Annotated in this window: 52 protein-coding genes, 1 tRNA gene and 3 pseudogenes (1 of these 56 only partly in view); 35 read left to right on the top strand and 21 right to left on the bottom strand. The window is 67.1% G+C overall.

What is annotated here, in order from left to right; translation table 11 throughout:
• Positions 1–129, top strand: partial view of a hypothetical protein gene (locus C2R22_RS12815; RefSeq protein WP_103426102.1) — the 3' end only. Its footprint begins 405 nt before the window's first position; 129 of the gene's 534 nt are visible here — the last part of the coding sequence; the start codon falls outside the window, past its left edge; its stop codon occupies positions 127–129.
• Positions 130–251: 122 nt separating this feature from the next.
• Here C2R22_RS12815 and C2R22_RS12810 read toward each other — a convergent pair whose 3' ends face one another.
• On the bottom strand, positions 252–533 hold the full coding sequence (locus C2R22_RS12810) for a hypothetical protein (RefSeq protein WP_103426101.1): 282 nt from the start codon (positions 531–533) through the stop codon (positions 252–254).
• Between the two features lie 112 nt (positions 534–645).
• On the opposite strand from C2R22_RS12810, the gene C2R22_RS12805 reads away from it, so the two are divergent.
• From C2R22_RS12805 to C2R22_RS12785, 5 genes are all read left to right on the top strand, one after another.
• Complete coding sequence (locus C2R22_RS12805) at positions 646–1992, top strand: RimK family alpha-L-glutamate ligase (protein ID WP_103426100.1); 1347 nt, start codon at positions 646–648, stop codon at positions 1990–1992.
• 285 nt (positions 1993–2277) lie between these two features.
• Positions 2278–3237, top strand: a complete 960-nt coding sequence (locus C2R22_RS12800) for an NADPH:quinone reductase (RefSeq protein ID WP_103426099.1) — start codon at positions 2278–2280, stop codon at positions 3235–3237.
• Between the two features lie 117 nt (positions 3238–3354).
• On the top strand, positions 3355–4182 hold the full coding sequence (locus C2R22_RS12795) for a hypothetical protein (protein ID WP_103426098.1): 828 nt from the start codon (positions 3355–3357) through the stop codon (positions 4180–4182).
• 114 nt (positions 4183–4296) lie between these two features.
• Positions 4297–4554: a TrmB family transcriptional regulator gene (locus C2R22_RS12790; protein ID WP_245902753.1), complete on the top strand. Its 258-nt coding sequence runs from the start codon at positions 4297–4299 to the stop codon at positions 4552–4554.
• A gap of 124 nt (positions 4555–4678) precedes the next feature.
• The gene (locus C2R22_RS12785) at positions 4679–5188 is read left to right on the top strand and encodes a universal stress protein (protein ID WP_103426097.1); all 510 of its coding nucleotides are present in this window, start codon (positions 4679–4681) and stop codon (positions 5186–5188) included.
• Between the two features lie 63 nt (positions 5189–5251).
• Here C2R22_RS12785 and C2R22_RS12780 read toward each other — a convergent pair whose 3' ends face one another.
• Positions 5252–6301 carry a PAS domain-containing sensor histidine kinase gene (locus C2R22_RS12780; protein ID WP_103426096.1) on the bottom strand — a complete coding sequence of 350 codons (1050 nt, stop codon included), beginning with the start codon at positions 6299–6301 and terminating at the stop codon, positions 5252–5254.
• A 110-nt stretch (positions 6302–6411) separates the two neighbouring features.
• On the opposite strand from C2R22_RS12780, the gene C2R22_RS12775 reads away from it, so the two are divergent.
• Positions 6412–7743, top strand: a complete 1332-nt coding sequence (locus C2R22_RS12775; RefSeq protein ID WP_103426095.1) for a sodium-dependent transporter — start codon at positions 6412–6414, stop codon at positions 7741–7743.
• A gap of 732 nt (positions 7744–8475) precedes the next feature.
• On the opposite strand, the gene C2R22_RS12765 is transcribed toward C2R22_RS12775, so the two are convergent.
• Both C2R22_RS12765 and C2R22_RS12760 read right to left on the bottom strand, forming a co-directional pair.
• Positions 8476–9345 carry a universal stress protein gene (locus C2R22_RS12765; RefSeq protein WP_103426093.1) on the bottom strand — a complete coding sequence of 290 codons (870 nt, stop codon included), beginning with the start codon at positions 9343–9345 and terminating at the stop codon, positions 8476–8478.
• Positions 9346–9462: 117 nt separating this feature from the next.
• Positions 9463–10851, bottom strand: coding sequence for a hemolysin family protein (locus C2R22_RS12760; RefSeq protein WP_103426092.1), 1389 nt, complete (start codon positions 10849–10851; stop codon positions 9463–9465).
• 381 nt (positions 10852–11232) lie between these two features.
• Between C2R22_RS12760 and C2R22_RS12755 the strand changes: the two genes are divergently transcribed.
• The 3 genes from C2R22_RS12755 to C2R22_RS12745 all read left to right on the top strand — a co-directional run bounded on the left by C2R22_RS12755 (position 11233) and on the right by C2R22_RS12745 (position 13202).
• Positions 11233–11832: a DUF5789 family protein gene (locus C2R22_RS12755; protein ID WP_103426091.1), complete on the top strand. Its 600-nt coding sequence runs from the start codon at positions 11233–11235 to the stop codon at positions 11830–11832.
• A 217-nt stretch (positions 11833–12049) separates the two neighbouring features.
• Positions 12050–12472 carry a hypothetical protein gene (locus C2R22_RS12750; RefSeq protein ID WP_103427668.1) on the top strand — a complete coding sequence of 141 codons (423 nt, stop codon included), beginning with the start codon at positions 12050–12052 and terminating at the stop codon, positions 12470–12472.
• Between the two features lie 217 nt (positions 12473–12689).
• Positions 12690–13202: a GNAT family N-acetyltransferase gene (locus C2R22_RS12745; protein ID WP_103426090.1), complete on the top strand. Its 513-nt coding sequence runs from the start codon at positions 12690–12692 to the stop codon at positions 13200–13202.
• 215 nt (positions 13203–13417) lie between these two features.
• Here the strand turns inward: C2R22_RS12745 and C2R22_RS12740 are convergent, their stop codons facing one another.
• Together C2R22_RS12740 and C2R22_RS25080 are read right to left on the bottom strand one after the other, a co-directional pair.
• A complete protein-coding gene (locus C2R22_RS12740; protein ID WP_173862803.1) occupies positions 13418–14785 on the bottom strand; it encodes a glycine cleavage T C-terminal barrel domain-containing protein in 1368 nt (455 codons plus the stop codon).
• Positions 14786–14791: 6 nt separating this feature from the next.
• Positions 14792–14941 carry a hypothetical protein gene (locus tag C2R22_RS25080; protein WP_162562474.1) on the bottom strand — a complete coding sequence of 50 codons (150 nt, stop codon included), beginning with the start codon at positions 14939–14941 and terminating at the stop codon, positions 14792–14794.
• 397 nt (positions 14942–15338) lie between these two features.
• Between C2R22_RS25080 and C2R22_RS12735 the strand changes: the two genes are divergently transcribed.
• The 4 genes from C2R22_RS12735 (at position 15339) to C2R22_RS12720 (ending at position 18895) form a co-directional block, all read left to right on the top strand.
• On the top strand, positions 15339–16751 hold the full coding sequence (locus C2R22_RS12735) for a sodium-dependent transporter (protein WP_103426089.1): 1413 nt from the start codon (positions 15339–15341) through the stop codon (positions 16749–16751).
• 71 nt (positions 16752–16822) lie between these two features.
• A complete protein-coding gene (locus C2R22_RS12730; RefSeq protein ID WP_103426088.1) occupies positions 16823–17770 on the top strand; it encodes a 3-hydroxyacyl-CoA dehydrogenase family protein in 948 nt (315 codons plus the stop codon).
• A gap of 88 nt (positions 17771–17858) precedes the next feature.
• Entirely contained in the window at positions 17859–18308 is a 450-nt protein-coding gene (locus C2R22_RS12725; protein ID WP_103426087.1) for a UPF0179 family protein, read from the top strand.
• A 14-nt stretch (positions 18309–18322) separates the two neighbouring features.
• Positions 18323–18895, top strand: coding sequence for a cupin domain-containing protein (locus tag C2R22_RS12720; protein WP_162562473.1), 573 nt, complete (start codon positions 18323–18325; stop codon positions 18893–18895).
• Between the two features lie 7 nt (positions 18896–18902).
• Here the strand turns inward: C2R22_RS12720 and C2R22_RS12715 are convergent, their stop codons facing one another.
• The 3 genes from C2R22_RS12715 to C2R22_RS12705 form a co-directional block, all read right to left on the bottom strand.
• A complete protein-coding gene (locus C2R22_RS12715; protein WP_103426085.1) occupies positions 18903–19718 on the bottom strand; it encodes a M14 family metallopeptidase in 816 nt (271 codons plus the stop codon).
• A 72-nt stretch (positions 19719–19790) separates the two neighbouring features.
• Positions 19791–20465 (bottom strand): DUF7344 domain-containing protein, encoded by a 675-nt coding sequence (locus tag C2R22_RS12710; RefSeq protein WP_103426084.1) that lies wholly within the window; start codon positions 20463–20465, stop codon positions 19791–19793.
• 186 nt (positions 20466–20651) lie between these two features.
• Positions 20652–21143 (bottom strand): DUF309 domain-containing protein, encoded by a 492-nt coding sequence (locus tag C2R22_RS12705; protein WP_103426083.1) that lies wholly within the window; start codon positions 21141–21143, stop codon positions 20652–20654.
• A gap of 115 nt (positions 21144–21258) precedes the next feature.
• On the opposite strand from C2R22_RS12705, the gene C2R22_RS12700 reads away from it, so the two are divergent.
• The 3 genes from C2R22_RS12700 (at position 21259) to C2R22_RS12690 (ending at position 24748) form a co-directional block, all read left to right on the top strand.
• Positions 21259–21342: transfer RNA gene (locus C2R22_RS12700), tRNA-Leu, on the top strand.
• 224 nt (positions 21343–21566) lie between these two features.
• Positions 21567–23996: a PAS domain S-box protein gene (locus tag C2R22_RS12695; RefSeq protein WP_103426082.1), complete on the top strand. Its 2430-nt coding sequence runs from the start codon at positions 21567–21569 to the stop codon at positions 23994–23996.
• Positions 23894–24748, top strand: coding sequence for a sensor histidine kinase (locus C2R22_RS12690; protein WP_103426081.1), 855 nt, complete (start codon positions 23894–23896; stop codon positions 24746–24748). Before C2R22_RS12695 ends, C2R22_RS12690 begins: the two co-directional genes overlap by 103 nt.
• A 1127-nt stretch (positions 24749–25875) precedes the next feature.
• On the opposite strand, the gene C2R22_RS12685 is transcribed toward C2R22_RS12690, so the two are convergent.
• On the bottom strand, positions 25876–26229 hold the full coding sequence (locus C2R22_RS12685; RefSeq protein ID WP_103426080.1) for a hypothetical protein: 354 nt from the start codon (positions 26227–26229) through the stop codon (positions 25876–25878).
• Positions 26230–26297: 68 nt separating this feature from the next.
• Between C2R22_RS12685 and C2R22_RS12680 the strand changes: the two genes are divergently transcribed.
• From C2R22_RS12680 to C2R22_RS12670, 3 genes are all read left to right on the top strand, one after another.
• Positions 26298–27113, top strand: coding sequence for an inositol monophosphatase family protein (locus C2R22_RS12680; protein WP_103426079.1), 816 nt, complete (start codon positions 26298–26300; stop codon positions 27111–27113).
• Complete coding sequence (locus tag C2R22_RS12675) at positions 27106–27573, top strand: Lrp/AsnC family transcriptional regulator (RefSeq protein WP_245902752.1); 468 nt, start codon at positions 27106–27108, stop codon at positions 27571–27573. The genes C2R22_RS12680 and C2R22_RS12675 overlap by 8 nt, the downstream gene beginning before the upstream one ends.
• Before the next feature lie 95 nt (positions 27574–27668).
• Positions 27669–28808 (top strand): DUF63 family protein, encoded by a 1140-nt coding sequence (locus C2R22_RS12670; RefSeq protein WP_103426078.1) that lies wholly within the window; start codon positions 27669–27671, stop codon positions 28806–28808.
• 412 nt (positions 28809–29220) lie between these two features.
• On the opposite strand, the gene C2R22_RS12665 is transcribed toward C2R22_RS12670, so the two are convergent.
• The 3 genes from C2R22_RS12665 to C2R22_RS12655 all read right to left on the bottom strand — a co-directional run bounded on the left by C2R22_RS12665 (position 29221) and on the right by C2R22_RS12655 (position 33985).
• Positions 29221–30924, bottom strand: a complete 1704-nt coding sequence (locus C2R22_RS12665) for a YcaO-like family protein (RefSeq protein ID WP_103426077.1) — start codon at positions 30922–30924, stop codon at positions 29221–29223.
• A gap of 43 nt (positions 30925–30967) precedes the next feature.
• Positions 30968–31792: a transcriptional regulator TbsP gene (tbsP, locus tag C2R22_RS12660; protein WP_103426076.1), complete on the bottom strand. Its 825-nt coding sequence runs from the start codon at positions 31790–31792 to the stop codon at positions 30968–30970.
• A 144-nt stretch (positions 31793–31936) separates the two neighbouring features.
• Positions 31937–33985: a hypothetical protein gene (locus tag C2R22_RS12655; protein WP_103426075.1), complete on the bottom strand. Its 2049-nt coding sequence runs from the start codon at positions 33983–33985 to the stop codon at positions 31937–31939.
• Between the two features lie 390 nt (positions 33986–34375).
• On the opposite strand from C2R22_RS12655, the gene glyA reads away from it, so the two are divergent.
• The 5 genes from glyA to folD all read left to right on the top strand — a co-directional run bounded on the left by glyA (position 34376) and on the right by folD (position 38256).
• Entirely contained in the window at positions 34376–35623 is a 1248-nt protein-coding gene (glyA, locus tag C2R22_RS12650) for a serine hydroxymethyltransferase (RefSeq protein ID WP_103426074.1), read from the top strand.
• A gap of 85 nt (positions 35624–35708) precedes the next feature.
• A complete protein-coding gene (locus tag C2R22_RS12645; RefSeq protein ID WP_103426073.1) occupies positions 35709–36314 on the top strand; it encodes a hypothetical protein in 606 nt (201 codons plus the stop codon).
• A gap of 82 nt (positions 36315–36396) precedes the next feature.
• Positions 36397–36699 (top strand): DUF211 domain-containing protein, encoded by a 303-nt coding sequence (locus C2R22_RS12640; RefSeq protein WP_103426072.1) that lies wholly within the window; start codon positions 36397–36399, stop codon positions 36697–36699.
• A complete protein-coding gene (locus tag C2R22_RS12635) occupies positions 36680–37252 on the top strand; it encodes a VIT1/CCC1 transporter family protein (protein WP_103426071.1) in 573 nt (190 codons plus the stop codon). Before C2R22_RS12640 ends, C2R22_RS12635 begins: the two co-directional genes overlap by 20 nt.
• A 110-nt stretch (positions 37253–37362) precedes the next feature.
• Positions 37363–38256 carry a bifunctional methylenetetrahydrofolate dehydrogenase/methenyltetrahydrofolate cyclohydrolase FolD gene (gene folD / locus C2R22_RS12630; protein WP_103426070.1) on the top strand — a complete coding sequence of 298 codons (894 nt, stop codon included), beginning with the start codon at positions 37363–37365 and terminating at the stop codon, positions 38254–38256.
• A 44-nt stretch (positions 38257–38300) separates the two neighbouring features.
• On the opposite strand, the gene C2R22_RS12625 is transcribed toward folD, so the two are convergent.
• Together C2R22_RS12625 and C2R22_RS12620 are read right to left on the bottom strand one after the other, a co-directional pair.
• Entirely contained in the window at positions 38301–38543 is a 243-nt protein-coding gene (locus C2R22_RS12625) for a DUF7385 family protein (protein WP_103426069.1), read from the bottom strand.
• A complete protein-coding gene (locus tag C2R22_RS12620) occupies positions 38540–39250 on the bottom strand; it encodes a DUF7117 family protein (protein WP_103426068.1) in 711 nt (236 codons plus the stop codon). The genes C2R22_RS12625 and C2R22_RS12620 overlap by 4 nt, the downstream gene beginning before the upstream one ends.
• 86 nt (positions 39251–39336) lie before the next feature.
• Between C2R22_RS12620 and C2R22_RS25645 the strand changes: the two genes are divergently transcribed.
• Entirely contained in the window at positions 39337–39483 is a 147-nt protein-coding gene (locus C2R22_RS25645; protein WP_173862802.1) for a hypothetical protein, read from the top strand.
• A 212-nt stretch (positions 39484–39695) separates the two neighbouring features.
• On the opposite strand, the gene C2R22_RS12615 is transcribed toward C2R22_RS25645, so the two are convergent.
• Positions 39696–39971 (bottom strand): amphi-Trp domain-containing protein, encoded by a 276-nt coding sequence (locus C2R22_RS12615; protein ID WP_103426067.1) that lies wholly within the window; start codon positions 39969–39971, stop codon positions 39696–39698.
• 210 nt (positions 39972–40181) lie between these two features.
• Here C2R22_RS12615 and C2R22_RS12610 point away from each other — a divergent pair, with 210 nt between their 5' ends.
• A complete protein-coding gene (locus tag C2R22_RS12610) occupies positions 40182–40469 on the top strand; it encodes a helix-turn-helix transcriptional regulator (protein WP_103426066.1) in 288 nt (95 codons plus the stop codon).
• 17 nt (positions 40470–40486) lie between these two features.
• On the opposite strand, the pseudogene C2R22_RS12605 reads toward C2R22_RS12610, so the two are convergent.
• Positions 40487–41757, bottom strand: a pseudogene (locus tag C2R22_RS12605) (AI-2E family transporter).
• A gap of 115 nt (positions 41758–41872) precedes the next feature.
• On the opposite strand from C2R22_RS12605, the gene C2R22_RS12600 reads away from it, so the two are divergent.
• The 3 genes from C2R22_RS12600 (at position 41873) to C2R22_RS12590 (ending at position 45086) form a co-directional block, all read left to right on the top strand.
• Positions 41873–43144 carry an MgtC/SapB family protein gene (locus C2R22_RS12600; protein ID WP_103426065.1) on the top strand — a complete coding sequence of 424 codons (1272 nt, stop codon included), beginning with the start codon at positions 41873–41875 and terminating at the stop codon, positions 43142–43144.
• A 57-nt stretch (positions 43145–43201) separates the two neighbouring features.
• Entirely contained in the window at positions 43202–44560 is a 1359-nt protein-coding gene (locus C2R22_RS12595) for an aminotransferase class III-fold pyridoxal phosphate-dependent enzyme (RefSeq protein ID WP_103426064.1), read from the top strand.
• A gap of 91 nt (positions 44561–44651) precedes the next feature.
• Entirely contained in the window at positions 44652–45086 is a 435-nt protein-coding gene (locus C2R22_RS12590) for a universal stress protein (RefSeq protein ID WP_103427666.1), read from the top strand.
• Between the two features lie 40 nt (positions 45087–45126).
• Here C2R22_RS12590 and fen read toward each other — a convergent pair whose 3' ends face one another.
• Positions 45127–46107, bottom strand: coding sequence for a flap endonuclease-1 (gene fen / locus C2R22_RS12585; protein WP_103426063.1), 981 nt, complete (start codon positions 46105–46107; stop codon positions 45127–45129).
• A gap of 313 nt (positions 46108–46420) precedes the next feature.
• A complete protein-coding gene (locus C2R22_RS12580; protein ID WP_103426062.1) occupies positions 46421–47026 on the bottom strand; it encodes a GNAT family N-acetyltransferase in 606 nt (201 codons plus the stop codon).
• 113 nt (positions 47027–47139) lie between these two features.
• Here C2R22_RS12580 and C2R22_RS12575 point away from each other — a divergent pair.
• The 4 genes and pseudogenes from C2R22_RS12575 to C2R22_RS12560 all read left to right on the top strand — a co-directional run bounded on the left by C2R22_RS12575 (position 47140) and on the right by C2R22_RS12560 (position 51418).
• Positions 47140–47756, top strand: a pseudogene (locus C2R22_RS12575) (class I SAM-dependent methyltransferase).
• 39 nt (positions 47757–47795) lie between these two features.
• Complete coding sequence (locus C2R22_RS12570; protein WP_103426061.1) at positions 47796–48227, top strand: DUF3054 domain-containing protein; 432 nt, start codon at positions 47796–47798, stop codon at positions 48225–48227.
• 45 nt (positions 48228–48272) lie between these two features.
• The gene (locus C2R22_RS12565; RefSeq protein ID WP_103426060.1) at positions 48273–50945 is read left to right on the top strand and encodes an AAA domain-containing protein; all 2673 of its coding nucleotides are present in this window, start codon (positions 48273–48275) and stop codon (positions 50943–50945) included.
• Positions 50946–50998: 53 nt separating this feature from the next.
• A complete protein-coding gene (locus tag C2R22_RS12560; RefSeq protein WP_103426059.1) occupies positions 50999–51418 on the top strand; it encodes a DUF4440 domain-containing protein in 420 nt (139 codons plus the stop codon).
• Positions 51419–51500: 82 nt separating this feature from the next.
• Here the strand turns inward: C2R22_RS12560 and C2R22_RS12555 are convergent, their stop codons facing one another.
• Entirely contained in the window at positions 51501–52799 is a 1299-nt protein-coding gene (locus tag C2R22_RS12555) for a hypothetical protein (RefSeq protein WP_103426058.1), read from the bottom strand.
• Between the two features lie 190 nt (positions 52800–52989).
• Between C2R22_RS12555 and C2R22_RS12550 the strand changes: the two genes are divergently transcribed.
• Positions 52990–53172, top strand: coding sequence for a hypothetical protein (locus C2R22_RS12550; protein ID WP_103426057.1), 183 nt, complete (start codon positions 52990–52992; stop codon positions 53170–53172).
• Positions 53173–53225: 53 nt separating this feature from the next.
• Here C2R22_RS12550 and C2R22_RS12545 read toward each other — a convergent pair.
• Positions 53226–55974: pseudogene (locus C2R22_RS12545) on the bottom strand (ATP-dependent helicase).
• Positions 55975–56015 lie beyond the last annotated feature (41 nt).

The following is a 56015-nucleotide window of genomic DNA, read 5'->3' as shown; positions in this document are numbered from 1 at the left end:
GTCCACCGCCACTCCTCAGCGTGGACCGGAACCGCCTCAAGACGGTCGGTTCTGGTCCAGTGGGTGGTCTTTCTCAGCGTCGTCGTTATCATCGGGACCGGTCTACCGTACGCATACCTTTTCAGATAAGGGAAGTGAGACGCCGTTCGTACCGTCGTAGTTCTGGTGTATCCGTACCCGACGTTCGCGCTGTATTCAGCCCGTCCTCGTAAAACTATCAACCGACCACTATTTCAACCGAACCGATTCCGCTATTCGTGGGTGAGGTCCCCGACGATACCGACACCGCCGACGACCACGCCCAACACGGAGAGCACTAGTCCGCCGACGACGGCCGGATTCAGCTGGCAGGTGTTGCAGCCGTCGAACACCGCGATTCCGGAGAGTGAGACGCCGGTGACGGCGAACGCCGGCTGTGGGTTCTCACAGAAGACTTCGGTACAGCCGAGCGTCACCCCGCCGACGACGCCCGCGACGCTCGCGAGGAACACCCCGACGCCGAAACACACCATTCCCCAGCGGAGGAGACCCATGTCTCTCCCCTCCTGCCCCGAGGACAAAGGCGTTTTCACCTTCGACTCGTGCCGTCGCTCGCCACCCCGCCACGGCGCTACGTTTTCGTTCGCCCCCGTTCATGATACGGGCATGACATCCTCGCCCTGCGTCGGCGTGCTCGCGCTTCACGACAGCAAGGAGTCGAAAGCCATCCTCAACGCCGTCGAGGCGCTCGGTTACGAGACCGAGTGGCTCCGCGAGGAGAACACGCTGGTGCGGGTCGACGGAGACACGCTCGACCTGGAGCCGTCGGTCGACATCGTCGTCAACCGTCTGCTCCTCTCGAACACGGACCAGCCGACGGAGGAACTCGGTATCGCGCGGACCGTCGCCGCGCAGTGTCCGATGCTCAACCCGCCGGAGGCGACCGCCACCGCCGCACACAAGATGGCGACGGCGTCGCGGCTGGCCCGCGAGGGTATCCCCGTCCCGAAGACGTTGATGGCGCTCAGCGGGGCGACGCTCAACGCCCACCGCCGCGAGTTCGGATCGGAGGCCGTCTACAAGACCGCCATCGGGACGCACGGCGGCGGCGCGTGGAAGGTCGAGACCGACGACGTCCTCACGGCGCGGGTGGGCAAGCGCCGGGCGTTCCTCCAGGAACTCGTCGGCGACCGCGACCGACCGCGGGACGCGCGGGTGTACGTCGTCGGCGACCGGGTCGTCGCCGCGATGTACCGCTACGCCGCCGGCGAGGACTGGCGGACGAACGTCCACCTCGGCGGGGAAGTCGAGGACGCGACGGCGTCGCTCCCGCGCGAGGCGCTGGAGATGGCCTGCGAGGCGGCGTCGGTGGTCGGACTCGACTACGCCGGCGTCGACCTCATCGAGGGCGACGACGGGTGGGTCGTCCTCGAAGTGAACCCGACGGCGGGCTTTCGCGGCCTCTACCGCGCCACCGGCGTCAGTCCCGCTCCGCACATCGCCGCGCTCGCGCTCCGGCGACTCGGCGTCGACGTCGACCCAGAGCGCGTCGAGGACCTCACCGCGACGCTCGACGATTCCCCGCCGACCTGCATGCCCCGGCCGGACCCGACGACGTTCGAGGAACCGCCCATCATCGGGCTGACCGAACGCGTCGTCGTCTCCGGGACCGCCGGAAACGAGACGGTCGTCGGCAAGGCCGATTCGGGGGCCGCGCGGACGAGCATCGACCTCACGCTCGCCGCCGAAATCGGCGCCGGCCCCATCCACACCGTCTCGACCGTCCGAAGCGGGAGCGCACAGAAGAGCCAGTCGCGGCCGGTCGTCGACCTGGTCGTCGGCATCGGCGGTACCCAGCACACCGTCGCCGCCAACATCGTCGACCGGAGCCACATGTCTCATCCGCTCCTCATCGGCCGCGACGTGCTCAAACACTACTTCCTCGACATCTCCCGGCGCGTGGAGAACCCCAACACGCACCCGCTCGACGACGAGTTGCTCGAAGAGGAGTGAGCCGGGTGGTGTGCGGTGTGTGTCGTTCGATACCGAGAGTGGGCGAACAGCTGTCCTCGGGATACCGATAAAAGACTCACCGCGCCCGTGCCCCGCGCGGTCCTCGTGACCGTCACCGTCCACGTTACGTTCGGCACACTGTCGCAGTCGGCAAGTTCGTGTGCTCCACCAGGCACTCGACGCCCCGGTGTCGATACCTCGAACCGAAACTCGTCCGACTCACCCCTCCCCGATTCATTTCCGCTTCTCGCGGTTTTATCGCCGTCCCTCACGTGAACACAGACCATGCAGGCTGTCCGCTTCCACGAGTACGGCGACGAATCGGTACTCCGAGTAGACGAGGTCGACCGGCCGGAGGCGACCGGTCACGACGTCGTCGTCAGGGTGGCCGGCGCGGGCGTCAACCCCGTCGACACCTACTTCCGCGAGGGCTCGTACGAGCCGTTCCAGCTTCCGATGATCCCCGGCGTCGACGTCGCCGGCGAGGTGGTCGCGGCCTCGGAGTACGTCGACGACTACGAGGAGGGTGACCCCGTCGTCGGGACCGGGCTGAGCATGAACCACTTCGGCGCGTACGCCGAGTACGCGGCCGTCCCCGAGGACCGCCTCGCACACCTTCCGGAGAACGTCGACCCCGTCGCCGCCGGCGGCGCGGGCGTCGCCGCCGTCACCGCCTGGCGGGCGCTCGTCGACCACGCGGGGCTCCAGCCGGCAGAATCGGTTCTCGTCCACGGGGGCTCGGGTGGCGTCGGCCACGCGGCCGTCCAACTCGCTGCGGCGACCGGCGCACACGTCCTCGCGACGGCCGCACCCGAGTACCACGCTCGTCTCGAAGCACTGGGAGCCGACGCCGTCTTCGACTACTCGAGCGAGGATCTCGCGGACCTCGTGCGCGAGGAGACCGGCGGCGTCGACGTCGTCCTCGACCACCGCCTCGACGACTACCTCCAGTTCGACGCCGAGGTGGCGGCGACGGGAGCCAGGGTGGTCGGCATCGGCGAGAACGACCCCGAGGTCGGCTTCTCGAACGACGGCGTCGCCCGCAGCAAGGACGTCTCCTACCAGTTCATGAGCATGTTCAACACGCCGCGGCTGGCCGACCCCCTCGAACGCGTCGCCTACCTCATGGGCGAGGGCGACCTCGAAATCGACGTCGCGCGGACCTACGACCTCGACGAGGCCGCCGACGCACAGCGCGACGTCATGGAGGAGTCGTTCCTCGGAAAGCTCGTCATCACGCCGTAGAGCGGCCCGTTCTCTGCGTTCGACTCTCGTCGGCTTCGTCGACTCCCCGACGCTCGACTTCTCACCCGGCGGGAACGACCAGTCGAGGCGATGTCGTCAGCGAACGTAGAGACGCGTATGACTCGGACGACCACCGCCGCCCGGCGTCGGTTCGTCGACGCCGGCAGTGCGCACCCACTCGTGACCGCGCTCGGCGTCCTCGTCGGCTGGACGTTCGTCACGTACATCCTCGAAGGCGCGCGTCTGACGCTCCTCCGGCCCGAGGCGGCCGGCGACAGGCTCCTGTACGCGCTCGTCGCGAACGTGCTCGTCGGGACCGTTCTGGCGCTGTGGCTCCGCGGACGCGTCCTCGCCGACGCGCCCCTGCCGGAGAGCGGCTTCCGCCAACCACGCCGGACCGTCGCGGGTGTCGCCGTCGCGTTCGCCGTCGGGACCGCGCTGTACGCCGTCGGCTTCCCGCCCAGCACCGACCCGGTCGTCGTCGCGAACGCCTTCGCGCAGACGCTCGTCGTCTCTACCGCCGAGGTGGTGGTCTGTTGGGTGTTCGTCGGCGTCGCCGTCCAACGGGCGCTCAGGCCGCATCTCGGGACCGCCGCCGCGACTGTCGGCCTCGTCGTCGTCGCGAGCCTCGGCTTCGGCCTCTACCACGTCGCACACAGCCCGCCGTTCAACACGCCACGGATGGTCGCGCTGCTCTCGGTGATTGGGGTGCTCACGAGCCTCGTCTTCGTGGTGAGCCGCGACCTCTACGCGACGCTCGTCTTCCACAACTTCCTCGCCGTGACCGGGGTGACCCGGGCGCTCGTCACCGCGGGCGAACTGTCGTCGTTCACCGTCCTCCTGCCGACGCTGTGGCTCACCGCGCTCGTCACCCTCGCCGCCCTCGTCGCCGCCGACGTGGTCTTCGTCCGGCGACTCCACTCGTCAGAGCCCCCCGCAGACTAATTGTCCCACTGACAGTTCTCGCCGCCGAAGAATGTCATCTGAACGACTCGTTTCTCCGAAGTTGGGAACGACGACCGGCTCTTATACTCGTCTCGGACGTCACCGTCTCTCACGATGATTCCACCACGGTTCGACTCCCGGAACGAACCACGGACCGACCGCACGACAAGCGGCCCCATCACGCTCCCCGAGACGGTCACGTCGCCACAGGCGAAGCTCGTCTACCTCTACCTCCTCGTCCGCGGGACGGTGACCGTCGACGAACTCGGCGCGTCGCTCGACTTGCCCAAACTCGCGCTGTTCAGCATCCTCCAGACGCTCGCGGAGTCCGACCTGGTCGTCCGCGACGGCGACGCCGTCAGCGTTCGGTGAGAGACGGCGGGGGCTCCGACGAGTCGGGGAAGCCGTGTCTGATGAACGCTCACCGCCGTCGTGGCGATTCTTCCGACGTGAAAATCACAGATAAATATATGTTCTCTGTTCGAAGATAGTACGTATGACATTCGTGGTGCCGTTCGATGGGACGGAACTCGCCGAGGCGGCGCTCGTTCGCGCGACCGAGTTCGGCGCTCTCTTCGAGGAGGACGTGCTGGCGGTGAGCGTGATTCCGCGAGGGAACACCGACTACGCGCGCGACCGCGGCTGGATCGAGGCGAACGAGACGTTCGAGATGGACGCCGCCGTGTCGACGCTCCACACGCAGGTGACCGACCTGTGTCCGAGCGCCGACTTCCGGCACGTCGTCGTCGACCGCTTCGCCCCCTCCGGGACCATCTCGAAACGCATCCGCGAGACGGCGCGGAAGGAGAACGCCTCGATGGTGTTCGTCGGGAGCGAGAACGCCGGACACATGGTCACGTCGGTGAGCAGCGTCGGCGGGAACGTCGCGACGGACGACGGCTACGACGTGACTATCGTCCGGCACCCCCGTCCCGCCAGAATCGCCAAGCACGCCGACGCCGTCCCCGAGCGGAGACCGAAGTCTCACTTCTACCTCCCGGAGTGAGTTCGCCCGAGACCGCAGCGTCGGCCGCCCGCCGAGTGCCCGCCCGAGTCGGCCGTGTGGCCGCTACGCCACGGACCGCTTCAGTTCGACGGTGAAGACGGCTCCCGCTTCGTCTCCGTCTCCGACCCCGACTTCGCCGCCGTACCCCGCTACGATCTCCCGACACAGGTACAGCCCCATGCCCGTCCCGGTGCTGTCGAGGCCCCGTTCCCCCTCGCCGAACAACCGGTCCCGCTGCGCTGGTGGGATCCCGGGTCCGTTGTCCGCGACGCTCACCCGGACGGTGTCGCCGTCGACGCCTGCGGACACTTCGACGACCGGAGTCGGCTTGTCGTTGTGCTGGACGGCGTTGGTGAGGAGGTTTCGGAAGACGGAGCCGAGGAGTTCGTTCGCCTCTACCTCGACCCGTGGAAGGTCGCCCACAACCCGAAACTCCGCGTCGGGGTACGTCCGGCGGCGCACCGCCAGTTCGGTTTCGAGCGTCGCGACGAGGTCGACCGGTTCGAGGTCGAACTCGCCCTCGCTGACGACCACGTCGACGTACTCGCGGGCCAGGTCGGTCAGTTCGACCACGTGTCTGCTCGCCGCCTGGATGCGCGCTAACGCGTCGGCGTCGGCACCGTCGACGGCGCCTTCGAGTGTGGTGAGCCAGCCGGTGATGACGTTCACGTCGTTGCGGACGTCGTGTCGTAGGATGCGGTTCAGCACTTCGAGTTCCTGCTCGCGCCGTTTTTGCTCCGTGATGTCGGTGGTGATGCCGACCACCTCCGCGATGCCCCCGTGTTCGTCCCTGATCGGGACGACGCGCGCGTGGACCCACCGAACCGTTCCGTCCGGGCACACGACGCGGTGTTCGAACGAGTCCGCCGACAGTTCCTCTCCGGTCCGCGTCATGCTCGCGACGACCTCGTCCCGGTCGTCGGGGTGGACGCCATCGATCATCAGTGAGACGTCGTTCTCGGCGGCCTCCGCGGGGATGCCCCAGATGTCCTCGAAGCCGGCGCTGATGTACTCGAACTTCTCCGGTGTCGACGCCGTCCAGATGGCGACCCCGTCGAGATGGTCCATGAGCGTGCGGAAGTCGGGGTGACGACCCAGCGAGACGCCGTTCATACCACTCGTTCATCGACGCCGTCCAAAAGCGTGTCGCGTTTTTCACTTCAACTCCGCCGACACGAGCGATTTCACCGCGTTTATCTGCCTCACTCGGTCTAGCCCCGGCGATGACAGAACGTGAGACGTGGGCATCGCGGGTCGGATTCGTCCTCGCGGCCGTCGGCAGCGCCGTGGGGTTGGGAAACATCTGGCAGTTCCCGTTCAAGACGGGACAGTTCGGCGGGGCGTCGTTCCTCGTCGTCTATCTCGCCGCCGCGGTTGGAATCGGTCTCCCCGCCATCCTCGCCGAGTTCGTCGTCGGTCGGCGGGCGAAACGGAACACCATCGACGCGTTCGGCGCGCTCGGCGGTCGACGGTGGAAGGTCGTCGGCGCGCTCGGACTGGGCATCGGCTTCTGGATCCTCTCGTACTACTCCGTCGTGGGCGGATGGGTCATCCGCTACCTCCTCGCCTCCCCGACCGGGACGTACTTCGGCGACGCCGCCGGCTTCTTCTCGACGGTTTCGGCCGGTCCCGACGCGCTCGTCGCACACGCCGTCTTCATGCTCCTCGTGGTCGGCGTCGTCGCCTTCGGCGTCGAGAACGGCATCGAGCGCGCCACGAAGGTGATGGTTCCGTCCGTGCTCCTCATCCTCGCCGGCCTCGCCGTCTTCGCGTTCACCCTCGACGGCGCGAGCGCGGGCTACGCGTACTTCCTCTCGCCGGACCTCACCGCCCTCCGGTCGAACTTCGGTGACATCGTCCCGTTCGCCGTCGGCCAGGCGTTCTTCTCGCTCTCGCTCGGCATGGGCGCGATGGTCACCTACGCCTCCTACGTCGACGGCGAGGACTCCCTCGTCGCCGACGCGGGCTCTATCGTCGTCCTCAACACGCTGGTGGGAGTGCTCGCCGGCCTCGCAGTGTTCCCGCTGCTGTTCGCGCAGGGCATCGACCCCAACACGAGCGGCCCCGGTGCCGTCTTCGTCTCCACCGCCGGCGCGTTCTCGGCGCTCCCCGCCGGACGCATCCTGGGGACGCTGTTCTTCGCCGTCGTCCTCATCGCGGCGCTCTCCTCGGCGATCAGCCTCCTCGAAGTCGTCGTCTCGTACGTCGTCGACAACACGGGAATCGGAAGGTTCCCCGCCGCCGGCGCCATCGGCGGCGCGCTGTTCCTCCTCGGTGTCCCCTCCGCGCTCTCGACGGCGTGGCTCGGCTGGTTCGACACGCTCGCGTACAAACTGCTGCTTCCGCTGTCGGTGCTCGCCATCCTCCTCTTCGTCGGCTGGGTCCTGGGCAGGGAGGCGCTGTCGGAGGTCGTTCGCGGGTCGGACCTCGGGAGCGGATTCGGCGCGGTCTGGCTCTGGACCGTCCGCGTCGTCGTCTTCGCGGCCGTCCTCGGCACGCTCGTCCTCGGCCTCCGGACGCTGTTCCTCGGCGGGGCTATCGTCCCGCCCGTCTGATCGGAATAGAGAGGTTGGGCCGTGTTTAGACGCTGTAGAGAACGATTCACTCCGATGAGCTAACGACCATCAGAGCGAGAGTTGGGTCGTGTGCCATCTCGTCTTTCCCGTTTTACAGACCGTCTCGTCGCGTTGGCGAAGCGTGCTGTATCAGGCGATGTGTGTTCCACGCTTCCGCTGGAACGACGAAGCCCGAACGGGGAACCGATACGATATCCTCTAGAAAATCGGAGTCCGACCGAGTAAGCGGTGGTACAGTTCATCCCCAGCAAGAACGGTTATCACTGCCCCGAAGAGAGCAAGGAGAAACGTAGCGAGGGATGCGGTACCGTTTGTGAGTGCGATAGCAGTCATCCAGAGCAATCCGACTCCAACCGCTCCGAGTACTACCCACATCACACCGGATAAGACGGACAGGACGGCATCGCGCCCCCCTCGATAGGCCGCCTCGTACTGCGCGGTAGTTCCGAGGGAATCATCAGCCATACGACACAGTTCGGTTCAAGACAGTAAATAGATTGCCGGTCGGCAATCAGGTGAACACTGTCCTTGTTCCACGTCTAGTAACGGTGTGACCGAGACAGAGGGTGTACTCAGCAAGAGCGGAACGGCGGTTCGTACGGTCGGTGCTTAGCTCGATACTCCTCCTCAGGTGTTCGGAATCGGGTGCGTCGATGGTTTATCGAGAATGCTATCGACGAGGCCGGCGAACGTCGATCAGACAGCCGAGAGTCACCTCGGCTTCGCGACGGTCATAACGGGGACTGGGGCAGAGCGTACGGTCTTCTCGGCGACGCTGCCGAGCAGGATACGATTCGTCCCACGCCTTCCCGTCGTCCCCATCCCGACGGCGTGTACGTCGTTCGCCTCGATACAGTCGAGGATCACCGCCGCGGGCCGTCCGTGTTCGACGTGTCGGACGACGTCCGTGAGTCCGTGCGTCTCGGCCGCTGAGACGATGGCGTCGACGGCCTCACCCGCGGCTTGCTCGCTCTCCTTCCCGGCTATCGTCGACCGGACATCCGGCCCAAGCGCGGAGTCGTCGACGACCGAGAGGACGTGGACTGTCGCGTCGAGTGCCGCTGCGAACTCGAGGAGGTGGTCGGCGGCGTGTGTCGCGGCGCCACTGCCATCGGTCGGGACGAGGACGTTCTCGTAGGGGAAGGTGAGCATCTCGTCGGGTTGCATCCGGACGGAGAGGACGGGCACCGAGGAGAGTCGGACGACCTTCTCGGAGACGCTCCCGACGAGGTACCGCGAGACGCCTTCGCGTCCATGGGTCGGCATCACGATCAAGTCCTGGTCGTACTCCTCGGCGTACTCGACGACCGTGGGGGCGGGATCACCCTGAACGACGTCGGTTCGGTACGAGGCGCCGAGCGTCTCCAGCGTCTTGGCGGCTTCTTCGACGACGTCTCGCCCCTCGCGTTCGAGGACATCGACGGTCTGCCCCTCGACGACGGTGACGCTGTCCCGGTTCGTATCTGCGACGTAGAGCACCCGGATGGTCGCGTCGGCCCAGTGGGCGATTTCGGCGGCGTGGTGGAGTACCTCGGCGGCGCCATCGCTGCCGTCGAACGGGAGGAGGATGTTCTCGTACATGTGTGGACGCCCGGGGATACGTCGCCCGGCCGTCTGAAAAACACAGCGAAAGTTCCACGGGTCACCCGACCCGTGGTCGGTTACTGCTTTTTATGGTGGCACCTCGGTCACCGACGGTCACTCGGGGTCGCCCTCCGCAACCGACGAGTCCGTATCGACAGTTCGGTCGGCCTGTCGGTCGACTGTCACCCGTACCTTCCGGATGCGTGCGTCTTTCACCTGTTCGGCCCGTAGCGTCACGTTCTCGAACTCGAACGTCTCACCCTGCTCGACGAGACGACCCGCACGGTTGAAGATAAAGCCGGCAACGGTCTCGAACTCCTCGCCTTCGGGGAGGGCGATACCGAGGGCCTCGTTGATCTCTTCGATGTTGACCTCGCCGCGGGCCAGCACCTCAGTCTCGTCGATAACCTCGAGCGGGTGTTCCTCGTCACCGACCAGTATCTCGCCGACGATCTCTTCGAGGATGTCTTCCATCGTGATGAGGCCCCCAGTGGCGCCAAACTCGTCGATGACGATGACCATGTGGTGGCGGTTCTCGCGCATCTCCGTGAGGAGTTCGTCGACGTTCTTCGACTCCGGGACGTGCAGCGCCTGGGTGACCACATCCTTCACTTTAAGATCGGTTGCGCCGTCGTAGTCGACGTTCTCCAGGTTTCGGATGTCGAAAACACCGATTATGTCGTCCAGCGTCCCCGCGTAGGCCGGCAAGCGGGCGTGACCCGACTGAATACACTGTTCGACCGCCTCCTGAACGGTCGCCTCCCCGGAGATGGCTGCCATATCGAGTCGCGGTGTCATCACTTCCTTGGCAGAGGCGTCCGTGAACCGGAGCGCGCGCTGGAGTATCTGGCGTTCCTCCTCGTCGAGGACGCCCTCGCGCTCACCCGTCTTGATGATGTTCCGAATCTCGTCACGGGTGACGTACGTCGACTCGATGGACGGGTTCCCGCCGGTGACCCTGTTCACGACGCCTGTCAGGTAGTAAAAGAGGGTGATGAGCGGCCACAGTACCTTCTCGACGATTTTTAGCCCCCGGGCGACGCGCCGTGCGTGTACTTCGGTGTTCTCGACGGCGTAGGACTTCGGCGCGCTCTCGCCGAATATCAGCACCATCGACGTGATGCCGAGCGACGAGACGATGACTGCCGTCCCCGGGTCGAAGTAGAAGCCGACGATGGTCGTCGATATCGAGGACATCGTGATGTTGACCATGTTGTTCCCCACGAGGATCGTCACGAGCAGGCGGTGGGGGTCTTCCTTGAGCGACTTGACCGCCCGCGCACCGCGCAAGCCTTGCTCGATCATCGCGTCGATCTGGTGGGCTGGGAGGGAGAACATCGCGATTTCCGAGGAGGAAAAGAACCCCGACCCCAGGAGGAGCAGTAATATCAGGACGATGCCGATGGCGGTGACGGCAGGCTGACCCAGTTCGACACCGGCGACCGGCACGGTGTACTGTAAGAGACAGGCCTCAGCTACTGCTGTGAGCGGGGAGCGCCACATGTTCTCACCTCATGCGCGAACGGAAAAGTAACTCCTGATACCGGTGTGTGGATTTCACGAGTTCCACCGACACGAACGTCCGTATCGGGAGTGTTAGCCGACCTCCTGTGCCATTTTCGTAGATTTCTACCTGAAACGACGACGTTCGGCACAATCAGACGGTGTTTCCACCCCCAGTCGAAACCTACCGAGCGCTATCAGAATCACCGTGACCGTGACAGAGCGTGTAGTCAGCACTCGAACACCGGTACTTCTCCGGGCGTTCAGTGAACCAGTCCACCTGTCGGGAACGACCGATACGCTCGGATGTAATGGCTGGTCTCAACGTTCGGAAGTAGTATCGACCACAGAGCTATCCGGCCAGAGAGCTAAAACTACAGGATGGCAGACGACAAGAGCGGTCGAGACAAGCAAGCAGACGACGCTGAGAGACGCCAGCAGCAGCGTGAGATTGCCGCGGAACTGGAGCGCGGCGACGAACGAGAGCCACCGGTGGTCGTGGAGGAACTGGCCGATTTTGAGGCGGCACTCGAAGAGCTGACGTTCCCGGCCACGGGGGCCGAGATCGTCGCGGCAATCGGCCAACGCGAGATCGAATCGGTCAAGCGGAGCTACCGTCTCGAGGAACTGGTACCGGAGACAGACGAGGAGACGTTCGACTCTCCAGCTGCCGTCCGGGTGCAGATACAGCGGCCGACAGTAGCCGCGGCCATGAAACGGGTCGTGGAAGCCAGCAAGACGCTTCGGAATACTGATTTCAGTTGGGCACAGCGCAACGCGTACGAGAAGACCTTCCAGGAACTTGAAGCGATCGACGCCGATGACGACGACGAAGGCATCCGAGCCATCAGCGACTGGATCGTAGAGCGAATCCACGACAAAGAAACGCTCCCGACGTCCCGGGCGGTACGCCGAGAAGCGGCGAAATTCTGTCGGACGAACGGATATGAGGTCCGTAACGACGAGTGGCTCGGGATATAGACCGACGATAGCGGGCACCCGCGGTAACGTCTGCTGTCAAGCTTCCAGCGTGACCTTATAACGCGCCCTCTATCCTGGAGCGGGATGTCCTCTTGGGAGAGGCGTCTCGTTCCGCCTCGTGTGGAACTGCTACGGGCTTTATTGTGTCACCAGTGAAACTATTCGTATGGCACTCGATATAGAGGTTCCAGAACCACCGGACCTCTCGAACCGGGGAATGCCGCGCGCGTTCGAGCTACAGGACGAGACGCTCGGATCAGAGGACTTCTACCGCGAGGATCTCGAAGACTTGCTCCAGGAGGGTGCATGGAAGGAGGGGTTCAACGAGTGGGCCGAGTACACCACTCTCGATGAAGAGCAGGTTCGAATCGTCAGCGACCTCGGTTTGTTCCAGGCGTTCGACTTCTATTGGGACCCAACCGAAGACCGCCTTCGCATCGATTCCCCAACGATTCCGGATGACTGGCGGGAGCGAGACGCGACTGAGTCGCTCAGTTCGAGTACGGTTTCACTGATCGACGGCGAGTTGGACGACCTTGGCCGAGCCGTTCAGGAGGTCTTGGAGGACTACCTCGAACGGGACGACGAAGCGTCCGACTATGGTTGGAGTGAGGAAACGTACGACGAACGCGAGGAGTGATTCCAGTCGCTTCAGCCTGTCCGACGGTGTCCGAGATGCAGGTTTTCTCTGTCGATACGCAATCGCCACTGCTCCTCGATTGCGGTCGGAACGTGCTGACTATGCGCTCTGTATTCAGCACGGCCGGACCAACCTACTCCGGTGCTGTCAGAAGCGGTACGTTGCGTACGGAGGACGTAGTCAGTAAGCCCAAGGCAGCCGTCTCTTAGAAGAGTGTATGGACATCGTTCGGCTCCCAGACGACGAAGCCGCTCTGCGTCGGTTTCTCGAAACCCTCTGGCTCCCGTACAGCCGCGAGCGTGAAGCACACACCGACGGCTTCGCACTTGCGGAGGATGTTGACCTCGTCGCGGAGGAACTCGAACATCGGCTCAGTCGGCATCAAACGGAGAGTTACCGGGCGTGGGTCGCCATCGACGGAACTCACGACGCAACCCGACTCGCCGATACTGACGCCGAGTTCGTCGGGTTCGTGACCACAGATATCGACGAGTCGCCGTCAGTGTTCGACCGCCCTGACCGACTCGTCATCGCCGATATCTATGTGCTCGAACGCTATCGCGGAACAGGACTGGCCCGAGCGCTAGTCGACCGGGCCAGAACACGGGCGCGTGAGAGCGGATGCACCGAAGTGAAGCTCGAGGTTGACGTCGACAACGACCGGGCACTGGCGTTCTACGAGAAAATAGGGTTCGAGACGGTGCGGTACACGATGAGCGTCAGCGTGTAGTCGGAGCCCTCCTCTTGAGGGGTGCGCACTGTACCTGATACGCGCCCTGTATGCAGTAGCGGCTTCGACTACTGCTCAGTCTTTGTCGGTATCTATGTGACCGAGACGGCGGCTCTGGCAGGTGCGGGAGACGGCGGAATACGGAGAGCGTCTCCAGCACGCACACGCCGGTAGTCCGCTGCGTCCCTCGTAAGTCGGCTTCGGAGAAACGACGCTCACTCGTCCACGTCGTCCCTGGCGTGAATCTTCGCCTGTTCGCGAGCACTGGGATTGACCGACTCTTTGAACGGAACCTTCGCCAGCGTCGCATAGACGGGTTCGCCGGGTTCCTCGGCGTACTCGTCCGGGAGATGTACCTCGAACTCCAGGTCGAGGTCCGCGTCGTATATCGAGTCGTCGAGCGGGACGTCGGTCGCGGCTTGCAGTGTCGCCGCTGGCACGAACCCAAGCCCGATGTTGGCCCCGAGGTCCGGATTCCACCCCGCCGACGTCAGGTAGCCACACTCGTCGCCCGTCTCCGGGTCCGAGATGAGCCAGAAGTCCGAGGCCCACTCCAGAATCGGTTCGCCTGCCATCTTCAGGCCGACCAGTTTGTGCGTGAACGGAAACTCGCCGTCTGCGATGGCTTCCTTCTGGCGCTCCAGTTCTGCTTTGCCGACGTAGTCACCGTCCTTGTCGTCGGGGACCTGATAGCCGAGGTTGACCTGGAACGGCGACGTCTCGCGGTCCATGTCCTGCCCCAACGACAGGATTCCGGCAGCGATCCGTCGACGACCGTTCACTGGCGTCGCGGCACCGCCGTGGTCTTTGACCGTTTCGAGTACCGGGTCCCACACTGCTTCGGCGTTCGTGGTCGCCTCGCGGACGTATATCTCGAACCCCGCCTCTCCGGAGAAGCCCGTTTGGCTCACCAACACCGGGACGTCGTTGATAGTCGCTTCCAACAGTCCGTAGTACGGCACGTCTTCGACCGCGTCGTCGATGAGCGACTCGATCACGTCGGGCGATTTCGGGCCCTGGACCTGCATCGGCGAGACGTCGATTTCGTCGATGTCGACCTCGAAGTCGTTCCCGACCGTGACCCCTTGCAACCACTGTATCAGGTCCGAATCGGCGATGGAGAACCAGAATTCGTCGTCGTCGGGTCGCAACAGGACGAAGTCGTTGAGGATGCCGCCGTCCTCGTTGCAGCAGATGGCGTACTTGCCACGCATCGGCTCGATGTCTGTCGCGTCCCGCGTGATGACGTAGTCGACGAACGCCTCGGCGTCGGGCCCCTCGACACGAATCTGGCGCTCGACCGCGACGTCCCACAGCGCGACGTGGTTGACCAGCAGGTCGTACTCGGCTTCCGACCCCCCGTCCTCGGGGTCGATGTACGCCCGAGGGTGATACATGTGGTTGTACACCGTCGCCTCGTGACAGCCTTCCTCGACGGAGAGGTGCCAGAACGGTGACTTTCTGGCCCGGTTCGAGATTACGAGGTCGATGTCCGCGTCGCCTGTTTGACGCAGATTTCTGGGAACGGTGCGGTCCGACTGGTCGACGCTGGGGTGGTTCGGGTGGTGTGGGTTTTCAGACATTGCTCTCTATCTCGGTGGCTCTACGCCGTGGTCGAACAGCCGTCCCCAGAGGCGCTCGAACCGACTGGTTTCGACCGGTGAGGTGATGCCGGCGGGGAGGTAGAGTTCGGGTTCGGTCGCTCTGTCTCGGTCGTCGGCACGGGTTCTCGCTGTCATACGACCGGGTGAACGACCCGTGACCGCATCGGTTTGCAGCTTATTCGTATAACCCCTTTATACCGGGTTCGGAGGAGTCCGTGGACTCTTCACCCCGTGTCCCTCGCTGGGTGAGAGCGGTGAGGCTGACGAGAACGACTCGACTCGTGCGGCGCATTCAGCACGACCTCGGGAAGTGTTCTCTCCCATCGATTTCGACGAACCGAACCGTACTCGACTCCGACGCCTGCGGAGGTCAGGGACGTCCGGCCCGGTGACGGTTCCTCGCCGAGCCGGTCGTTTCACAATCGTCTCACCAGCAACGAAGCCGTTTCGCCGACCGAAAACCGTTATCTTCGGTCGTTGAGGGTTTCTCGGTCCGTAACCCATTTGAGCGCGCTTCGGCCATCGGGAGGTAATGACACGTGAGACGTGGGCGACCCGGGTCGGGTTCATCCTCGCGGCCGTCGGGAGCGCCGTGGGGCTGGGAAACATCTGGCGATTCCCGTGGGTCACGGCCGAAAACGGCGGCAGCGCCTTCCTGCTCGTCTATCTGCTCGTCGTCCTCGCCGTCGGCGTCCCGGGCCTCGTCGGCGAGTTCGTCATCGGTCGGCGCGCGAAGCGGAACCCGGTGGGCGCGCTGCGTGACCTCTCGGGGTCGAGAGGGTGGGCGGTCGTCGGCGGCCTCTCCGTCCTGACCGCGCTCGTCTTGCTCTCCTTCTACTCGGTCGTCGGCGGGTGGATACTCCGCTACTTCGTCGAGAGCCTCCTCGCACTCGCCGGCGGCCCGCTCCCCTACGCGACCGAACCCGGCGCGTACTTCGGCGCGGCCTCGACGGGAGTCGACGCCCTCGCGTACCACCTCGTCTTCCTCGGCCTCACCGCCGTCGTCGTCCTCGGCGGCGTCAGGAAGGGTATCGAACTCGGCACGACGGTGATGATGCCCCTCGTGTTCCTGCTCCTCGTCGCCCTCACCGCGTGGGCGGCGACCCAGCCCGACGCGGCCGCGGGCTACGCCTTCTACCTCTCGTTCGACCTCTCGACGCTCGAACGAAACTTCCTCTCGATCCTCGGGCCGGCGGCGGGTCAGGCGCTCTTCACCCTCTCGCTCGGCGCGGGGACGATGATCACCTACGCGTCGTATCTGGGCGAGGACCGCTCGCTCCCGTTCGACGCCGGTGCCATCGCCGTCCTCAACACCCTCGTGGGCGTGCTCGCCGGCCTCGTCGTCTTCCCCCTCCTGTTCTCGCTCGGCGTCGACCCCGGTTCGCCCGGTCCCGGCGCGCTGTTCGTCTCCATCGCGGGCGCGTTCGCCCGCCTGCCCGTCGGCACGCTCGTCGCCAGCGCCTTCTTCGGCGTCGTCGCCCTCGCCGCGCTCTCCTCGTCGATATCGATGCTCGAAATCCCCGTCTCGTTCCTCGTCGACGAGTTCGGCCTCGACCGACGCCGAGCCGTCGCCGTCGCCCTCGCGGTGTTCGCCGTCACGGGCGCGGCGAACGCGCTCGATTCGGCCGTGTTCCAACTGTTCGCCGTGACGCTCGTCGACCGCCTGCTCACCGCGGGGCTCGCCGCATTCTTGCTGTTCGTCGGCTGGGTGCTCGGGAAGGACGCCCTCGAAGAGTTCCGCCGCGGCGCCGGCGACTTCGCCTCGTCCCTGGGGCCGGCGTGGCTCTTCGCCGTCGGCGTCGTCCTCCCGCTCTTTCTCGTCTTCACGCTGCTGACGAGCCTCGGTCTCGACACGCACGTCGGCTTCTGGCCCACCGTCGCAGCCGCGGTCGCCGTCGGTCTCGCCGCGTTCTTCGGTCTCCGCTCTTCGAACTCCGTCGTCTGACCCACGAGGTCGGGGTGAACCCAACCACGACCGGGGCGAACACCCATCACTCCGGCCGTCGACGGGCCGGTATGCACGACGTAACCGACCTCTCAGTCGTCGGTGCCGGGGCGATGGGCCACGGACTGACCGTTCACTGTGCGCTCGCGGGCCTCGACGTGACGCTCGTCGACCACCGGCAGGCGAACCTCGACGCCGCGCGCGACCGCATCCGCGAGGCGAGCGCGTTCCTCGCGAGCGAGGGATTGGCCGACGCCGACCCGGACGAGGTGCTCGACGGGGTCGACTGCACGCTCGACCTCGCGGCGGGCGTCGCCGATGCCGACGTGGTCGTCGAGACCATCTCCGAGGACCTCGACGCGAAGCGCGACCTGTTCTCTCGGCTGGCGGAAGCGACGTCGGACGCCGTCCTCGCCTCGAACACCTCGGGGCTCTCCATCGACGCCATCGCCGAGGCGGTTCCCGACGACGCCGCGCGCGTCGCGGGCTGTCACTGGTGGTACCCGCCCTATCTGCTCCGGCCCGTGGAAATCGTCCGCGGCACGGGCACCTCCGACGAGACGGTCGCCCGACTCCGTTCGTTCGTCGAACGCGTCGACCGCGACCCCGTCCTCGTGGAGAGAGACGTCCCGGGGTTCGTCTGGAACCGCGTGCAGTTCGCGGTGGTTCGAGAGTGTCTCCACATCGTCGAGGAGGGCGTCGCGAGCGTCGAGGACGTCAACCGTGCGGTCAGGGACGGATACGCCACCCGCACGGCGGCAATCGGACCGTTCGAGACGATGGACATCGCCGGGCTGGACCTCTTCGGAACCATCGCCGAGGGGCTGTTCCCCGCTCTCTCGAACGCCGATGCGCCTCAGAACACGATGTGCGAGCGTGTCGAGTCGGGGCGGACCGGCATCGACGCCGGCGCGGGCTTCTTCGACTACGACGAGCCCCCTGAAACGGTGACGCGACGACGGGACGAGCGGGTGGCCGCGATTCAGCGGGCGCTCGATGAGGAGACGGAGCGCGACTGAGCGGGAGTCACGTGACACGTGGGTGTCGCTGCTACACTCACGAGGTCCCGTCGCGACACTTAACAGAGCCCGTGGCGAACGTGGAGCCATGTCACAGGTCACGCTCGTCGGCTCCCGGCTCGCGAGGGAGGGCCAGGAGTTCGTCTACGAGGGGGAATCGACCGCGTGCGAGGGCTGCCCCTACCGGCAGCAGTGTCTCAACCTCTCCGAGGACACGCGGTATCGCGTCGTCGACGTCCGCGAGAACGCACAGACGCTCGACTGCGCCGTCCACGACGTCGGCGTCCGCGCGGTCGAGGTCGAACCCGCGTCGATCACGGTGAACGTCGCCTCCAAGGGCGCGTACGCCGGGAGCAAGGCGAAGCTCCCCGGGCCGTGCCCGCACACGGAGTGCCCCAGTCACCCCTACTGCGTCCCCGACGGCGCGGAGTTCGACACGGAGTACCGCATCCAGACGGTCCACGGCGACCCGCCGCACGACTTCTGCCTTCTCGACCGCTCTCTCACCCTCGTCGAAATCGAGCCGCCGGAGGAGTGACCGGGGCGCAGGCCGTGACCGAACCACCCAGCCCTGACGACCCGTGCGTCATCGACTGTCCGCCGAGCGGCAAGCGGGTTCGGGTACTGGAGTCGGCCACAGACACCGACGGCCGGCGCTTTCGCTTCGACATGTGGCTCCTGGCGGATTCGCACGGCCCGATGCTCCACGTCCACCCCGAACAGGACGAGGACCTCGAAGTCGTCTCGGGACGCCTCGGCGTCGTCGTCGACGGCGACCGACGCGTGCTCTCGGTCGGTGAGTCGGTGACGATTCCGAAGGGCACCCCGCACCGCTTCTGGAACGCCGGTCCCGACGCGCTTCACGTCGTCGGCGAGGTCAGACCCGCGCTCCGCACCGAGGAGTTCATGCGCGTCACGTACGGACTCGCCCGCGACGGCTACTCGACGCCGTCGGGGATGCCGCTGAACCCGTTTCGACTCGCGCCGCTCATCGGGCGGTACGACGACATGCTCTACCTCGCTCGCGTCCCGGTGTGGGTACAGAAACGGGGGGTCGCGCTGCTCTCGCCGGTCGGACGACTCCTCGGATACGACTCGGTGTACCTCGAGTACCTGCGTCGCTGACGTGGGCTTACGAGAGCGCGCCGACGCGCTCGGCGACGTAGCCGAAGATGTCCTCGTAGCCGTACGGCGAGAGCAAGACGGGGTAGAAGTGGCGGTCGGCCACCAGCGAGGAGCCGTCGGTCGCGGCGAACGACTCGCCCTCCTCGACCGCCTCGAAGTTCGCGGCGAACACCTCGTGGTTGCCGTCGGGCGTCTTCGGGATCTGGTCGAGGAGGCGGTAGACCGTCACCTCCCCGTCCTCGTGGGCGGTCGCGCGGGACGCGCTCGGGAACCGTTCGTCGTCCGCGTCGAGGACGTCCGTCGCGTCGAGGAACGCGCGGACGAGCGCGTAGGCGTTCTCGGCGGCCTCGTCCGTCCCCTGCAGACCGCACTCGACCTCGACGGTGTGGGCGTGCTCGATGAGGCGACCGCCGGTGAACCGGTCGGTCTCGACGACGACGTCGATGGGGAGCCGCGGACAGATGGCGCGGGTGACGGCGTCGACGCGGTCGACGAGGGCGAACGGCTCGGCGAACGACTGCGTCGAGTGCAGCGAGAGCGTCGTACAGCCGCGGAGTTCGCGAGCGAGATGTCCGGCGAGCCGGCGCTCGTGGGAGTCCGCGTCAGGGTCGCCCGGGAACGCCCGGTTGAGGTCCTCGTCGAGATACCGGACGCCCGCGTCGAGCGCCTCCTCGTTGGCGACGACGAGTTTCACCGGACGGCGGACCGGCGGGGACTCGGCGACGAGTCGCTCGATAGCCACCGGGCCGCAGGGTTCGTCGCCGTGAATGCCGCCGACGACCGCGATCTCGGGTGTCCCCTCCCCGAGTTCGTAGATTCGCATCGTCACACGGTGCGTGTTCTGAACGGAAATCGGTTCGGAATCGACGTCGAAATACGGGTCGAGACGAACGAGTCAGTCGCGAACGGCGGGGAGCGCGGCGACGAGGAGCATCGAGACGGCGCAGACCACGGCCCACAGCGCGGGCGAGAGGAGTTCGAACCCGGGGACGCCGGCGACGCCAGCGAGTGCCGCCACACCGATGCCGGCGAGCGCGGACGACTCGGCCGGGACGCCGGCGGTCAGCCCGCCTTCGGCGTCGGTCGTCGAGTCGGCGACGTCCGAACCGGTCGTCAGGGCGTCGGCCCCCTCGATGTCGAGGTACGGGTACAACTGCGCGGCGAGGTCGTTCAACTGAATCGTCCCGCGGTTCTTGTCGTACTCGACGACGCCCGCCTCGGCCATCTTCGGCAGGTGGCACTGGTAGAGGCCGATGTAGACCCGCTTGCGCTGCTTCGAGTTGATCCCCTCGATGGGCAGGTCGTTCTCCTTCGCCGCGATGTGTTCGGCCATGTCCGACAGCGTCGCCCAGCCGTCGTTCTCCTTCAGGAAGTGGAGCGCGTCCCGGCGGCGCTGGTTCTTCAACAGTTCGAACAGCGTATCCCTCGCCAGTTCGGGTTCGACGTCGTCCGGGACGACCGCGACGACCGACTCCGTCCCGTTCTCGGATTCGGGGGCGGTGACGACGGTCGGGTCCGATTCGGTCGCATCCAGATCGTCGAGGGGGTCTGTGGTGATCTCTGGGGTCATGGGTGTAGACGATCGGAGCACGGCTCGCAGCGACCGTCCCGCACGTCGGACTGGGCCGCGAACGTGTGTCTCTGAACGGCTTGTCAAATACGTCCCAGATATATAAATTTTCTAGATACTGTATTTTTAGGGAACGTCAGCATAATCGTAACAACTGTCCGATGGATATTTATGGTACAGACGGGCTCAGTGGTCGTGTTCGAGGCGCTCGACGTAGTCGTAGTCGGCGGGATACGCCTCGGGTTGGTGGTCGTCGAGAGTGATCCGCCAGCCGTCGAGCGCCGCCGGGTCCGACAGCGCCGCGTCGAGTCGCTCCCGTACGTCGGCGACGTCGACACCGTAGAAGTCGTGTGGGGTCCCGCGCAGATACGAAAGCGCCGTCTCGAACAGCGACCGCATGCCGGCGTCGTCCTCGAAGTCGACGTGTTTGTACGCGCCCGCGGCGACCTGGACCATCCCGTGGAGGAACGCGCTCTCGGTCGTCCCCGACCCGTAGTTGTACCACTCGTCCTCGAAACAGTCGTGGGAGGCGTGGTACTCCCCGGCGTTGAACAGGCGTACGCCGTGTTCGGTGGCGCGCCGGAGCGTCGCGTGTTCCCACTGCCGACGGTCACGGTGCCACCCCGTCGGGTTGCCGAGCGGCGGGGCGACACTCGGGTCGCGTGTGTGGTCGTCCATTCGATACCGAGTACAGTCGACCGCGGCCTGAACCTGTCGGTCGCCCGGCCGCCAGCGTCGAACGCGGGAGCAAACCGGTGATTTAAACCGTCACGGCGAGGTACCGACGTACCGCGCGAGGGTGGCCGAGTCTGGAAAAGGCGGCGGACTCAAGATCCGCTCTCGTAGGAGTCCGTGGGTTCAAATCCCTCCCCTCGCATCGCTTCTGGGAACGGTAGTGAGCAGAGCGACGCATACGGGTGGATTTGAACCCTGCCAGTCGCACACAGCGTCAGCGAGCACGGAGCATCCGAAGGACCGTGGGACGTCCGAGTCGAGAGTCCGACACGGTTCAGACGGTTTCTGACGCTCGTCTATCACCACTGAGAACCGGGTGCCCACTCTTTTTACGCCACGCCGTCGGGGATTATCCATCGATTCGCCGTGAGCCGTATCCAGAACTGTCGAGACGCCGAAGAGATTCGCGTGCTTCACCTCGACGACAACCCCGACTACCTCTCGCTGACTGCGGAGTTTCTTCAGCGGGCGGGACCGTTCGACGTCGTCCCGGAGACGGACACGGAAGCGGCGCTCGGTCGGGTGCGGGACGGCGAGGTGGACTGTGTCGTCTCGGACTTCGACATGCCCGGGACCGACGGACTCGGCCTCCTCTCGGAGGTACGCGCTATCGATCCGGCGGTGCCGTTCATCCTGTTCACGGGCAAGGGGAACGAGGAGATCGCCGCCGAGGCCATCTCCGCGGGGGTCACCGACTACGTCCAGAAGCGCGGCGGGCGCGAGCAGTACGACGTGCTCGCGAACCGCGTCGAGAACGCCGTCGAACGGGCGCAGGCTTCCGCACGGAGTCAGGATACGGTCGACCGCCTCCACGAGACGTTCGATCGCATCACTGACTCGTTCCTCTCCATCGACAACGACTGGCGCATCACGTACGTCAACGATCGCGGGGCGTCGTTCCTCGGTGCGCCCGTCGAGGACCTGCTCGGCCGCGACCTCCGCTCGCTCCCGGCGAACGACGCCGCACGCTTCCACGAGGAGTACCGGAACGCGTTACGCACCCAGGAACCGGTGTCGTTCGAGGCGGAGTCGCTCACGAACCCGGGCCGGTGGCTCGACATCCGCGCGTACCCCGCCGAGGACGGACTCTCCATCTACTGGCGGGACGTGACGACGCTCCGCCGCCGTGAGCAGGTCCTCGCGGACCTCTACACCGGAGCGCGAGACCTCCTCTCGTGTGACACCGTCGAGGAGATCGCGACCCGTGCGGTGGAACTGACCGAGACGGTGCTGGGGTTCGACGAGGCGGCGCTGTACGCGCTCGCCGACGAGGAGAACGCGAGCGTCCGCACGGTCTCTGCGCCTTCAGCCGCGGGGGCGCGAGCCGAGACCGACGCGGCCCTGCGTGCACTGTTCGAGCGGGCCGAGGCGGCGTCGGACCCCGTCGTCGTCGAGGACGAACACACGGACGCGCCGGCAGTCGATGTCGATCCCGGGGTCTACGTCGCGGTCGGCGAGGGGCGACTGCTCGCGGTACGGGAGGCCACGGCCGGCTTCGACGACTTCGACATCTACTGCCTCCAGTTGCTGGCGACGACGGTCGAGACGGCCGTCTCCCGGACGCGGCGCGAACGCGAACTGGAGGCGAACCGCAACGTCGTCCGTGCCCTCCACGGCTCGGTGATGGAGTTTCAGACCTGCGAGCGCGTCGACGAGGTCCTCGACGTCGCCGTTCGCTGTGCGTGCGACGTTATCGCCTTCGACCGGTGTCTCTTCGCACAGCACCGGGACGGCCGACTCGAACGGGTCGCGCAGTCAGACGATTTCCCGAGCGCCAAGAGCGCCCTGTCGACCGGCGTCGGCGTCGCGGGCCGGGCGTACCGCACCGGGGAGTCCATCGTCGTCGACGACACCCGACGGCACGATGACGTCCACCAGCCCTGTCCGTTCCCGTCGTTGCTCACCGTCCCGCTCGGCGATTGGGGCGTCTTCCAGGCGGTCGCCGAGAAGCCGAACGCGTTCGACGGAAGCGACCAAGAGTTGGCCGAACTGCTCGCGATGCACGTCCGCGTATCTCTCTCGCGGGTTCGGTCGGACGAACGGCTCCGCCGAGAGCGGGACCTCCTCGCCGCGTTCTTCGAGAGTTCGGGCGAACCGGTCGTCCGCGTGCGCTTCGAGGGGTCCCGCGCGTGCATCGACCGCGTCAACCCGGCGTTCGAGCGCGTGTTCGGGCTCGACGAGGCGACCATCCGGGGCGACGCGCTCGACGACCACATCGTGCCGCCGGACGAGCACGACGTCGCGACACAGTTCAACGAGCGGTCGAGCGTGGGCGAACCAGTCGAGGCGGAGGTCCGCCGACTCACGGCGGAGGGGCCGCGTGAGTTCCTCTTCCGCTCTGTGCCGTTCCGCGGCGACGACGACGTCCCGATGGCGTACGGCATCTACGTGGACATCACGTCGCGGAAGCGCCGCGAGCGCGACCTCGAACGGTACCGGACCGTCGTCGAGAGCACGGGGGATCCGGTGTACACCCTCGACGCCGCGGGGTACATCACCTACGTCAACGAGGCGTTCGAGTCGATGACCGGGTACGACACCGAGGCGCTGCTCGGCGAGCACATGGGGCTGCTCGTCCCCGAAGCGGACGTCGAACGGAGCGAGGCGCTCATTCGCGACCTCCTGCGCGACGACGAACGGACGAACGACACCGTCGAACTCGACCTCGTGCGCGCCGACGGCACGCGCGTCAGGTGCGAGAACCACATCGCGTTGCTCCCGTTCGACGAGGAGTTCCAGGGGACCGCGGGGCCATCCGCGACATCACGGAGCGGAAGGCGCGAAAACGCGAACTGAAAGAGCGGAACGAGCGCCTCGACGAGTTCGCTTCGGTCGTCTCACACGACCTGCGCAACCCCCTGCAGGTCGCACAGGGTCACCTCGACCTCGCCCGCGAGCGTATCGACGGCGACGACGGCTCGCTCGACCGCGTCGGGAACGCGCTCGACCGGATCGAGGCGATCGTCGACGACGTGCTGACGCTCGCCCGCGAGGGAACGGAAGCGCCGGACGTGTCCGAGGTCGCCGTCACCGACATTGCCCGGCGCGCGTGGGACTCCGTCGACACCGCCGACGCGCGCCTCGTGGTGGAGACGACGCTGCGCGTAGACGCGGACGAGAAACGGCTCCAGCGGCTGTTCGAGAACCTGTTTCGGAATTCGGTCGAACACGGTTCGACTACTCCCCGCTCGCAGGCTCGCGGGGATAGCGTGGAACACGGCTCGACGAACAGTCAGAACACGCCGCGTTCTGACGGTAGCGCGGAGCACAGCCCCACAGACGGCTCCGACGACTCGACGGTGACTGTCCGAGTGGGTCACGTCGAAGACGACGGGGCTCCGCGCGCGTTCTTCGTCGAGGACGACGGGCCGGGTATCGACCCCGACCGGCGCGACCAAGTGTTCGAGAGCGGCTACTCGACGAGTCGTGAGGGCACGGGCCTCGGCCTCGACATCGTCAAGGCCATCGCGACCTCCCACGAGTGGGACGTGGCTCTCTCCGAGGGTACCCTCGGCGGGGCGCGGTTCACGTTCCACCTCGCCGACTGAGGTCTCCGACGGAGCGGCCGTCACGGAAGGTCCCTCGGGTACGAACCGCCCCGCCTCGTCAGCGCGGAATTCGGGGCTGTCCGACCGGTCGCGGCAACCTGTTTCTCGAACGAAATGTTTATGTGGGTTGGTACCATATCAGAAAGTCCGCGAAAAGCGGCAAGGACTCACCGGACGACCGGACCCGTCGAACAGACGGATACGGTGTCGGGGCAACAACCGAGCGTCCTGTAACAGGGAATCGAGGTCAACGCGCCGACGGAGAACCGAAGGGGTCCAGAACCGTCCCACGAACGGTGTGAAGGCCAAGTAGCGAGGAACGCGAAAGCGGTCCGAGCGAACTCGACGGCAGTCGAACTGGCCGTAAGGACTGGGGAATCCACAACCAGTCCGTGTCCGTTCAGCGAACGGCGGAAGGCCAAGTAGCGGGTCACGCGAGAGCGGGGCCCGTGAACTCGACGGCAGTCGAACTGGCCGAGAGGATCGGGGACAACACCAAACCGAACCGATCCGACTCCGACTCCGACAGCGGGACAAGGCCAAGTACCGGGCCACGCGCAAGCGGGGCCCGAGAACTCGGCGGCAGCCGAACGGGCCGTAAGGAGCGTGGACAACACGCAGACCGAAGCGCTCCGAAACCGCTCACGGAACGGGAGAAGACCAAGTAGCGGTTCACGCGAGAGCGGGAACCGCGAAATCGGCTCTTCGGAGCCGAGAAAGGTCGTCAGGTCCAGGGAACACACCAACCGAACTGGGCCGAATCCGATCGCAGAACGGCGGAAGACCGAGTACCGGGGTCACGCGAGAGCGGGTCCCGCGAAGTCGACCCTCCGGGGTCGAGAAAGGTCGTGAGGCCCGGGGAAAACACCAACCGAACCGGGCCGAGCACGTTCGACAGGGCGGCGAGAAGGCCAAGTACCGGACGACGCGAAAGCGGGGTTCGGGAAGTCGACGTACCCGGATATCCGGAATCCGGGGCAAGTCGAACGGGCCGTACGGACCGTGGACAACGTCTCCCGGCCGGGTCCAAATTGCGGCTTTTCGCTCTCGACAGGAGGAGACGAACGACAGCGTCTCCCCCGTACTTTTACCGAAACGAACCGAACTACCGTTCCAAGCACGCGCTCTCAGCCCTCGTCGACGAGTCGCTCCATCGCTTCGAGATACTCCGCCGCGACGAGCGGTTCGTCGGCGACGAGTCGGTCGACCCGCCGGCAACCGTAGCGCAGTCGCTCGCGGACGAACCCCGCAGGCACCTTGTCCCGGGTGACGGTCTCGACCGTGTCGACGATGGCGACGACGTCGTCGACGTCGCGGTGCCGGGCGGCAGCGGCGGCCTCCGCGAGCAGTTGCGTCAGCGCGGCCTCGACGTCGGCCGGGAGGTCGGCAGGACCCGCGTCGCCGACGCGGTCGTTGCCGGTGTCGTCCTCGACGCGGTCGTCGCGTCCGTCCTCGCTGCCGTCTTCACCCGGGTCTGACACGTGCCGGTTCTCTCGTCCGCGGAACAAAAAGCCGACGCCTATACTTGGGTGGGGTGAGCCAGGCCCGTATGGAGACTGACTCGGACGCGGCGGCGCGGGCGCACGTCGCAGAACAGGCCGCCCGCGTCGGCGCTGCCGTCGCCGCTGGCGGGTTCCGACGGGACATCCCCGTCGAGACGAAAGGCGAGAAGACCGACGTGGTCACCCAGGCCGACCGAGACGCACAGGCGCGGGTCATCGACTGCATCCACTCGGCGTACGAGGCGAACGCCATCGTCGGCGAGGAGGAGGACGAACTCAAGTCGGTGCCGGAGGAGGGCCCGACGTGGGTCATCGACCCCATCGACGGGACGAACAATTTCGTCAGGGGGTTTCAGGTGTGGTGTACGGCCGTCGCGGCGGTGCGTGACGGCGAACCAGTCGCCTCGGCGATAGCCGCGCCGGAACTCGACGACGTCTACGTCGGCGACGGGGAGAGGGCGACCCGGAACGGCGACCCCGTCTCGGTCAGCACGCGGACGGACCCCGAGGCGTGTTCGGTCCTGCCGACGATGTGGTGGGGGCGCGAGCGGAGAGACGAGTACGCCGTCGCCTGCCGCGAAATCGTCGAACGCTTCGGCGACCTTCGACGGGTGGGCAGCGCACAGGTGACGCTGGCGATGCTCGCGGCCGGTGCCGTCGACGGCATCGTCACGAACGTCTACGCGAACCCGTGGGACACGGTCGCCGGCGTCCACCTGATCCGTCTCGCAGGCGGGACTGTCACGGACGTCCACGGCGACCCCTGGCGGCACGACTCCCACGGACTGGTCGCGTCGAACGGCGAGATACACGACGACCTGCTCGCGACCGCCGCGGAAATCGAGGCGGTGGCCCGTGACTGAGGTCGACCTCGACGACACCGACCGGGCCATCCTGCGCGCGCTCCAGGCGGACGCGCGGACGCCGTTCAGCGAGATCGCCAGGCAGATCGACATGTCGTCGGCGACCGTCCACGACCGGGTCTCTCGGCTGAAGGAGGCGGGCGTCATCGAGGGCTACCACGCGAAGGTCAACGCCCAGAAGGTTGGGTACAGCACGTCGGCGTTCGTCGGCCTTCGCATCGAACAGAGCCGCGAGGACGCCGTCGAGGGGTTCGTCGACCACCTTCGGGACGTGGAGGGCGTCCAGGAGGTCCACCTCACTACGGGAGACTGGGACGTGCTCATCCGCGTCTACGCCGAGGACACGGAGGGGCTCAGGGAACTGCTGTTCGACAACGTCGCCGGGGTCGAAGGGTTCGGGCGGTCGTACACGATGGTCGTCCTCGGGACCGAACACGACGACCCGGTGTTGCCGGTCTGAGCGGACCCTCGGTGGCGGTCGACAGTGGCTCTGAGGGGTGCGCGAAGCGCACGAGACCAGAAGGGTATTAATCGGCGCGTGCCGGATTCCATCACATGGCAACGGTCTCAGACCGCGTCGGACTCGACCCCGAACGACTGTGGGGTGCGCTGGTGGCCGTCCTGGCCGCCGCGCTCGTCGGCGGGTCGGTCGCGTTCCCCCGCGTCGTCTACGACAGATTCGTCTGGCAGTACTTCTGGGGGCCGGTCGAGGCCGACGCCCAGTCGGCCGTCTGTGCGGTGCGGACCGCCGCGGGAACCGAGTATCTCGGGAGCGCCTCGGCGTGTGAGGCCGCGACGGGCGTGGTGGCGTACCCCGGCTACACGCTCGTTTCCGAGGTCGGTTACATGGTCACCCTGCTCATCGCCCTCACGGGCGTGGTGTTCCTCATGCGCCGCCTCGACATCGGGCGCGAACGGCGCTTTTTCTACGCGCTCATCCCGTTCGTCTTCTTCGGCGGCGCCCTCCGCGTCGTCGAGGACGCGAACGACACGCCCGGAACCGCGGACGCGCTCATCTCCTACCCACTCAACACGCTGTTCATCAGCCCCGTCATCTACTTCACCGTCTTCGCCGTGACGCTCGTCGCCGTCGTCGTCGCCGTGCTCCTCGAACGACAGGGGAGCGTCGACGACTACCAGCGACCCCTCTTCGTGCTGGGCGTCGTCGTCCTCGGACTCACGCTCGCGTACCTCGCGTCCCTCGCCGTGACCGGCAGCAACAGCGTCACGTTCTACCCGCAGGTCATCCTCACGATGCTCGTCGGGGCGACGCTCGCCGCGCTCGCGACCTGGGCGCTCGTCGAGCGGTTCGCCCCCCACGTCAACGCCGGCACCGGGTACATCGGCCTCGTCGTCATCTGGGGTCACGCGGTCGACGGCGTCGCCAACGTCATCGGTCTCGACTGGATGACGGCGCTCGGGGCCGGTCCGAACCTCGTCCCCAAACACCCGGTGAACCAGTTCGTCGTCGACTTCACCGCGTCGACGCTTCCCCCCTCGATTCTGGCCGTGACGGGCGACGCGTGGCCGTTCCTCCTCGTGAAACTCGTCGCCGCGACGTTCGTCGTCTGGGTCTTCGAGGAGGGCGTCTTCGAGGAGTCGCCGCGCTACACGATGCTGCTGCTCGTCGCCGTCCTCGCCGTGGGCCTCGGCCCCGGGACGCGCGACATGCTCCGGGCGACACTGGGCGTGTAGCCAGTCGCGGCCGCCGGGCCGCCGTTCACCGACTGTCAGCGGTCTCGAAACGTCGGTCGGTGTGGGTCGGCACCACGAAGACGGGGACTGTCGAGTGACGGAGCACGCGACCGGTGATTCCCCCGAACAGACGTGTTCGACCGTCACGCGGTCCGTCCCCACCGCGTCGACGATTCCGTTGGCGCAGTCGTGTCCGAGTGTGGCATCGACTGCACCGACGACGTCGTCGTGGAAATCAATCCACAGCTATTCGCGGGGGAGTCATACCACACGCTCCGGAGCGGTCCGTGGATATAGGTACGATGCCGCGGCCAGGGCGGCTGTGCGCTGAGAGTCGCCGGGGGACGTCACGCGGTTGTGCGGCACACCGTCCTCCGCGGGAGCGAGACGGTGCCGCCTGCTCGCCTTCCCTCTAGGGGTAGGGATGGTACTCCCTGTCGAGTCGTGGCTCGAATCCTAACTCCTCGGGAACGGTCTCGGCCCGTTCGGTGAAGAACGGCTCGCCCGTGAAGAGCGGCTGCGCCTCCGGGATCAGGACGCGGACGGCCTCGAACCCCAGTTCCGCGACGTCGCGCGTCGTCGTCCGCGCGGCGTAGGCGTCCAGCCCGGCGTCGGTCACGCGGTCGACGGCCGCCGCCAGTTCGGCCTCGCCTTCGGGAAGCGGATCGGGGCCGACGGACGCCGCAGGAACGGTTGCGTCGCACTCGACGAATCGCCGGGCGTGCGAGGGAAACTCGGCGTAGTCACCGATAGCGGCTTTCTCGTCGGCCGCCCGTTCGGGACCCATCGACCGCAACTCCATCCAGTTCTGGAGCGCTTCGGCGAGCGCACTCCGTGCGGCGGCGACCGGATCGAGGTCGGCCCCCGAACCCATTGCGAACCGGGGCCAGGCCTCGTCCGACTCCCGCTCCGGGTCGCGGTGGACCGCGACAGCGACCACGGGCACGTCGACGTCCTGTGTCACGAGCAGCGGCGTCACGTCCAACTCCTCGGCCCGCGCGCGTTTGACCAGCGTCTCGAACCGGTCGTCGTCGACGTCGAGCCCGAGCGGGTCGAACGTCGAGTACCACGCGAGCATCGTCGCGTCGCGCTCGACGACCTCGTACAGCCCCGAGAGCAGCGCTTCGGCGCCGGAGTTTCCGAGCCCCAGCCCGGTCGTGATCGCCGGCTTGTGCCGCTCGTCGGGGGGCGGGTAGTGGACGAACTCCGCGGGCAGGGAGACCTGCTCGCCCGTCGCGAGGTGTTCGCCTTCGACCCAGGCGATGCGCTCCTCGCGGTCGACCTGTCGATAGCCGTCGGGACGGGCGAACCGTGCGGGCGAGACCGGACGCGCGCGGTTCGTCTCCGGGGCGACGACGAACTCCGAGTACCGGTAGACGCCGGCGCAGTACCGTTCGAGTCCCTCACCGAGCGCCTTCATGAACGCCCGGTCCCAGTCGGGGTCGGCCCCGGCGGCGAACGCCGCCGCACGGGCGTCGCTGTACGTCGTCGTGTCGGCGGTTCCAGCCAGGTAGTACGGGATCGGAAACGACTCGCGTTCGCCGACCTGGGTGAGGAGGCCGACCCGGTCGTCCATCGCTCGCTCCGCACGGTCGAGGGCGTCGTCGAGCGGGACCGACCGCCACGAGCGGTCGAGCGTCCGGTCACGCGACCCGTCGGGGACCGGGAGGAACCGTCGCTCCGCTCCCGGAATCTCGACGACGGTGCCACCGATCGGTTCCCCCGCGAGGAGCCGGACCGCACGCCGCCCCGCGACCGCTCCCGCGAACCGAACGGCGCTTCGGTCGCCGGTCGGGCGCGAGTCCGAGTCGTCGACCGTCGACGCGACGCGGAGAGAGAGGTCCGAGAAGCGGGCGGAGTCGGGGGTGAACACCGACACGGCCGCGTCGACGCCTTCGAGCGCGTGACCGCCGACGCCGCCGACCTCACAGGCGACGAGTCGGTCACAGACGTCGTCGGCCCGAGTGAACTGCTCGGCCCCGGCGGGAGCGACGACAACCGTGAGGTCCGTCCCCGAGAGCGCGTCGGCGTCCGTCGTCACGGTCGCGTCGATGTCCTCGAAGGCGGCACGGGCCGCGTCCGCAGCGGGGCCCGTGCCGACGAGTCCGACGTTCATACGCGAACGTCGGGGGAGGGGCAGAAAAGCGCGGGGGTTCCGTCTACGTCAGGAGGCTCTGTGCGACGCCAGCGAGCTGGTCGGCGTCGGCCTGTCGGAGGCGGTCGTCGCCGAGCTTCAGTCGAAGCCGCGGGCGACCGACGTCGATGGGCACCTTCTCGGTGTCGACGAGGCCGAGGTCTTCGAGCTTGGTCTTCGTCCGCGAGAACGTCGCCTTCGACGCGATGCCGATGTCCTCGCCCCACTTCGAGATGTCGTAGAGGAGGATGTCGTTCTTCGCGGCGACGAGGAGGCTGATGGTCACCTCGTCGAGCCCCTGGCCGTCGCCGCGTGCGGTCTGCAGCGACGAGAGCACGGTGTCGAAGTCCGTCTGAACGTCCTCGGAGAGTTCGGTCGCGAGCGACTCCCGGACGACGGAGATAGAAGGCGTCCGGAGCTTGAACTCCGGTGCCTCCTCCCAGGCCGTCGTGTACGTCTCGTACGCCGAAGCGACGAACTCCTCGTCGTCGGTCACCAGCGCGGCGACCTGCTCGTCGGTGGTGACGAGCGAGAGGACGGCGTGCTCGGTGACGATGAGCGAGTTCTGGTCGTCGACGCCGCCGGTCGTGAGCGAGAGGACGCCTTCCTCGACGAGGTCGGCGGCGTTGCTCGCCACGATGAAGTCGTCGACGACGTCCTTCAGCAACGGTTCGTCGGCGATGACTCGGACCGTCGGGAGTTCCCCATCGAAGTGTGTTGCGACGGAGACGAGCGATTCGAGCACGTCGGCCGTCGGGTTAGCCACGAGGAGTTCCGACTCTCCCGCCGAGAGTACCTCGTACAGGATCTCCTCAATCCCCTCCGCGATTAAATTTGAGGCAATAACCATAGTACAAATATCGGACCGTGTCTATTTAATCTTACCGCATACAGACTATCACGGTATGGCGCCTTCTGGGTATTTCAATGGCCTTGTAAGCTAAAAACAAGATTTCAATCTCAGAAATCAGACCATTACAAATCAGGTTCGTTTTTAAGTAGATATCTTCGCGACGAGATCCGTCGACCACTGGATGTCGCCGTCGAAGATGACCGGCATGTCGACGCGCCGAACGAACCGCTCCGTCTCGGCCGCCGAGAGCGTCACCTCGGACTCCGCGCCGAACAGCCGCGGCTGACCGTCGAGGGGTTCGGGCAACCGGAAGACGTCGCCGGTGATCCGCGGCGAAGAGGCGTCGAACGTCACCCGGTACGACTCGCCGTCCGGTTCGGGGACGATGGTCGCCGCCAGCGGGACGGTCTCGGGCGCGCCGCTGAGTTTGTGCGTGCCGTCGCCCACGACGGTGTAGTCGTTCCCCATGATGATGCGACGACGGGCCAGGTTGAGCGCGCGTTCGATGCTGAAGCCGTTGACCAGGAGTCGGACGAAGGTCGTTCCGACGCGGGCCGCGTGGCCGTCGAGTACCTTCTCGAAGGTCACCGCCCCGGTGACGCTCCCCTTCCGGACGAGGTTGATGCCCTCGTAGTACGAGCCACACGCGTTGAGGAAGAACGTCTCCGCGCCGGAGCGCTCGAGGGTCGTGGTCGAGAGCGCCCCGTCGCGGCACTGCAGGCCGTTCTCCTCGCAGTGACCGATGTAGTGGACGAAGTCGTGGTCGGCCTCGAACACCGCCGCCAGTTCCTTCCGGCTGAGCTGTTCGCGGACCGAGACGTCGATGTCGAGGTCCGCCGTCCCGCGGCGATAGATGTCCGCCGCGTCGTCGTGTTCAGAGGACATCTCCGCGTCGTTGAGTACGGCGACGACGGAGGTCGGCTGTGTGTCCTTCTCCTCCTTCGAGCGGTGCTCGTACGCCTCCGGGAGCGTCTTGAACACGTCGATGGGGATTCCGTCCGCGAGCCACCCGTGGGCCCGCCCCGGTCCGAGGATGGGCTTGACCGGCTCGATTCGGGCGGAGTCGTCCGCGGGAGTGCGATAGAAGTCGTCCAGCGACCGCCGGAGCCGCTCGTTCCCCTCCAGCGGCTGTGAATCCGGCGTGAAGAGGTTGGGGAGGTTCGAGATGACGTGCGGGAGCGTCCGGACGTGGTCGTAGGTCGGCTCGACGTACATCGACAGGTGCCACTCGGGGAGGTCCGGCGAGATGAGGTCGAACGGGACGTCCAGATACGCTTCGACGCGCTCTCCGATGGGCGCCGTCGCGACGGCGTCCGGGTCGAGCGAGAGTCGGTCGAGCAGGTGGTGCTCGGCCAGGCGGTCGCTGCCCGGCACCGCCTCACGGACGAGGCAGTCGAGGAGGAACACGCGCCGCAACAGCTCTGCGGTCTCGTACTGGAATCCCGGCATCGGGTCGAGCCGGCGCTCCAGGTCGGCCGTCCGCAGCGTCGGCGGCGCGTCCGCGTCGAGTTCGATGGTCGCGTCGAGGTAGTGGGCGAGCGACGACGCGGTGAAGACGTACTGCAGCGTCGGCGGAACGGTGATGGTGACGTCGCCTTGGGTCCGCCGGCGTGTGAACTCCGCCGGAATCCGTGTCTCCTCGGCGAACTCGACGAGCGGCGGATGGCGGCGCATCCGCGAGTGCGAGCGGGCCGCCGTCGTCGTCAGCGTCGCCGACGACAGCGTCGACACGGCCGTCGCGACTCCCTCGGGCGTTCGCGGCACGGTGATCGTTCCCGGCGGCTGGTCGTCCCGCTCGGTGAAGCCGACTCTGACGGGCGTCCGCGCCGGGAAGGAGAGCATCAACCGTTCCGGGGTCTTCGACACGCGGGCGGCCGACGTGAACGCGACCCGTATCTCGACGACCGAGTCGACCTGGAGTTCGTACGTGCCGGCGGGGAGGGTCTCGTCGCCCGTGAGTTCCCAGGTCCGATGGGCCTCCCGGTCGACGACGGCCACCCGTCCGGGTGGGAACTCCAGCGCGGTCGCTCTCCCGACGGCGCTATCTGCGACCGATTCGTTGATCGACGGGGGGTCGTCCCCGGATGTCGGGCCTTCGCCGGCCCGCCAGTCCGACGCGCGGACTGTGACGGACGGGCGTAACCGGCCGACGGCAGCGATGCCGTCGCCCGTGGCCTCCGCACGGAGCATTCTCCGAAAAGGAAGTATCGCTCACATATATATCTGTCGTGAAAGTGAGTAATTACCTTTTGTTTACCGACCGTTTCACCGTAATTTGTGGACGGAGTGTCATGAGATGAGCCGATTAGACGGTGGAATTTATCGTATCGTTCGAAACGCTTCGCGGCCGGTCGTGTCACGCTGGTCGTTTCACCGGGTCGCTGACGTGTGGTGAGTTCCGAGAGCGGTCTCTCTCGAACGATACGTTTCTCCCGAGTGTCTCCCGCGTACATGACGAGACGCTCGCACGCCGTTGGTGCCGCGTCCGTGTCCCGTGGCGCCCTGGTCGGAGCGGCCGAATACGACGACGACGACGACGGAGTGAACAGGCTTATGTCCAACTCCCCCGGGAGGTCACGTATGAACGACGAACACGTCCGGGCCGTCGACCCTGAGGTGGCCGACGCCCTGGCCGGCGAGGAGGAGAGACAGGAGCGGACGCTCGCGATGATCGCGAGCGAGAACCACGCCTCGAAGGCCGTGCTCGAGGCGCAGGGCTCCGTCCTCACGAACAAGTACGCCGAGGGCTATCCCGGGTCGCGCTACTACGCGGGCTGTGAGTACGCCGACGAGGTCGAAAACCTGGCCATCGAGCGCGCCACCGAACTGTGGGGGGCCGAACACGTCAACGTTCAGCCCCACTCGGGGACGCAGGCCAACATGGGCGTCTACCTCGCGATGCTCGAACCGGGCGATAAGATCCTCTCGCTCGACCTGACCCACGGCGGGCATCTCTCTCACGGCCACCCCGCGAACTTCGCCGGACAACTGTACGAGGTCGAACAGTACGAAGTCGACCCCGAAACGGGGTACATCGACTACGACGCCCTGGAGAAGAAGGCCGAGGCGTTCGACCCTGACATCGTCGTCTCCGGCTACTCGGCGTACCCCCGAGCCGTCGACTTCGAGCGCATTCAGGCCGTCGCCGAGGACGTAGGTGCGTACCACCTCGCCGACATCGCCCACATCACGGGCCTCGTCGCCGCCGGCGTCCACCCCTCGCCGGTCGGCGTCGCCGACTTCGTCACCGGCTCGACGCACAAGACCATCCGGGCCGGTCGCGGCGGCATCATCATGACCCAGGAGGAGTACGCCTCCGAGATCGACAAGGCCGTCTTCCCCGGCGGACAGGGCGGGCCCCTCATGCACAACATCGCCGGCAAGGCCGTCGGGTTCAAGGAGGCCCTCCAGCCGGAGTTCACCGAGTACGCCGAGCAGGTCGTCTCGAACGCGAAGGCCCTGGCGGACACGTTCGCCAATCACGGGCTCGACGTCGTCTCCGGCGGCACCGACACCCACCTCGTCCTCGTCGACCTCCGTCCCTCCCACCCCGACCTCACCGGTGGAACGGCCGAGGAAGCGCTCGAACGAACGGGCATCGTCCTCAACGCCAACACCGTTCCCGGCGAGACGCGCTCGCCGTTCAACCCTTCGGGCATCCGCGCGGGAACGGCCGCGCTCACGACCCGCGGCTTCGAGAACCCCGAAGTCAGAGAGGTCGGCGAACACATCGTCCGCGTCGTCGACAACCCCGACGACGAGGGCGTCCTCGGCGAGGTGAGCGACCGCGTGACCGAACTCTGCGCGGCGCACCCGCTCTACCGGTAGACGTCCACGGTAGACACGACCACCTAGGCGCACGGCGCGCACGACCGCCGGCGGACTTATTCTCCGGGCGACAGACGGGGGTGGTATGTCCCTCTCACGTCGACGGTTCCTCCCGAGCCTCCTCGTCCTCGTCGTGGGGTGCAGCGGACCTCCAGACGGTGGGTCGGGGGGCGGATCGGAGTCCCCCGACACGATGTCGCCCGCCGGGACGCCGACGACGAGTCTGGGATCGGTCACGACCGACGCACCGACCCGGGTCACCGCCACCTCGTCCCCGATGCCTCAAGCGGAGGCCACGTCCGAGACCGCTGAGGAGGAACTCGACTTACGCGAGGCGAACGTGGTCGGCGTCGAGTTCGAACCGTCGAACGGGTCCTACCGCTTCAGCGTGACCCTCTATCACGACGACGACGGGGAGTCGGGGTACGCCGACTGGTGGCAGGTCGAGACGCTCGACGGCGAGCAACTCGGCCGACGAACGCTGTTGCACGCCCACAGCACGGCCCCGTTCACCCGCTCGGAGACGATTTCGATCCCCGAGGGGGTTCGGTACGTCGTCGTCCGCGGGCACGACCAGACGCACGGGTACGGCGGGCAGGCGATGGTCGTCGACCTCGAGACGGGTGCGACCGAGGCGGTACGACAGGGTCCGGAGCCACAGGACTTCTCGGCGTACACGCCGAGAAGCTGAATCTCGGTCTTGAGACGACCCCTCCCGCCAGAGCGGTCGGTCTTCCGACAGGATATTGTCACCCGGTGGTGTAGGCGGAGACATGGCATCCATCCGCCGGCTCGTCCTCGACGTGTTGAAACCCGTCGAGGTCGCGACCGTCTCGTTCGCCCGGGAGTTGAGCGACCTCGACGGGGTCGACGCGACGGCCGTCCGACTCGTCGAAACCGACCGCGAGGTCCAGAACGTCACGCTCGTCGTCGAAGGAGAGGCGGTCGACTTCGAGCGCGTCGAGGCGTGCATCGAGTCGCTCGGTGGGACGCTCCACTCCGTCGACGAGGTGGTCTGCGGCGAGTTCGTCCCCGAAGAACACGTGGCACACGCGGATGCGACCTGGCTTCGCTGACCGCCTCCGGGCGGTCGAGTTCGGCCCGCTCTCGCGGCGCTACTTCGTCTCGAACGGGTTCGACGGCGCGCTCACGTGCGTGGGGCTCGTCGTCGGCGCGTTCCTCTCGGGCGTCCCGGACGGCGTGACCGTCGTCCGCGTCGGCGCCGGCGCGGCGGTGGGGCTGGCCACCTCGGGCGTCTGGAGCGTCTGGGAGATCGAACGCGCCGAGAAACGCGCCGAACTCGAACGGCTCGAAGCGGCGATGCTCGCCGACCTCGACGGGACGGCCCCCGACCGCCGACGGCGGCGCGAACGGGTGGTGAACGCCGTCGCCAGCGGCGCCGGCCCCGTACTCGGAGTGCTGGTCCCGCTCGTCCCGTTCCTCCTCGAAGGGACCCTCCTCACGATGGCCGAAGCGACCGTCGCCGCCGTCGTGACGGCCGTCGCCATCCTGTTCGGCTTCGGCGCGTTCCTCTCCCGGGAGTCCGACCAGTGGTGGCTCGTCGCCGGCCTCCGGATGGGCGCGGCGGGACTGTTCGTCGCGCTCTTGACCCTCGTCCTCCCCGGCTAGGGCGAGAACAGCGCAGGGATGTGCACGAACGTGTCGATTTCTTCTCCCGCACCGACCCATCGATACACGAATCCGAACCGTTCAAGTCTCGGCCGTTCCCCTCTCCCCACATGACCGACATCATCGACGGCAACGCCGTCGCGAGCGAGGTGCGCGACGGCCTCGGCGACGCCATCGAGACGCTCGACGACGCGGGCGTGACGCCCGGGCTTGCAACCGTCCTGATGAGCGACGACCCCGCTAGCGAGACGTACGTCTCGATGAAACAGCGCGACTGCGCCGAGGTGGGCATCGAGGCGTTCGACTACGAACTCGACCCCGATACCCCCGCCGCGGAACTGTACGACCTCATCGACGACCTGAACGCCGACGAGGACGTCCACGGGATTCTCGTCCAGATGCCCGTTCCGGACCACGTCGACTCCCGCGAAGTCCTCCGAAGCATCGACCCCGCGAAGGACGTCGACGGCTTCCACCCCGAGAACGTCGGCCGACTCGTCGCCGGCGACGCGCGCTTCAAGCCGTGTACGCCCCACGGCATCCAGAAGCTCCTCGACGCCGCGGGCGTCGACCCCGAGGGCAAAGAGGTCGTCGTCGTCGGGCGCTCCGACATCGTCGGCAAGCCGATGGCGAACCTCCTCATCCAGAAGGCCCCCGGGGGGAACGCCACGGTGACGGTGTGTCACTCTCGGACCGAGGACCTCTCGGAGCACACCCGCCGGGCGGACGTCGTCGTCGCCGCCTGCGGCGTGCCGGAACTGGTCACGGGCGAGATGCTCTCGGAGGGAGTCGTCGTCGTCGACGTCGGCGTGAACCGGGTCGATGCCGACACCGAGAAGGGGTACGAACTCGTCGGCGACGTCGAGTTCGAATCGGCCGAAGAGCAGGCCAGCGCCATCACGCCCGTCCCGGGTGGCGTCGGCCCGATGACCCGCGCGATGCTGCTGTGGAACACCGTCAAAGCCGCCGCCGAAGCCGAAGGAATCGACGTCACGCTCCCCTGAGTCTCTCCGTCTCCGCTCCGTCTCCGCTCCGTCTCTCCCCCGCGTCAGCCCTCCTCGACGCCCTCGTGGGTGAAGAGCAGGAGTCGCTCGTCGGTGTGGGCGACGCAGAACCCCACGGGCCGGGAGGGGCGGAACGACTCCGCGTCGCTCGTCGCGTAGAACTCGTCGAAGGGGTCGCCACAGACGGGACAGTCCACCCCCTCACGGTTCTCGTACAGTACCGCGTTCCCCGTGTCGGTGAGGAGTTTCAGCCGGTGTCGCACCGCGTGCTCGTCGAACGTCGTCATTGGAGCCGCGAGAGGCGGTCCTTCGCCGCGGCGAGCGCCGTCTCGTCGTCCTCTCTGAGCGCCCGCGAGACGTCCTGCGTCGCGGCGAGGAGCGCCTCGCTCTCGGCGAGCGGGACGTCGCCGCCGAGCGCGCGCGTCCGCTTGACGAACTCCGAGACGGTCCCCAGGACCTGCCGTGCCTCCGGTGCGGGGTTGTCGTCGAGCCACGACAGCACCTCGCGGCGGTACTCGTCGACGGCCTCCGCGAGCGCGAGTCCGCGCGCCGCCCGCATCGACGTCGGGACCGTCTCGACGTCGGGCCGCTCGCCGATGTCGGCCCCGCGCAGGAGCGAGAGCAGATAGAGTTCCTCGTCGTCGGTCCGCTCGCCGGCCCGGACGAGCACGTCGACCGCGTAGAGCAGTTCGGTCGCCGCCAGATAGGTCGCGTCGAGCGGGAGGAGGTCGCCGCCCCGGATGAACCCCCGCTTCGTCCGATAACTGCGAAGGTCGCGCTTGAGGTCGTCAGCGGCGTCGGCGAGGTCGTCGGTGTCGACGGTGCGACGGTGCGGCGAGAGGTCGAGCGACGTCGGCGTGTCGGTGTGTCGGGTCCGGTCGTCGACGCCGACGCTTCGGAGGCTCCCGCAGGCGGGACAGTCGACCGCCCCCGTCTCGTAGTACGACCACTGGTGGCCGCAGTCGCGGCACTCCCGTCGGCCTCTGACTCTCATGCCGCCTCGTACGGAAGGAACGGAAAAAAACGCGACGGAGCGGCGCGGCGGTGCCGTGAAGGCGGTGGCGTTCGAAGGGGGCGCATATGCGCTCCGAAGCGGAGATCAGAGAGCAGTACGAGTTTCTCAGCGAACAACTCGACGCAGAGGAGATGCGACACGAGGGCGTCCGCGAGATGTTCACCTACTACCGCCGCGCGCTCGGGTGGGTTCTCGAAGAAGAACACATGTGACGACGGCAGACCGGCGGGGTGAGTGACCGACCCTCTCACGAACCGAGAGGATGCTCACGCGTGCGCCGGCCGGTCAGTGTTCGGTATCTTTAAGTGAAATACCTCGCTACGTGGTAGTGACGCTTCGCTTTGGAGGGCCGAAGCGTCAGCGGGGACCAATTCAGGGCGGCAAGCATCACGCGATTTTCGCGTGGCTTGCTACCTTTTCGACACTACGACACGTCGAGCGACGCGTCGGTGTCGCTCGCGCCTTCGTCCCACTCGAGTTCGAGTTCGAGGCTCAACTCGGCGGAACCGCTCGACGACGTCTCGCGTTCGACCTTGACCTCGAAGACGGGGCGTTCGGGCACCGCGAGCGTCTGTGACTGTTCGCCCGCCGAGAGCGTGACCTCCCCGTCGGCGTCGAGACGGTCCGCGACGGTCCGGAGGTACGCTGCGATTTCGGCGCGTGACTGGGACGACTCCGATTTGAAGAGAGTTTCCTCCATGCGAATGTAGACGTGTCGACACCTGAAGTGTCCTCCGGTAACCGGAACCACTCGCTCGTCGGACCTCGGCCGTCCGTGAGACTGGGCGCGGTTCACGCCGCTTCGGGCCTGCCGGGCACCGACGAACGCACGATGTCAATCGGCCGTGATATACCAGAAATTCGATACACTTATTCGTCTCGCACTCGAATCGTAATATCGAAGATAATAATGTACGACCTGACAGGATTCCAGCGTGACCTCCTCTACGTGATCGCCGGGCTGGACGAGCCCCACGGTCTCGCCATCAAGGAGGAGCTCGAGGACTACTACGAGAAGGAAATCCACCACGGACGACTCTATCCGAATCTCGACACGCTAGTCGAGAAGGGACTCGTCGAGAAGGGTCAGCGGGACAGACGAACGAACTTCTACACGCTGACACGTCGGGGGCGCCGGGAGATTCGCGCCCGGAAGGACTGGGAAGGACAGTACGTCGACGAGTCCTTCGGCGAGTGAGCCGGTCACGCCCGGACTCACCCACCACGTTCGTCCGCTCCGTCTGACCCCCCAGGTTCGTCTCCGTTCTCTCGCGTCGATTCAGCGTCCGCAGCGCCGCCCGTGTCGTTCGCTTCCGTCCCCGTCGAAGTCGGGGCCGTCGGGTTCTCGCGCCCGACTGTGGTCGACTCCTCGAACGTCGTCTCGACCGCCGGGTCGACGGCGAAGGGGAGGATGTCCTGCCCCTGTACTAGCTCCGGCAGGACGATGCGGGCGAAGTGGAAGACGAGGACGAGAAGCATCGGCATGAGGAAGATGCCGTACCACCCGAACAGCAGCGGTCCGAACGTGTACGCGATCATCACGCTCCCGACGTGGAGGCTCCGTCCCGAGACGTACGGCCGGAGGACGAGGTCGGGGATGGTGTCCACGACGACGAACGAGACGCCGACGAACACCAGGACGAACCACAGCAGCTGTGGGTCGACGAAGAACGTGACGACGGCCATGTAGAGCGCCACGGGGACGTAGACGAGCTTCATCCCCACGACGGGGATGATGCTGGCGACGCCCGCGAGGAGGCCGACGAGCGCCGCCGCGGGGACCGCCACTCCCGGCGCCGGAGAGAACGTGTTGAGCACGGTGTACGCGATGACCCCGATGGTCCCCGTGAGGACGGCGTTGAGGATGTTCCCGAAGAAGACGGCTTTCAGGTCGTGGTCGACCGCCGAGCCGTATGCGAGGACGACCCCCGGTGGTCGCCGAACGTCGAGAGCGCCCAGCTAGTCAGGCGACGGTCGTCTCGGAGCAGGTAGAACGCCAGGGCGATCATGACGAACAGGTGGACCGCGCCGACGCCGAAGAACGCGATCGTGTCGAACGCCGAGGAGAGCGAGCGCGTGATCTGGTCGATGACCTCCGCGGTGAGATACGACGAGGGGTCGAGTTCGAGGAGCCGCTCCGGGTCCGTGATGGCGTCCAGAAGCTCCTGGTCGACGGGGTACTGTGAGAGGTCGAGCACGCCGCTGTTGGTGTAGTCGACGGCCTGCTGGACCACGATGGCGAGCGCGTACAGGACCAAGAGGATCGCCGGGAGCGCGAGCGCGAACAGCGAGACCGCGGCGGCGAGACTCGCGGGGCGGATGTGCCGGCGGAGCCGACGGTAGATGGGGCGGGTCGCGTAGTAGAGGAAGATCCCGAAGACGAAGGTGCCGATGAACGCGTGAACCACGAAGACGACCGCGGCCGCGAGCGCGATGCCGAGCAGCCACCACCCGAGTCGCGCACGCTCGAGGCCCAGGAGGGACATTATGATTCCTCCGCCATCGCGTCACTTGAAGTTACCCCCGTCCGCGGCCGCTGTCCGTCGGTTCGAGGGCGTCGACGACGAATAGTATATATTATACTGTGGCAAATTTACTCATATGTTTTCCCCGCTGCAGGTCGACCTGGTGTTCGAGGAACTCCTGGTTCAGCCGGCAGTCCTCCTCAGTCTCGCCGCCCTGCTCGGACTGTTCCTCGGCCTCGAACGGGAGTGGTCGGACATCGACGCCGGGATGCGGACGTTCTCGCTCACCGGCCTCGCCGGCGGCGTCTTCACCCTCGTCGCCCGCGAGACGGGAATCGAGAGCGCGTTCCTCGTCGGCGGGCTGTTCGTGCTCGTGCAGGCCGCGTCGTTCTCGTTCGCCGCGTTCCGCACGGAGGGGTCGCTCCACCTCACGACGTCGGCATCGCTCCTCGTCGCCTACGGCGTCGGCGCGCTCGTCGTCTCGGAGTTCGTCCTGGCCGGCGTCACCGTCGCGGTCGTCTCGTCCCTGCTGCTCGTGTTGAAGCGCGAACTCCACGACTTCGCCGGGACGCTCTCGCGCGACGAACTCCGCTCGGCCTCCGAGTTCGCCATCCTGGCGTTCGTCGTCTTCCCGCTCCTCCCCGCCGACGACATCACCGTCCAGAACGTCACGCTCGAACCGCGCATCGCGTGGCTCATGGTCGTGACCGTCGCGGGAATCGGGTTCGTCAACTACGTCGTCGTCCGGACGTACGGCGGCATCGGCGTGGTCGTGACGGGCTTTTTCGGCGGCCTGGCCTCCTCCACCGCGGTCGTGGGGAGCACGCTCGACCACGTCCGTCGCCGTCCCGAACTGGAGTCGTTCGCCGTCGCGGCCGTCCTCCTCGCCGACGCGGCGATGGCCGTGCGGAACCTCGTCATCACGCTGGCTTTCTCGTATCCGTCGCCCCTCCTCGCGGCCGTGGTCCCGCTCGGCGTGTTCGTCGTCGGGGCGGTCGCCGTGGCGCTCTGGACCGCCAACCGGGAGGAAGAAGTCGACCTCGACCTCGGGAGCCCCTTCTCGCTCCGGAACGCCCTCGGTTTCGGCGCCGTCTTCCTCCTCATCCTCGCCGCCGGAACGGTCGCGCAGACGGAGTTCGGGACGGCCGGCCTGTACGCGAGTTCGTTCGTCTCGGGACTGGTCTCCTCGGCGGGCGCGACGACCACGGCCGTCCTCCTCTACCGCGGGGGGAGCGTCACCGGGGCGAACGCGGTGGTCGCCGTCCTCCTGGCGACGACGGCGAGCGTGCTCGTCAAGACGGCGCTCGCTCTCGCCGGCCCGAGGTCGTTCACCCGTGCCGTCGTCCGGTGGTCGGTCGTCCTCCTTCTCACGAGCGGCGGCGCGACCCTCCTCGTGACGGTCGTCTGACCCGAATCGGGGCGGCGGCGACGAACGCCTTTTGACCGCCCTCGGCGTATCACGGCTATGAATCGAGAGACGGCGGAGCCACAGGTGGACGGCTTCCCCGGCACGCGCGCGAAGGAGTGGGTCGACTACCACCAGTCGACCGCCGCGCTCAGCACCTACGTGTACGACTTCGTCTGGGACCGGACCGCACCCGCAGAAGGGCCGTTCTGCACCGACGTCGACGGCAACGTTCTCATGGACTTCACCAGCCACGTCGCCGCCGCCCCGCTCGGGTACAACAACCCCGCTCTCCTCGAACGACTCCGCGAGTTCGACCTCGTCGACCCCCTGAAAGTCGCGGGTCAGGACTTCTACGTCGCCGGCGGGCACCACCTCCCCGACGAACAGGACGCTCCCGGCCCGGCGGGGCTGATGAGCCGACTCACGCGTCTCACCGACCACTACGGCATGGACACCGTGTTCCTCTCGAACTCGGGCGCGGAGGCCATCGAGAACGCCATCAAGGTCGCGTACGATCACTCACAGGGGGCGAAACACGGCGTTACCTTCGAAGGGGCCTTCCACGGCCGGACGCTCGGGGCGCTCTCGCTCAACCGCTCGAAGGAGAAGTACCGACGACACTTTCCCGAAGTCGCCGGCGTCGTCGACGTTCCCTTCTGCGAGGACCGGACCTGCACGCCCGAGACGTGTTCGTGTGGGTTCTTCTTCGGGCCGCAGGGGGAGACGGAGTCGCGCCTGCGCCGGAAACTCGACTCCGACCGCGGACACCTCCCGCCCGAAGAAGTGGCGTACATCGTCCTCGAACCCGTCCAGGGCGAGGGGGGCTATCGGTTCCCGAGCGAGGCGTTCACCGACGAGGTGGCGGCGCTCGCCGAGGAACACGACATCACCCTCGTCGTCGACGAGATTCAGACGGGCCTGGGGAGAACAGGAAAGTGGTGGGCGACGGACCACTCGGCGCTCGAACCGGACCTCATCTGCTCGGCGAAGGCGCTCCGGGTGGGCGCGACCGTGGGGCGGGAGGACCTGTTCCCCGACGAGGAGGGCCGCCTCTCGTCGACGTGGGGCGCGGGCGACCTCGTCGCCGCCGCGGGCGGGGCGCTCACCATCGACCTCATCGAGGAACGCGACCTCCTGGCGAACGCCACCGCGCGGGGCCGGCAGTTCGTCGAACTCCTCGAAGACGCCGACCGCACCGTCGTGGAAGACGTCCGCGGACTGGGGCTCTTACTCGCCGTCGAGTTCGATTCGAAGGAACGACGCGACGCGGTTCAGGAGGCGGCGCTCGCGCGCGGACTGTTGACGCTCGGCTGTGGGCACCAGACCCTTCGAATTCTCCCCCCGCTGGACGTCACCGAGCGGGAGATCGACCTCGGAGCCGACCTCCTCACGCAGGCGATCGACGACGTCTCCTGACGCCGCCTTCGCGGCTCCGAGTCGATTCCTTCTCACGCGCCGGGGACCGGCCGCCCGTGTTTTGGAACCGGCGATGGAAGGACTCTCCGTGATGTACCAGACGATCCTCCTGCCCACCGACGGGAGTCCCGGGTCCGAACTGGCCGTCGACCACGCGCTCGACCTCGCGCGGCGGTACGACGCGACGCTGCACCTCCTCTACGTGGTCGACACGGACATCGTGAACCACTACGCCGGTATCGACGCCATCGAGGGCGTCGAGCACGCTCTCCAGTCACACGGCGCGGACGCGCTCGAAGCGGCCGCCGCGCGGGCCACAGACGAGGGCGTCCCGGTCGAACAGCACGTCGTCGAAGGCTCCCCGCACGAGGCTATCCTCGACGCGATTCCGATGGTCGGGGCGGACCTCGTCGTGATGGGAACCGAGCGGCGGAGCGACGAGTACCACCGCCTCGTCGGGAGCGTGACAGAGCGCGTCGTCCGAACGGCCGACGTGCCCGTCCACGTCGTGAAGGCGGCGGTCTGACCGACGATCCGACCGCCGGGGTCGGGCACGGGAGTCGGAGTCAGGTCCAGCGGTCGAGCCCCGTCTGCACGAGCGACTCGTCGATGCGCTGAAACCCCGTCTCGACCTCGCCCTCGTCGACCTCCCACTCCTCGACGACGTAGCGCCGCGCGGCGTCGAGGTCCGGGTCGATGTCGGGGTCGAACTCGTACTCGTCGGTCACCGGCGGGTCGAGGAAGAGGTCGCGGACGCGGTCGGCGTTCGGGATGTGGTCGCCTCTCGCGTCGAGGACGCCCCAGAGGTCGCCGTGTTCTTTGACTTCTTTCACGGCCGTCTTCGGGCCGACGCCCCTGATTCCCTGGTTGAAGTCGGTGCCACAGAGGATGGCGACGTCGACCAGTTGCTCCCACGTGAGGTCGTTCCGTTCGAGGGTCGCGTCGAGGCTCATCAGTTCGGGGACGCCCTTGCTCGTCAGGCCGCGGAGCGTGTACGGCGCGCCAAAGAGGAGCGTGTCGTAGTCCTCGCTCCCGACGTAGTCGGCGTCACCCGTCCGCGCCATGTACGACGCCTGCGCCTCCCCCTCGGCGGGCGCTTCGATGTACGGCACGTCGAGGAGCGAGAGGAGTTCGCGCGTCGTCTCCTGGATGACGGGCGTGAGCCGCTGGGTGCGCGCTTCGAGGCGGGCGGCCTCGACCGTGTCACCCCGTTCGCGCGCGTCCTCCAGTCGCTCCTGTGCCTTCTCCTTGGCCTCGCGGCGCTTCTCCACCTCGTCGTCCTTCAACTCCGTCACGCCGCCGTCGAAGACGAACACCGGTATCAGGTCGTGCTCGAAGAACTTGGGGAGTCCCTGGACGAGGCCGACGAGGTTCGCCACCTCCTCGCCGTCCTCGGTGGTGTACACCTCGTCGCGGGTCCACTTCACCGTCGTCGTGAGATAGCGGTAGAGCCAGTTGTGCGCGTCGACGGCGACGACGCTGCCGGCGATGTCGTCCCACGCGACGTCCGAGAGATGCGCGAGGCTGCGGAGGTCTGCGTTTCCCATCGTTCGGGCTCTCGGCGCGGAGCGTCTTAATCACACGGCGTTTCGTCGAGCGGAAGACGGAAGGGGTTCGGCACGCGGTGAACGGTTCGGCGGCCGAGTCGGTGAGGTACTCGTCGAGCATGACCCATCCCTCGATACGAGCGGAACCCGTCTCTCGATACGTGAACGTCGCGCGGGACACGGGCGCAGTGAGGCCACAGTCCTCCCCAGCCGACTCGGACGCGAACTCACTCCGTTCGCTCGCGTCCTCGTCCCTCGCGCGACGGGACGACCGACGTCGTCCCGGCCGCGCCACCGCACCCGTGCACTCGTCTTACTCTCCCTCCGGCGCGTCGACGCGCTCCGGCGGCCCTGCATCCTCCCTCGTCGCCAGAAACGCCCGCTCCTCTTCGGTGCAGTCGCGGGCGCGAAAGACGTCCAGCCCGCGCTGGTAGGTGTCGGCGTCGACCTCTCCCTCCACTCGAAGCTCACGGTCCAGCACCACCTCGGCCAGTCCGGTCTCTCTGCCGGTGTAGGCGAAGCCGACCTTCGAGAGCGCCTCGTAGGAGAAGACGTTGTTCACGGCGATACGACACCGCGCGTAGCCGCGCTCGCGGGCGCGCTCGCAGACGAACGCGACGAGGTGTGGGCCGATACCTTCGCCCCGGCGGTCCCCCCGAACGGTCACGTACCGGAGCCACAGGGTCTCGGGATCGGTTCGGTCCTCGTTGAACGCGACGGCGGCGACCACCGTCGGATCGCCGATCTGTGGGGGTTCGTCCTCGTCCACGTCGAGGGCCAGCGGGTCGGTCCTGTCGCGGACGACCGCCACGCCCGTCGAGGAGGTGACGAACTTGCCGGCGTACGCGAACGCCCGGTAGTCGAGCCGGAGCCGCGGCCCCTCTTCCCCATCGGGCCAGCCGAGAAACGCGTACTCCATAGCGACAGAAGGCCGACGAGCGGCCTGTGTCTTTCCCTTCCCCCTACCCGACCACCGCTCTCTCACGCGGCACGCGACCAAAGCTTCTCGTGGGCTCCCCCCGACGCACCCGTATGCTCGACCACGGACCCGGCGACGTCCGCTTCTTCGACCGCGTCGCACCGCTGTACGACCGTCTGATGCCCTCCGCGGACAGGGCGGCCCTGGCGGACGCGCTGTCGCTGTCACGGCGACCGGTCGGGACGGTCCTCGACGTCGCCGGGGGACCGGTCGTGCCGCGCGGGCGCTGTCGGACATCGTCGCGTCCACCGACACGGAGGGGAGAGGCGTCGTCGTGGTCGACCGGTCGAGAGAGATGCTCCGCGTCGCCCGGGAGCGGGGACACGCGTGTCTGGCCGCGGACGCGACCGCCCTCCCCGTCGAAACCGACGCCGTCGACGCCGTCACCGTCGTCGACGCGCTCCATCACGTCCGGAACCAGCGGGCGCTCCTCGCCGAGGCGCGTCGGGTCGTCGCCCCCGGCGGGGTGGTCGTCGTCGCCGACTTCGACCCCTCGACGCTTCGGGGCCGGGCGCTCGTCGGTCTCGAACGCGCGGTCGGGTTCGACTCGGCGTTCTCGACGCCGGACGACCTCGCGCGCTTCCTCGAACGGGAGGGTCTCTCGGCGCGCGTCGTCAGAGCGGGGTTCGGCTACGTCGTCGCCGGTCGCGTCGGGGACTTTCGACACTGAACCGGGGAAGCCAAGAGGCACCCCACAGAAGGGGCGCGTATGGCAACCTCGACAGGGTCGTTCCTGGACGGGCGCATCGTCACGGCCGCGCTGCCCCTGGCGGTGGGGGACGTGCTGGTACTGGCGCTGTTGCTGTCGCTCGGGACGGCGCGGCACAACGGCTTCGCGTATCTCACGGAGAACCCGGTCGGCCTCGCACTGACGCTCCTCCCGTTCCTCGTCGGCTGGGTCGTCGCCGCTCCCCTCGTCGGCGCGTACTCGGCGGGCGCGGCGGAGTCGGCGAAGGCCGCCATCCCGCTCGGCATCCGTTCGTGGGTCGTCGCCGACGTCATCGGCATCGTCCTCCGGGTGGTCCTCCCGTTCGACGCGACCGGCGGGCTGCTGCCGCTGGCTATCTTCTTCGGCGTCACGCTCGTCGTCGGCGTCGTCGGTCTCGGCGTCTGGCGCTGGCTCTACTTCAAGCTCCGCTGACCGGGACGAAAACAGGCTTTTTACTCTCGGGGGCGTGGACCGTTCGTGAACGTTCGCGGTCGGGTCCTCGACGTCGGCGACGTGAAGACGGTGAACACGCAGTACGGCGAGAGCGACCTCGTCGAACTCACCGTCCGCCCCGCCGACGGCGACCCTCTCGGCGTGACGCTCTGGGGGAAGTGGACCGAGACGGCCGACTACGCCGAACCGGGGATGGAGCTTCTCGTCACCGACGCCGAGGAGAAGGAGTACCGCGGGGAGACCACCTACTCGACGTCGGGCGAGTCGTACGTCGTGCTCGAACCGGACTTCCTCGTCGACGTGACCGACGTCCGCTCGTGGGTGCAGTGCCCGCGGATGTACTACCTGAACAAGCTCTCGGGGATTCCGCTGAACTACCCGGTCGTGAAGGGGACCATCGTCCACGAGGTGTTCGGCGACCTCCTCCGCGGGATGGACCTGGAGGCGTCAATCGAGGACCGAGTCGCGGAGGCCGGTCTCGACATCGGTCTGCTGGGTCGAGAGGCGACCGAGGTGGCGGACGAGGTGCGGCGCAACGCCGCCGCCATCGAGGGGTGGCTGGCGCAGGGCACGCTCTCGCAGGCGGACGAGTGGCGCTCGGAGTACACGCTCATCTCGCCGACGTTCGGGATGAAGGGACGCGCTGACGCCATCCGGCGCGGGTCGCCGGTCGAACTGAAGACGGGGAAGAACCTCAAGCGCGACCCGCGCTTTCAGGACAAGATTCAGGCCGCCGCCTACGCGCTGATGCTCGCCGACTCTGGAGAGGAGGCCCCCGACACGGGAACCCTGCTGTACACGAAGAACACGGCGCTCGAACGCGTCGAGGAGAGCGGTGACCTCTCGCCCGCGAAGGACTTCTCCATCGGTCCCGGCCTCCTGAAGTACGTCGTTCGAACGAGAAACGAGATCGCGGCCATGGAGTTCGCGACCGACGTCCCCACCGGGTACGAGGCCAACGCGAAGTGCGAGTACTGCTTCGAGCAGGACACCTGCATGGTCGTCTCCGGCCGTCTCGACCAGGAGTCGAAAGCCGGGCAGATCGGGACCGCCATCCCCGAGGACGAGCGGGCGTACTTCGAGCGGATGTACGAGGACCTCGAAGCCGAGCGCCGCGAAGTCCACCGCGAGTACCGGAAGATCTGGGAACAAACCGGAGAAGAGCGGGCGGCCGACGACCGGGCGCTCGTCGACCTCGAACCGCTCGATCAGCGAGAACGCGACGACGGCCGGTGGGAGCTTCGAGCGAAGAAGGCGAGCGACGCGGTCTCGAAACTCCGCGAGGGTGACGTCGCGCTCGCTTCCGACGGCGACCCCGTCCGCGGTCACGCCGAACTCTGTCGCATCGAGCGCCTCGGGAGCGAGGTGGTCGTGACGACCGACGAACCGGTCGAACTCCGGCGGCTGGACGTGTACCCCTCCGAGATCACGATTTCGCGGCTGCTCACCGCCCTCCACGACGCCCTCCTGAAAGGCGACCAGCGGCGGAAGGACGTCCTGTTCGGGCGGGCCGAGCCCGAATTCCGGGAGAAGCGGGAGACGTACATCGACAACAACGCCTCGCAGAACGCGGCGGTGAACCGCGCGGTGAACGCCGAGGACATCGCGCTCGTCCACGGCCCGCCGGGGACGGGCAAGACCTACACCATCGCGCGGACGGTGCGGGCGCTCGTCGAGCGCGGCGACCGCGTCCTCCTCTCGGCGTTCACCAACCGCGCGGTCGACAACGCGCTCGAAGCCCTCCGCGACCAGGGGTTCGAAGAGGCGGTTCGCGTGGGCAGCGAGACGGGCGTCCGCGAGGACATGCACGACATCCGGCTCCGAGAGCGCGGCGACCCCGCGGAACTCGCGTCGAGATTCAGAGGCGCCCCGGTCGTCGCGGCGACCACCGCCGCCTGCGGGTCTCGCGCGCTCCGCGAGCAGTCGTTCGACGTCGCGCTCGTCGACGAGGCCTCGCAACTGACCGAGCCAGGTACGCTCGCGGCCGTCAACCTCGCCGACCGGTTCGTCCTCGTCGGCGACCACAAACAGCTTCCGCCGGTCGTCCGCGCCGAGACCGACCTGCGGACGTCGCTCTTTCAGCGACTCGTCGAGCGCTACCCCGAGGCGTCGGTGATGCTCGACCGCCAGTACAGAATGGCCCAGCGCATCCAGGCGTTCTCCTCGAAGCGCTTCTACGACAACAGACTCCGCCCCGCCTCCGGCGACGTGGCCGCCCAGCGGCTCTCTGACCTGCCGGGTGTCGCCCCGGACCGACTCCCCTCCGACCTCAGAGACCAGGTGTCGTTCGTCGACCCCGACGGACGGCGCGAGGGCAACGCCAACCCCGTCGAGGCCGACCGGGTCGCCGAGGTGGTCGAGGCGTTCCTCGGCGCCGGGGTCGAGAGGGGGGACATCGGCGTCATCGCCCCGTTCCGGGCGCAGGTGGCCGAGATCAGTCGACGAGTGGACGTGACGGTCGACACCGTCGACCGCTTCCAGGGGTCCGCGAAGGAGGTCATCGTCATCTCGTTCGTCGCGTGCGGGACGCTCGACGGCCCCATCTTCGAGGACCACCGGCGGGTGAACGTCGCGCTCACGCGCGCGAAGAAGGCACTCGTCCTCGTCGGCGACACCGACGCGCTCTCGTCGGAGCCCTTCTACGCGGAGATGCTCGCGTGGGCACGCGCGGGCCAGCGGGTCGGACAGGCGGACTAGGGCGAGGCGAGCGGAGAGCGAGCACTGAAGGGGGACCGCGGCGTCCGACGACTATGACCGAGACCGACTCTTCGCTCGTCGAGCAGTGTCGGCGGGAGGTCGACGAACTGCACGCCTTCTTCGAACTCTGGTTCGTCGGCGAACTCCCGCAGCAGCGAACCGAACTGCGCCGGTTCGAGGGAGTGCTCGCCGAGGACTTCCGAATGATACAACCCTCGGGGCTGACCAGAAGCCGAGACGGCATCGTCGCGGACGTCTTCGACGCCCACGGGGCGCACGAGGACGTCACGGTCGAGACGTCGACGTTCGAGCCGCGCGTCGTCGGCGAGACCTGCCTCGGGACGTACGAGGAGTGGCAGACCACGGGAGAGGAGCGAACCGGCCGGGTCGCGACAGTGCTGTTCCGTCGCGCGGAGGGGACGCCGAACGGGGTCGAGTGGGTTCACCTCCACGAGACGTGGCTGGCGGAGTGAGAGGGACCGTTGAACCGTGTACCGGTCCGCAGCCGCTCCCTCCGGCTGCCGGCCGGTGGTGACTTTCAGCGGTCCCGCTGAGTCAGGTGGCGGTCCGGCGGATGCGCTGGCCGATCTCGGCCTTCAGTTCCTCGCGGTCACCGACCGCGGCGACCCGTCCGGAGACCAGTTCGAGGAGGTCGTACTCCGTGAGGACGTCCCGCGTCGTCTTCTGATCGAGGTCGAGCGCCCGCTGGACGTCGTACAGCGTGTTCGCCTCCTCGACGGCGGTCAGGAGGTCCTGCGTCGAGAGCGACCCCGGGAGGTCGAGGTCCGGAAGCCTGTCGGCGACGGGCGTGTCGTCGTCGAGCGGCGCGTCGGCCCCGGACGAGAGCCCGACGTCCGGTTCGACGCCGTCCGTTTCGTCCACCTCCTCCATCTCGTCGACATCGGACGCTGCCGACGCCGACTGGTCGCGCGCGCCGTCGTCCTCGGTGTGCTCGCCGGTCGAATCGACGGTGCGCTCGTCGGTCGTGTCCTCATCCTTCGCTCCCGGTTCGTGGATGCCGTGACGGATCATCTGCTTGCGGACCGCCTGAGCGCCGACGTCGACGTCGAGTGCCGCCGTCATCTCCGCGAACGTGTCGTGTTCGTCGTAGACGCGCGCCAGGACGTCGGGGTCGCGGTGGACGGCCCGCTCTCGCTCCCCGTCGACGAGTTCGGAGAGCGGGTGGGCCTTCGTCCGATGGATCTTCATCCCTCGGGCCGTGTCGAACGTCCGGTCACAGTCGGGGTGCGTACACGGGACGGCGTCCTCTGTCGTCGCCGTGTCCGTCGCTTCGGCGTCCCCCGCCGACTCGGCGTCGTCGGACCCGGAGCTATCGCCGGTCCCCCCGGTCTCCTCACCGTCGGAGTCATCGTCGACGACGGCGGCGACATCGAGTTCGGCGTCGTCGTCCGCCGTTCCCGTCCTGCTGGCGTCCGCCGCACCGGCGTCACTCCCCGATGTCCCCGATTCGGCAGCGTCGGCGCTGCCGCCGTCGACCTCGGTCGCATCTTCCGTGTCGTCGTGACCGGCCGCGCCGTCGCTGGCGTCCGTGGGCTGTCCGCCTTCGAGTGCTATCCTCGGAGCGGGCGTGGCCGGCCTGACACCGACCGGCGCCGCCGACGGCTCAACAGGAGGCCGCCCGGGCGTCTCGACGGCTCCGGCGCTGTCGACGTCGAAGAGGTCGGCGGTGGCGTCGGCCGGGAGTTCGACGCGCAACTGGACGACGAACCCGTCGTCCGACGGCTGATCACTCTCGCCGTTACCGAGTGGCTCGGCCTGCTGTACGCCGACCCCGTGTGATTCGAGCGTCTCGATGAGAGCCGCGAGCTGCCGGTACCGGTGGCTAAGTGACATGGTTCAAGCCTCCCCCATCCCTAGAGGATGTCGTTCGTCAACGGAGATGTATCTCGGTTGATCACATAATGTTTTGGGATGGAACATCACCTTCGATGAGAAGAGAAGACACTCTCGAACGGGTGAACGTCACCGCGACGTACGGTGTGCACCGGGACGTTGATACCGAACACCGCCGTACGTCGGTGACATGGGACTGCGATCAACCTGGCAGGAGAACCAACAGGTCCGGCGTGGGGTGATGGGTGCTATCGCTGGCTCGGTTGCGGGCATCACCGCTGCGAGTCTTGGTGGCGGCCTCTTCTACCGGTACGGCGTCGCTATCTTCATCGGTATCGTCGTCTTCATCGCGCTGAAGTTGCTCCTCGATTAGCCTCCTCGCGTTCTCGCCGCCGGTCGACCGCGTCGCCTCTCCCCACGTCGCCCTCACCGATTCTCCTGCCCCTCTTCGAGCGCTGTCAGGACCCGCTCGTGGAACTCTCGGAGGACCTGGTTCTCGTCCTCGGCGAGCACGACGTCGCTCGCCATGAGCGTCGCCAGCCCGAACGCCCGGGGGAGGGCGTCTCCGCCTCTCGGACCGCGACGGACACCTCGTCGCGTTGGACCGACTCCAGAAAGGCGACGATGCCGTCGATGTTCAGCTTGTCCTGGAGGATTTCCCGGTAGGTCTCTTCCATCACCGCGAACGACTCCAGGTCCTGGGCGAACGACAGCAGCATCTCGCTCGACACCTGCTGTTGGGCCGCGCTCTTCTCGTACCCCTTGTACCGCTTGAGGATCATCAAAGAGCGCGTCGCGTTGATGCGGAAGTACCGTTTGAGGAGGTCCGTCCCGTCGAGCGCCGCTCGCAGGTCCGACTCGACGTCCTCGGGGTCGAGACGCTCGATGAGCCCCGCGACATCGACCTTCCGGTTGAGCGGCATCGACACGGTGAAGCCGTTGTCCGCGACGGTGACCTGTACGTTGGCGTTCGCCCGCCGCGAGCAGTGGTACGCGACGAGCCGGGAGAGCCCGTCGTTGAACCGCCGGCCCAGGAGGGAGTGGACGTGGTAGTGCCGGCGGTACTCGCCCCGGTCTTTCACCTCCTCGACGCTGAGTCGCGTGTCGGTCGACACCGAGTCGACCCCCGCGTATCGGACCTGCTCGTCGAACATCCGGGCGACCGCGCGAACGGAGTTCTCGTCGAGGGGGAACGTCCGCAACCACTCACGGACGGCGGGCTGACCGCCGTGTTCGAGGCGTTCGACCAACTCACCCTGGAACGACGCGATCTCCCTCCCCAGGTCGTACGACAGCGGGAGGCGCTCGGAGAACCACGAGGGGACCGTCGGCCGTTTCGAGGTCGGGTCGACGTACACCTTCGACCCGCGACGGTAGCGGTACTCGTAGTTCGAACCGCCGAGGACGAACACGTCGCCCTTTTCGAGCGTGTCGAGGTAGTTCTCGTCCAAGCTTCCGACCCACTCGTTTCCCCCCCGGGTGACGACGTCACACGAGAAGGAGTCGGGGATAGTGCCGATGTTGGTCATGTAGATGACGCGCGCCATCCGTCCCCGCTTGCCGATGAGGGGTTCGCCGACGGGGAACTCCTCGTAGTGGTGCTCGCCGTCGGGCGGGTCGTTCGTGTCGCGCCACACCTTCGCGTAGACGTTCTTCTCCTCGAGCCCCTCGTAGTCCGCCGTGAGGTAGCTCATGAGTCGCTCCCACTCCTCGTCGGAGAAGTCCCGGTAGGGGTAGGCCCGTCGGAGCGTCTCCTTCACGTCCGATTCGCGCCTCACGCCGTTGATGGCCATGCCGTACACGTGCTGTGCGGCCACGTCCTGGGCGTTCTCCGGGACAAAGACGCGGTCGACGAACCCCTCGGTCGCCTTCTTCAGCATGACGGCGCACTCGACGAGTTCGTCCCGGTCGAGGGCGACGACGCGTCCCTCGACGACCTGGCCGAGGCGGTGGCCCGCTCGCCCCACGCGCTGGAGCAGGCTCGCCACCGACTTCGGCGACCCGACCTGCACGACGAGGTCGATGTGGGGCATGTCGATGCCGAGTTCCAGGGAGGTCGAGGTGGTGACGACGTCCAGTTCGCCGCCCTTCAACTGCTCCTCGACGGCCTGCCGGCGCTCCTTCGACAGCGAGCCGTGGTGACAGCCCGAGTTCGACTCGTCGTAGCCGTACCCCTCGCGGAGGTTGTGCAACACCCGCTCCGCGCCCGACCGGGTGTTCGTGAACACCAGCGTGTTCGTGTGTCCCGAGACGAGTTCGTGGAGGCGGTCGTAGAAGCGGTCGTGGACTGCTCCCGAGGGGGTGTTGATGAGGTCGTCGGTCGGGCACTCAAGTTCGAGGTCGAAGTCGCGGACGAACCGCGTGTCGACGACTTCGCACGCTCGCGGCTCGCCGTCCTCACAGCCGACGAGGAACTCCGCCATCGTCGAGAGCGGTTCGACCGTGGCCGAACAGCCGATGCGCGTCGGCGACTCGTGTGCGAGGTCTTCCAGGCGTTCGAGCGACACCGAGAGGTGCGTCCCCCGCTTGTTCTCCGCCAGCGAGTGTATCTCGTCGACGACGACGTACTCCACCGTTCGAAGTTTCTCCTTGAACTTCGGGGAATTGAGGAGAATGGCGAGGGTTTCGGGCGTGGTGTTGAGGATGTGCGGCGTCACGTCCAGCATCTTCTGTCTGTCCGAAGAGTCGGTGTCGCCGTGGCGGATGGCGTGGCGGATGTCGCACGTCTCCCCCGCCGTTCCAGTCGCTCGGTGATTCCCTCTAACGGCTCGGTGAGGTTGCGGTGGATGTCGTTCGCGAGCGACTTCAACGGAGAGACGTACAGACAGTACACCGAGTTCTTCAGGCCCTCGTCGTGCCCGCGCTCCCGCCGAAAGAGTTCGTTGATGATCGACGTGAACGAGGCGAGCGTCTTGCCCGACCCCGTCGGCGCGCAGATGAGCGCGCTCTCCCCCCGGTGGATGAGCGGGACCGCCTCCCGCTGTGGCGGGGTGAAAAAGCCCCCGTTCTGGGGCACGAACTCGCCGAACTGGTCGACCCACCACTCCCCGACGACCGGTTCAAGAAGCGACAGCACGTCGTCGTCGGCCACCTCGACGGCCTCGGGGTCGAACGGGAACTCCGCCTTCGCGTCGCGGAGCAGCGCCCGCCCCGTTTCCCGCTCGCCGTCACTCATTGTCAGGGGGTAGGACCGGGCGGGTAAGTGGGTTGCGGGCC

The organism is Salinigranum rubrum (genome assembly GCF_002906575.1).
GTDB classification, from domain to species: domain Archaea; phylum Halobacteriota; class Halobacteria; order Halobacteriales; family Haloferacaceae; genus Salinigranum; species Salinigranum rubrum.
The sequence above is the reverse complement of the archived record's forward strand: the minus strand, read 5'-3'. Positions and strand labels throughout refer to the sequence as shown.

What these genes read in the sequence shown, in the direction of transcription:
- C2R22_RS12810 (WP_103426101.1), bottom strand. Translation starts at nt 533, where the DNA reads ATGGGTCTCCTCCGCTGGGGAATGGTGTGTTTCGGCGTCGGGGTGTTC.
- C2R22_RS12805 (WP_103426100.1), top strand. Translation starts at nt 646, where the DNA reads ATGACATCCTCGCCCTGCGTCGGCGTGCTCGCGCTTCACGACAGCAAG.
- C2R22_RS12800 (WP_103426099.1), top strand. Translation starts at nt 2,278, where the DNA reads ATGCAGGCTGTCCGCTTCCACGAGTACGGCGACGAATCGGTACTCCGA.
- C2R22_RS12795 (WP_103426098.1), top strand. Translation starts at nt 3,355, where the DNA reads ATGACTCGGACGACCACCGCCGCCCGGCGTCGGTTCGTCGACGCCGGC.
- C2R22_RS12790 (WP_245902753.1), top strand. Translation starts at nt 4,297, where the DNA reads ATGATTCCACCACGGTTCGACTCCCGGAACGAACCACGGACCGACCGC.
- C2R22_RS12785 (WP_103426097.1), top strand. Translation starts at nt 4,679, where the DNA reads ATGACATTCGTGGTGCCGTTCGATGGGACGGAACTCGCCGAGGCGGCG.
- C2R22_RS12780 (WP_103426096.1), bottom strand. Translation starts at nt 6,301, where the DNA reads ATGAACGGCGTCTCGCTGGGTCGTCACCCCGACTTCCGCACGCTCATG.
- C2R22_RS12775 (WP_103426095.1), top strand. Translation starts at nt 6,412, where the DNA reads ATGACAGAACGTGAGACGTGGGCATCGCGGGTCGGATTCGTCCTCGCG.
- C2R22_RS12765 (WP_103426093.1), bottom strand. Translation starts at nt 9,345, where the DNA reads ATGTACGAGAACATCCTCCTCCCGTTCGACGGCAGCGATGGCGCCGCC.
- C2R22_RS12760 (WP_103426092.1), bottom strand. Translation starts at nt 10,851, where the DNA reads ATGTGGCGCTCCCCGCTCACAGCAGTAGCTGAGGCCTGTCTCTTACAG.
- C2R22_RS12755 (WP_103426091.1), top strand. Translation starts at nt 11,233, where the DNA reads ATGGCAGACGACAAGAGCGGTCGAGACAAGCAAGCAGACGACGCTGAG.
- C2R22_RS12750 (WP_103427668.1), top strand. Translation starts at nt 12,050, where the DNA reads ATGCCGCGCGCGTTCGAGCTACAGGACGAGACGCTCGGATCAGAGGAC.
- C2R22_RS12745 (WP_103426090.1), top strand. Translation starts at nt 12,690, where the DNA reads ATGGACATCGTTCGGCTCCCAGACGACGAAGCCGCTCTGCGTCGGTTT.
- C2R22_RS12740 (WP_173862803.1), bottom strand. Translation starts at nt 14,785, where the DNA reads ATGTCTGAAAACCCACACCACCCGAACCACCCCAGCGTCGACCAGTCG.
- C2R22_RS25080 (WP_162562474.1), bottom strand. Translation starts at nt 14,941, where the DNA reads ATGACAGCGAGAACCCGTGCCGACGACCGAGACAGAGCGACCGAACCC.
- C2R22_RS12735 (WP_103426089.1), top strand. Translation starts at nt 15,339, where the DNA reads ATGACACGTGAGACGTGGGCGACCCGGGTCGGGTTCATCCTCGCGGCC.
- C2R22_RS12730 (WP_103426088.1), top strand. Translation starts at nt 16,823, where the DNA reads ATGCACGACGTAACCGACCTCTCAGTCGTCGGTGCCGGGGCGATGGGC.
- C2R22_RS12725 (WP_103426087.1), top strand. Translation starts at nt 17,859, where the DNA reads ATGTCACAGGTCACGCTCGTCGGCTCCCGGCTCGCGAGGGAGGGCCAG.
- C2R22_RS12715 (WP_103426085.1), bottom strand. Translation starts at nt 19,718, where the DNA reads ATGCGAATCTACGAACTCGGGGAGGGGACACCCGAGATCGCGGTCGTC.
- C2R22_RS12710 (WP_103426084.1), bottom strand. Translation starts at nt 20,465, where the DNA reads ATGACCCCAGAGATCACCACAGACCCCCTCGACGATCTGGATGCGACC.
- C2R22_RS12705 (WP_103426083.1), bottom strand. Translation starts at nt 21,143, where the DNA reads ATGGACGACCACACACGCGACCCGAGTGTCGCCCCGCCGCTCGGCAAC.
- C2R22_RS12680 (WP_103426079.1), top strand. Translation starts at nt 26,298, where the DNA reads ATGGAGACTGACTCGGACGCGGCGGCGCGGGCGCACGTCGCAGAACAG.
- C2R22_RS12670 (WP_103426078.1), top strand. Translation starts at nt 27,669, where the DNA reads ATGGCAACGGTCTCAGACCGCGTCGGACTCGACCCCGAACGACTGTGG.
- C2R22_RS12665 (WP_103426077.1), bottom strand. Translation starts at nt 30,924, where the DNA reads ATGAACGTCGGACTCGTCGGCACGGGCCCCGCTGCGGACGCGGCCCGT.
- tbsP (WP_103426076.1), bottom strand. Translation starts at nt 31,792, where the DNA reads ATGGTTATTGCCTCAAATTTAATCGCGGAGGGGATTGAGGAGATCCTG.
- C2R22_RS12655 (WP_103426075.1), bottom strand. Translation starts at nt 33,985, where the DNA reads ATGCTCCGTGCGGAGGCCACGGGCGACGGCATCGCTGCCGTCGGCCGG.
- glyA (WP_103426074.1), top strand. Translation starts at nt 34,376, where the DNA reads ATGAACGACGAACACGTCCGGGCCGTCGACCCTGAGGTGGCCGACGCC.
- C2R22_RS12645 (WP_103426073.1), top strand. Translation starts at nt 35,709, where the DNA reads ATGTCCCTCTCACGTCGACGGTTCCTCCCGAGCCTCCTCGTCCTCGTC.
- C2R22_RS12640 (WP_103426072.1), top strand. Translation starts at nt 36,397, where the DNA reads ATGGCATCCATCCGCCGGCTCGTCCTCGACGTGTTGAAACCCGTCGAG.
- C2R22_RS12635 (WP_103426071.1), top strand. Translation starts at nt 36,680, where the DNA reads ATGCGACCTGGCTTCGCTGACCGCCTCCGGGCGGTCGAGTTCGGCCCG.
- folD (WP_103426070.1), top strand. Translation starts at nt 37,363, where the DNA reads ATGACCGACATCATCGACGGCAACGCCGTCGCGAGCGAGGTGCGCGAC.
- C2R22_RS12625 (WP_103426069.1), bottom strand. Translation starts at nt 38,543, where the DNA reads ATGACGACGTTCGACGAGCACGCGGTGCGACACCGGCTGAAACTCCTC.
- C2R22_RS12620 (WP_103426068.1), bottom strand. Translation starts at nt 39,250, where the DNA reads ATGAGAGTCAGAGGCCGACGGGAGTGCCGCGACTGCGGCCACCAGTGG.
- C2R22_RS25645 (WP_173862802.1), top strand. Translation starts at nt 39,337, where the DNA reads ATGCGCTCCGAAGCGGAGATCAGAGAGCAGTACGAGTTTCTCAGCGAA.
- C2R22_RS12615 (WP_103426067.1), bottom strand. Translation starts at nt 39,971, where the DNA reads ATGGAGGAAACTCTCTTCAAATCGGAGTCGTCCCAGTCACGCGCCGAA.
- C2R22_RS12610 (WP_103426066.1), top strand. Translation starts at nt 40,182, where the DNA reads ATGTACGACCTGACAGGATTCCAGCGTGACCTCCTCTACGTGATCGCC.
- C2R22_RS12600 (WP_103426065.1), top strand. Translation starts at nt 41,873, where the DNA reads ATGTTTTCCCCGCTGCAGGTCGACCTGGTGTTCGAGGAACTCCTGGTT.
- C2R22_RS12595 (WP_103426064.1), top strand. Translation starts at nt 43,202, where the DNA reads ATGAATCGAGAGACGGCGGAGCCACAGGTGGACGGCTTCCCCGGCACG.
- C2R22_RS12590 (WP_103427666.1), top strand. Translation starts at nt 44,652, where the DNA reads ATGTACCAGACGATCCTCCTGCCCACCGACGGGAGTCCCGGGTCCGAA.
- fen (WP_103426063.1), bottom strand. Translation starts at nt 46,107, where the DNA reads ATGGGAAACGCAGACCTCCGCAGCCTCGCGCATCTCTCGGACGTCGCG.
- C2R22_RS12580 (WP_103426062.1), bottom strand. Translation starts at nt 47,026, where the DNA reads ATGGAGTACGCGTTTCTCGGCTGGCCCGATGGGGAAGAGGGGCCGCGG.
- C2R22_RS12570 (WP_103426061.1), top strand. Translation starts at nt 47,796, where the DNA reads ATGGCAACCTCGACAGGGTCGTTCCTGGACGGGCGCATCGTCACGGCC.
- C2R22_RS12560 (WP_103426059.1), top strand. Translation starts at nt 50,999, where the DNA reads ATGACCGAGACCGACTCTTCGCTCGTCGAGCAGTGTCGGCGGGAGGTC.
- C2R22_RS12555 (WP_103426058.1), bottom strand. Translation starts at nt 52,799, where the DNA reads ATGTCACTTAGCCACCGGTACCGGCAGCTCGCGGCTCTCATCGAGACG.
- C2R22_RS12550 (WP_103426057.1), top strand. Translation starts at nt 52,990, where the DNA reads ATGGGACTGCGATCAACCTGGCAGGAGAACCAACAGGTCCGGCGTGGG.